61 protein-coding genes, 1 other RNA gene and 1 riboswitch (2 of these 63 only partly in view) are annotated in these 57073 nt (G+C 38.4%); of the genes, 36 read left to right on the top strand and 26 right to left on the bottom strand.

Going from position 1 to position 57073, the window contains the following annotated elements; translation table 11 throughout:
* Window positions 1-60, bottom strand: partial view of a 2,3-diaminopropionate biosynthesis protein SbnB gene (gene sbnB, locus MSG66_RS18515; protein ID WP_324654866.1) — the beginning only. The gene continues 954 nt to the left of window position 1, outside the view; only the first 60 of its 1014 coding nucleotides appear in the window; its start codon is at window positions 58-60; the stop codon falls past the left edge of the window.
* 21 nt (window positions 61-81) lie between these two features.
* A complete protein-coding gene (gene sbnA, locus MSG66_RS18510; protein ID WP_042894001.1) occupies window positions 82-1086 on the bottom strand; it encodes a 2,3-diaminopropionate biosynthesis protein SbnA in 1005 nt (334 codons plus the stop codon).
* Between the two features lie 515 nt (window positions 1087-1601).
* On the opposite strand from sbnA, the gene MSG66_RS18505 reads away from it, so the two are divergent.
* A complete protein-coding gene (locus tag MSG66_RS18505; protein ID WP_262472232.1) occupies window positions 1602-1706 on the top strand; it encodes a hypothetical protein in 105 nt (34 codons plus the stop codon).
* A gap of 20 nt (window positions 1707-1726) precedes the next feature.
* Here MSG66_RS18505 and MSG66_RS18500 read toward each other — a convergent pair whose 3' ends face one another.
* The gene (locus tag MSG66_RS18500) at window positions 1727-2743 is read right to left on the bottom strand and encodes an ABC transporter substrate-binding protein (protein ID WP_324654865.1); all 1017 of its coding nucleotides are present in this window, start codon (window positions 2741-2743) and stop codon (window positions 1727-1729) included.
* Complete coding sequence (locus tag MSG66_RS18495; protein WP_075431447.1) at window positions 2744-3334, bottom strand: ANTAR domain-containing response regulator; 591 nt, start codon at window positions 3332-3334, stop codon at window positions 2744-2746. It lies immediately after the preceding gene.
* 385 nt (window positions 3335-3719) lie between these two features.
* Here MSG66_RS18495 and MSG66_RS18490 point away from each other — a divergent pair, with 385 nt between their 5' ends.
* The 12 genes from MSG66_RS18490 (at window position 3720) to MSG66_RS18435 (ending at window position 18984) form a co-directional block, all read left to right on the top strand.
* Window positions 3720-4061, top strand: a complete 342-nt coding sequence (locus MSG66_RS18490) for a hypothetical protein (RefSeq protein ID WP_202741822.1) — start codon at window positions 3720-3722, stop codon at window positions 4059-4061.
* An 11-nt stretch (window positions 4062-4072) separates the two neighbouring features.
* Window positions 4073-6619: a nitrite reductase large subunit NirB gene (gene nirB, locus MSG66_RS18485; RefSeq protein ID WP_324654864.1), complete on the top strand. Its 2547-nt coding sequence runs from the start codon at window positions 4073-4075 to the stop codon at window positions 6617-6619.
* 14 nt (window positions 6620-6633) lie between these two features.
* The gene (gene nirD / locus MSG66_RS18480) at window positions 6634-8256 is read left to right on the top strand and encodes a nitrite reductase small subunit NirD (protein WP_202741823.1); all 1623 of its coding nucleotides are present in this window, start codon (window positions 6634-6636) and stop codon (window positions 8254-8256) included.
* A gap of 18 nt (window positions 8257-8274) precedes the next feature.
* Window positions 8275-11055, top strand: a complete 2781-nt coding sequence (locus MSG66_RS18475; RefSeq protein ID WP_324654863.1) for a molybdopterin-dependent oxidoreductase — start codon at window positions 8275-8277, stop codon at window positions 11053-11055.
* A complete protein-coding gene (gene mobA, locus MSG66_RS18470) occupies window positions 11052-11681 on the top strand; it encodes a molybdenum cofactor guanylyltransferase (RefSeq protein ID WP_324654862.1) in 630 nt (209 codons plus the stop codon). The genes MSG66_RS18475 and mobA overlap by 4 nt, the downstream gene beginning before the upstream one ends.
* A 150-nt stretch (window positions 11682-11831) precedes the next feature.
* The gene (locus MSG66_RS18465) at window positions 11832-14105 is read left to right on the top strand and encodes a molybdopterin-dependent oxidoreductase (protein ID WP_324654861.1); all 2274 of its coding nucleotides are present in this window, start codon (window positions 11832-11834) and stop codon (window positions 14103-14105) included.
* A 228-nt stretch (window positions 14106-14333) separates the two neighbouring features.
* Window positions 14334-15374, top strand: coding sequence for a GTP 3',8-cyclase MoaA (gene moaA, locus MSG66_RS18460; protein ID WP_324654860.1), 1041 nt, complete (start codon window positions 14334-14336; stop codon window positions 15372-15374).
* A complete protein-coding gene (locus MSG66_RS18455) occupies window positions 15375-15629 on the top strand; it encodes a MoaD/ThiS family protein (RefSeq protein WP_324654859.1) in 255 nt (84 codons plus the stop codon).
* 3 nt (window positions 15630-15632) lie between these two features.
* Window positions 15633-16121 (top strand): molybdenum cofactor biosynthesis protein MoaE, encoded by a 489-nt coding sequence (locus tag MSG66_RS18450; protein ID WP_042894018.1) that lies wholly within the window; start codon window positions 15633-15635, stop codon window positions 16119-16121.
* 23 nt (window positions 16122-16144) lie between these two features.
* Window positions 16145-17068 carry a bifunctional molybdenum cofactor biosynthesis protein MoaC/MoaB gene (gene moaCB / locus MSG66_RS18445; RefSeq protein WP_133973013.1) on the top strand — a complete coding sequence of 308 codons (924 nt, stop codon included), beginning with the start codon at window positions 16145-16147 and terminating at the stop codon, window positions 17066-17068.
* Window positions 17068-18303, top strand: a complete 1236-nt coding sequence (locus MSG66_RS18440; RefSeq protein WP_324654858.1) for a molybdopterin molybdotransferase MoeA — start codon at window positions 17068-17070, stop codon at window positions 18301-18303. Before moaCB ends, MSG66_RS18440 begins: the two co-directional genes overlap by 1 nt.
* Window positions 18304-18507: 204 nt before the next feature.
* Complete coding sequence (locus MSG66_RS18435; protein ID WP_133973016.1) at window positions 18508-18984, top strand: winged helix-turn-helix transcriptional regulator; 477 nt, start codon at window positions 18508-18510, stop codon at window positions 18982-18984.
* Between the two features lie 16 nt (window positions 18985-19000).
* Here the strand turns inward: MSG66_RS18435 and MSG66_RS18430 are convergent, their stop codons facing one another.
* Window positions 19001-20392: a PLP-dependent aminotransferase family protein gene (locus MSG66_RS18430; RefSeq protein WP_262472215.1), complete on the bottom strand. Its 1392-nt coding sequence runs from the start codon at window positions 20390-20392 to the stop codon at window positions 19001-19003.
* Window positions 20393-20515: 123 nt separating this feature from the next.
* Here MSG66_RS18430 and MSG66_RS18425 point away from each other — a divergent pair, with 123 nt between their 5' ends.
* Window positions 20516-21379, top strand: coding sequence for a DMT family transporter (locus MSG66_RS18425; protein WP_324654857.1), 864 nt, complete (start codon window positions 20516-20518; stop codon window positions 21377-21379).
* A gap of 2 nt (window positions 21380-21381) precedes the next feature.
* Here MSG66_RS18425 and MSG66_RS18420 read toward each other — a convergent pair whose 3' ends face one another.
* From MSG66_RS18420 to tusD, 4 genes are read right to left on the bottom strand one after another with little or no spacing between them, the layout of a single operon-like run.
* Window positions 21382-21693 (bottom strand): TusE/DsrC/DsvC family sulfur relay protein, encoded by a 312-nt coding sequence (locus tag MSG66_RS18420; protein ID WP_262472213.1) that lies wholly within the window; start codon window positions 21691-21693, stop codon window positions 21382-21384.
* Between the two features lie 18 nt (window positions 21694-21711).
* On the bottom strand, window positions 21712-21996 hold the full coding sequence (locus tag MSG66_RS18415) for a DsrH like protein (RefSeq protein WP_262472212.1): 285 nt from the start codon (window positions 21994-21996) through the stop codon (window positions 21712-21714).
* Between the two features lie 17 nt (window positions 21997-22013).
* A complete protein-coding gene (locus MSG66_RS18410; RefSeq protein ID WP_324654856.1) occupies window positions 22014-22364 on the bottom strand; it encodes a hypothetical protein in 351 nt (116 codons plus the stop codon).
* 44 nt (window positions 22365-22408) lie between these two features.
* Window positions 22409-22777, bottom strand: a complete 369-nt coding sequence (gene tusD, locus MSG66_RS18405) for a sulfurtransferase complex subunit TusD (RefSeq protein WP_042894027.1) — start codon at window positions 22775-22777, stop codon at window positions 22409-22411.
* A 65-nt stretch (window positions 22778-22842) separates the two neighbouring features.
* On the opposite strand from tusD, the gene MSG66_RS18400 reads away from it, so the two are divergent.
* The 7 genes from MSG66_RS18400 (at window position 22843) to MSG66_RS18370 (ending at window position 29714) form a co-directional block, all read left to right on the top strand.
* Window positions 22843-23850 carry an NAD-dependent epimerase/dehydratase family protein gene (locus MSG66_RS18400; RefSeq protein ID WP_202741842.1) on the top strand — a complete coding sequence of 336 codons (1008 nt, stop codon included), beginning with the start codon at window positions 22843-22845 and terminating at the stop codon, window positions 23848-23850.
* 113 nt (window positions 23851-23963) lie between these two features.
* Window positions 23964-25358, top strand: coding sequence for a class II fumarate hydratase (fumC, locus tag MSG66_RS18395; RefSeq protein ID WP_324654855.1), 1395 nt, complete (start codon window positions 23964-23966; stop codon window positions 25356-25358).
* Between the two features lie 203 nt (window positions 25359-25561).
* Complete coding sequence (locus MSG66_RS18390) at window positions 25562-25879, top strand: hypothetical protein (RefSeq protein ID WP_262472208.1); 318 nt, start codon at window positions 25562-25564, stop codon at window positions 25877-25879.
* 269 nt (window positions 25880-26148) lie between these two features.
* Window positions 26149-26379, top strand: coding sequence for a hypothetical protein (locus MSG66_RS18385; RefSeq protein WP_197731006.1), 231 nt, complete (start codon window positions 26149-26151; stop codon window positions 26377-26379).
* A 304-nt stretch (window positions 26380-26683) separates the two neighbouring features.
* Window positions 26684-27235, top strand: coding sequence for a cysteine hydrolase family protein (locus MSG66_RS18380; protein ID WP_324654854.1), 552 nt, complete (start codon window positions 26684-26686; stop codon window positions 27233-27235).
* A gap of 329 nt (window positions 27236-27564) precedes the next feature.
* A complete protein-coding gene (locus MSG66_RS18375; RefSeq protein WP_324654853.1) occupies window positions 27565-28056 on the top strand; it encodes a hypothetical protein in 492 nt (163 codons plus the stop codon).
* A 150-nt stretch (window positions 28057-28206) separates the two neighbouring features.
* Window positions 28207-28294: riboswitch (glycine riboswitch) on the top strand.
* Window positions 28295-28469: 175 nt separating this feature from the next.
* The gene (locus tag MSG66_RS18370; protein ID WP_324654852.1) at window positions 28470-29714 is read left to right on the top strand and encodes a D-amino acid dehydrogenase; all 1245 of its coding nucleotides are present in this window, start codon (window positions 28470-28472) and stop codon (window positions 29712-29714) included.
* A gap of 44 nt (window positions 29715-29758) precedes the next feature.
* Here the strand turns inward: MSG66_RS18370 and MSG66_RS18365 are convergent, their stop codons facing one another.
* Entirely contained in the window at window positions 29759-30403 is a 645-nt protein-coding gene (locus MSG66_RS18365; RefSeq protein WP_202741849.1) for an A1S_1983 family putative colistin resistance protein, read from the bottom strand.
* Window positions 30404-30502: 99 nt separating this feature from the next.
* Here MSG66_RS18365 and ispF point away from each other — a divergent pair, with 99 nt between their 5' ends.
* The gene (ispF, locus tag MSG66_RS18360) at window positions 30503-30994 is read left to right on the top strand and encodes a 2-C-methyl-D-erythritol 2,4-cyclodiphosphate synthase (RefSeq protein WP_003652198.1); all 492 of its coding nucleotides are present in this window, start codon (window positions 30503-30505) and stop codon (window positions 30992-30994) included.
* On the opposite strand, the gene MSG66_RS18355 is transcribed toward ispF, so the two are convergent.
* The 5 genes from MSG66_RS18355 to glnL form a co-directional block, all read right to left on the bottom strand.
* Window positions 30982-31506 carry a protein tyrosine phosphatase family protein gene (locus MSG66_RS18355; RefSeq protein ID WP_324654884.1) on the bottom strand — a complete coding sequence of 175 codons (525 nt, stop codon included), beginning with the start codon at window positions 31504-31506 and terminating at the stop codon, window positions 30982-30984. The genes ispF and MSG66_RS18355 overlap by 13 nt on opposite strands.
* A 199-nt stretch (window positions 31507-31705) precedes the next feature.
* A complete protein-coding gene (gene argF, locus MSG66_RS18350) occupies window positions 31706-32620 on the bottom strand; it encodes an ornithine carbamoyltransferase (RefSeq protein ID WP_324654851.1) in 915 nt (304 codons plus the stop codon).
* 112 nt (window positions 32621-32732) lie between these two features.
* Complete coding sequence (locus MSG66_RS18345; protein ID WP_133973038.1) at window positions 32733-33386, bottom strand: TetR/AcrR family transcriptional regulator; 654 nt, start codon at window positions 33384-33386, stop codon at window positions 32733-32735.
* A 253-nt stretch (window positions 33387-33639) separates the two neighbouring features.
* Window positions 33640-35133, bottom strand: a complete 1494-nt coding sequence (glnG, locus tag MSG66_RS18340; RefSeq protein WP_202741852.1) for a nitrogen regulation protein NR(I) — start codon at window positions 35131-35133, stop codon at window positions 33640-33642.
* On the bottom strand, window positions 35120-36229 hold the full coding sequence (gene glnL / locus MSG66_RS18335; RefSeq protein ID WP_042894133.1) for a nitrogen regulation protein NR(II): 1110 nt from the start codon (window positions 36227-36229) through the stop codon (window positions 35120-35122). Before glnL ends, glnG begins: the two co-directional genes overlap by 14 nt.
* A 342-nt stretch (window positions 36230-36571) precedes the next feature.
* Between glnL and rimO the strand changes: the two genes are divergently transcribed.
* The 12 genes from rimO (at window position 36572) to lpxA (ending at window position 48910) form a co-directional block, all read left to right on the top strand.
* Window positions 36572-37915, top strand: a complete 1344-nt coding sequence (rimO, locus tag MSG66_RS18325; RefSeq protein WP_042894136.1) for a 30S ribosomal protein S12 methylthiotransferase RimO — start codon at window positions 36572-36574, stop codon at window positions 37913-37915.
* A gap of 50 nt (window positions 37916-37965) precedes the next feature.
* Window positions 37966-38694: a UMP kinase gene (pyrH, locus tag MSG66_RS18320; protein WP_003652185.1), complete on the top strand. Its 729-nt coding sequence runs from the start codon at window positions 37966-37968 to the stop codon at window positions 38692-38694.
* A gap of 85 nt (window positions 38695-38779) precedes the next feature.
* A complete protein-coding gene (gene frr / locus MSG66_RS18315; RefSeq protein ID WP_042894139.1) occupies window positions 38780-39334 on the top strand; it encodes a ribosome recycling factor in 555 nt (184 codons plus the stop codon).
* A 5-nt stretch (window positions 39335-39339) separates the two neighbouring features.
* Window positions 39340-40092: a polyprenyl diphosphate synthase gene (gene uppS / locus MSG66_RS18310; protein WP_133973044.1), complete on the top strand. Its 753-nt coding sequence runs from the start codon at window positions 39340-39342 to the stop codon at window positions 40090-40092.
* Complete coding sequence (locus MSG66_RS18305; RefSeq protein WP_202741859.1) at window positions 40092-40916, top strand: phosphatidate cytidylyltransferase; 825 nt, start codon at window positions 40092-40094, stop codon at window positions 40914-40916. The genes uppS and MSG66_RS18305 overlap by 1 nt, the downstream gene beginning before the upstream one ends.
* The gene (gene ispC / locus MSG66_RS18300; protein ID WP_262472192.1) at window positions 40917-42113 is read left to right on the top strand and encodes a 1-deoxy-D-xylulose-5-phosphate reductoisomerase; all 1197 of its coding nucleotides are present in this window, start codon (window positions 40917-40919) and stop codon (window positions 42111-42113) included.
* 1 nt (window position 42114) lies between these two features.
* Window positions 42115-43470 carry an RIP metalloprotease RseP gene (gene rseP, locus MSG66_RS18295; protein ID WP_262472191.1) on the top strand — a complete coding sequence of 452 codons (1356 nt, stop codon included), beginning with the start codon at window positions 42115-42117 and terminating at the stop codon, window positions 43468-43470.
* Window positions 43471-43506: 36 nt separating this feature from the next.
* Window positions 43507-46017 carry an outer membrane protein assembly factor BamA gene (bamA, locus tag MSG66_RS18290; RefSeq protein WP_262472190.1) on the top strand — a complete coding sequence of 837 codons (2511 nt, stop codon included), beginning with the start codon at window positions 43507-43509 and terminating at the stop codon, window positions 46015-46017.
* 40 nt (window positions 46018-46057) lie between these two features.
* Window positions 46058-46558 (top strand): OmpH family outer membrane protein, encoded by a 501-nt coding sequence (locus MSG66_RS18285; RefSeq protein ID WP_042894155.1) that lies wholly within the window; start codon window positions 46058-46060, stop codon window positions 46556-46558.
* A gap of 4 nt (window positions 46559-46562) precedes the next feature.
* A complete protein-coding gene (lpxD, locus tag MSG66_RS18280) occupies window positions 46563-47633 on the top strand; it encodes a UDP-3-O-(3-hydroxymyristoyl)glucosamine N-acyltransferase (protein WP_133973052.1) in 1071 nt (356 codons plus the stop codon).
* 6 nt (window positions 47634-47639) lie between these two features.
* Window positions 47640-48125 (top strand): 3-hydroxyacyl-ACP dehydratase FabZ, encoded by a 486-nt coding sequence (gene fabZ / locus MSG66_RS18275; RefSeq protein ID WP_003652176.1) that lies wholly within the window; start codon window positions 47640-47642, stop codon window positions 48123-48125.
* Window positions 48122-48910, top strand: a complete 789-nt coding sequence (gene lpxA, locus MSG66_RS18270; RefSeq protein ID WP_262472188.1) for an acyl-ACP--UDP-N-acetylglucosamine O-acyltransferase — start codon at window positions 48122-48124, stop codon at window positions 48908-48910. The genes fabZ and lpxA overlap by 4 nt, the downstream gene beginning before the upstream one ends.
* A 56-nt stretch (window positions 48911-48966) precedes the next feature.
* On the opposite strand, the gene MSG66_RS18265 is transcribed toward lpxA, so the two are convergent.
* The gene (locus tag MSG66_RS18265) at window positions 48967-49830 is read right to left on the bottom strand and encodes a YbgF trimerization domain-containing protein (protein WP_262472186.1); all 864 of its coding nucleotides are present in this window, start codon (window positions 49828-49830) and stop codon (window positions 48967-48969) included.
* A gap of 313 nt (window positions 49831-50143) precedes the next feature.
* On the opposite strand from MSG66_RS18265, the gene ffs reads away from it, so the two are divergent.
* Window positions 50144-50240: signal recognition particle sRNA small type (gene ffs / locus MSG66_RS18260), an RNA gene on the top strand.
* Window positions 50241-50255: 15 nt separating this feature from the next.
* Here the strand turns inward: ffs and MSG66_RS18255 are convergent.
* From MSG66_RS18255 to MSG66_RS18240, 4 genes are all read right to left on the bottom strand, one after another.
* Complete coding sequence (locus MSG66_RS18255) at window positions 50256-50738, bottom strand: regulatory protein RecX (RefSeq protein WP_262472184.1); 483 nt, start codon at window positions 50736-50738, stop codon at window positions 50256-50258.
* Window positions 50739-50797: 59 nt separating this feature from the next.
* Complete coding sequence (gene recA, locus MSG66_RS18250; protein ID WP_133973058.1) at window positions 50798-51844, bottom strand: recombinase RecA; 1047 nt, start codon at window positions 51842-51844, stop codon at window positions 50798-50800.
* Window positions 51845-51989: 145 nt separating this feature from the next.
* A complete protein-coding gene (locus MSG66_RS18245; protein WP_075431440.1) occupies window positions 51990-52418 on the bottom strand; it encodes an RNA-binding S4 domain-containing protein in 429 nt (142 codons plus the stop codon).
* Complete coding sequence (locus tag MSG66_RS18240) at window positions 52402-53088, bottom strand: HAD-IA family hydrolase (RefSeq protein ID WP_133973060.1); 687 nt, start codon at window positions 53086-53088, stop codon at window positions 52402-52404. Before MSG66_RS18240 ends, MSG66_RS18245 begins: the two co-directional genes overlap by 17 nt.
* 236 nt (window positions 53089-53324) lie before the next feature.
* Here MSG66_RS18240 and MSG66_RS18235 point away from each other — a divergent pair, with 236 nt between their 5' ends.
* On the top strand, window positions 53325-54647 hold the full coding sequence (locus MSG66_RS18235) for a site-specific integrase (protein ID WP_324654849.1): 1323 nt from the start codon (window positions 53325-53327) through the stop codon (window positions 54645-54647).
* 121 nt (window positions 54648-54768) lie between these two features.
* On the opposite strand, the gene MSG66_RS18230 is transcribed toward MSG66_RS18235, so the two are convergent.
* The 6 genes from MSG66_RS18230 to MSG66_RS18205 all read right to left on the bottom strand — a co-directional run.
* Complete coding sequence (locus MSG66_RS18230; protein WP_264413305.1) at window positions 54769-54963, bottom strand: hypothetical protein; 195 nt, start codon at window positions 54961-54963, stop codon at window positions 54769-54771.
* Between the two features lie 2 nt (window positions 54964-54965).
* Window positions 54966-55439 carry a hypothetical protein gene (locus MSG66_RS18225; protein WP_324654848.1) on the bottom strand — a complete coding sequence of 158 codons (474 nt, stop codon included), beginning with the start codon at window positions 55437-55439 and terminating at the stop codon, window positions 54966-54968.
* The gene (locus tag MSG66_RS18220; RefSeq protein ID WP_324654847.1) at window positions 55436-55972 is read right to left on the bottom strand and encodes a hypothetical protein; all 537 of its coding nucleotides are present in this window, start codon (window positions 55970-55972) and stop codon (window positions 55436-55438) included. Before MSG66_RS18220 ends, MSG66_RS18225 begins: the two co-directional genes overlap by 4 nt.
* Window positions 55969-56409: a hypothetical protein gene (locus MSG66_RS18215; protein ID WP_324654846.1), complete on the bottom strand. Its 441-nt coding sequence runs from the start codon at window positions 56407-56409 to the stop codon at window positions 55969-55971. The genes MSG66_RS18220 and MSG66_RS18215 overlap by 4 nt, the downstream gene beginning before the upstream one ends.
* On the bottom strand, window positions 56406-56699 hold the full coding sequence (locus MSG66_RS18210; RefSeq protein WP_000978815.1) for a hypothetical protein: 294 nt from the start codon (window positions 56697-56699) through the stop codon (window positions 56406-56408). The genes MSG66_RS18215 and MSG66_RS18210 overlap by 4 nt, the downstream gene beginning before the upstream one ends.
* 141 nt (window positions 56700-56840) lie before the next feature.
* On the bottom strand, window positions 56841-57073 hold the end of the coding sequence (locus MSG66_RS18205; RefSeq protein WP_324654845.1) for an ead/Ea22-like family protein. It continues 802 nt past the right edge of the window; only the last 233 of its 1035 coding nucleotides appear in the window; its start codon lies beyond the right edge, outside the window — the gene reads right to left on this strand; its stop codon occupies window positions 56841-56843.

Below are 57073 nucleotides of genomic sequence, written 5' to 3'. Positions count from 1 at the left end.
TGCGCCAAGATTTAATAAATCTGATTGACTCAGGTAACGAAGGGTAGCCAAATTGCTCATGAATATTTCCTAAGGAGAGGGTTAAACAACATTTTGTAAAGTAAGGTTTTCTTGACGTCGTAAGTTTCGATTGAAGTGACGTTTTTTGATCATTTCGAACCACTCATCTGCATAAACGAGATCTAGATAACGATCGCCGCGATCAGGCAGCAGCGTTAAGACACATGAACCTTCAGGAATGGTTGGAATGAGTTTTTTTATGGCTGAAATAGATGAGCCGCTTGAGCCGCCTGCAAAGATTCCTTCATGTTCAAGAAGTTCTCTGCAACCGACTGCCGATTCATAGTCATCCACATAAATGACATCATCAATTTCATCGGGAGAGAGTAGAGGGGGAACAGTACTTGCACCAATGCCCGGAATCTCGCGTGGACCAGAGGTACCACCAAACAAGACAGAGCCGACAATATCGACTGCAATCACTTTTAATTCGGGGAACTTTTCTTTAAGGCGGCGGGATACGCCCATAATCGTGCCAGAGGTACTTGCTCCAATCACGAGGTAATCAATTTTGCGATCTATTTGATTTATGATTTCTTCTGCTTCACCAAAATAGTGGCTTTTCCAGTTGTTTGGATTTGCGTATTGATTAATCCATACAGCATTTGGTAATTGTTCACATAGTCGCTTTACAGTATCAATTCTGGTTTTTAAATAGCCTCCATTTTGATCTTTCTCAGAGACCATATGGATATTGGCTTTGTAGAGCTTCAACATTTGTAAGTTTGCTGAAGCAATTTTAGGGTCAATAACGGCAGTAAATTTTAACCCATATATTTTGCATGCCATTGCGAGTGCGATGGCCAAGTTCCCTGAAGAACTTTCAACAATATGGCTATCTTTATTAATTGCTCCAGATTTTAGACCTTCCTGTAACATGAATAATGCTGGACGGTCTTTAATACTTCCTCCTGGGTTTAACAATTCCATTTTCGCAATCACTGAGATCGATTGATGCGTGAATAGCCTTGATAATTGTAATAGTGGCGTTTTACCTATGCAGTCGAGAATATTTTCATGGATCATGGTAGATCTTCTCAGGTTTTTATGTGTTGTGAATGATAATGATTATTAATTAAATTATCATTACTATTTGTAACAAGATTGTTGCAGTTTGTAATATGAAATTAAGGGTATTTATAGGATTTTTCACTAATTTTTTTTAAGTAATTATTTGAATCGTAATGTTTATATTTTATAGATGAGTTAATTAATAAACTTTTTAAATATAAGTAGATAGGCAGGAAATTACTTTTTGCTAAAAAAATAATTTAATGAGCATATGGTTTTGCAAACTAAAAGTGTTTTAAAAAATTAAAGTGGAAACCTATTCTGATTAACCTAATTTGAATGCTTTTTTTTCTGTGTCTATTAAGATTTTTATAGGAAGGAATGATAGGCAGAAAGTGCAATTTGCACTGCTTGTTTAAATTATAAGAATGGTAGAACGAAATTGATCAAGTGGCAGTTATTGATATGAAAATGTCTGAAAATGATAAGTTTAGATGGCTATGATGAGTTCTATAAGCGCTATATTTTGAATGGATCAATTGAGTCTAGAAAGTATAGTAATGTGTGTTTCGCATTTTGTCTTATGGGTCTTTCAAGCTGTCTTTTTTATAAAAGACAGCTTTTTTTATGACTGATTAATTGAAAATGCTAGAAGTTATAAACGTTGTCTAGCTTGATTATAAGCCTCAAGGTTAATACATTGATGACTCAATGTATTGATTTGAGCTTGCTCTAACTGAAGGTCATCCCACTTTTGCATTTGTTGGAAGAGCCAATAAAAATCTTCTACTTTTGGAAGTGCGCTTTCTTTTACCAAATGACGCACAATATCTTGAATCATGTAGTATTTGTCGACATGCACCTCTTCTGAGCAATGAAAACGAACAATTCCAGACTCGACCAATAATTTTAAAATTGGAGCAAAGTCTTCTAGTTCACTCAATTCTTGTTGAGCTTTCATAATTGCAGCAGTGAGTGCAATTAATGTTTGTGGATGTTGTTCAGCCCATTCCTGTGTTACGGCTAAAACTTTATCAGCCACAGTAGGAATAACGTTCTGACTTGAACAGATCATTTTGCTTAAACCAAGAAGCTCGCCTTGAGTATTCCAAGGTTCACCTACACAAAAACCATCTATCACATGTTTATCTAGTGCTTCGACCATATACGGTGGTGGTAAGGTTTTGAGCTGGATTGATTGAGCGAGTTTTGGGTTTGCTAGAGCTAACCATTCTCTTAAACAATAATGATGAATGGAGTGTTTAAACACATGAGCTAAAGAAATGGAATGATCTTGTTCAAGATAATCCGCTACTTTTTGAGCCGTTACTTGAGCCGTATCATTTTCTTGAAGTTTAAGTTGATGCGTTAATTTCTGGCTTAAGCTGATAAATGCACGATTTTCACTCAAAACAAGTGAAGTTTGTAGCGGCGTACCAATTTGATCTGACCCGACTGCAGCCGCAGGTAACATTGCAGATAAGCAGTGGGCTGCATCTAATAAACCAAAAGCAAGACGATCGCGAAGACTTGCCCAAGATGCTTCTTTAACTAATGTAACGTCTAAACCTACATCTTCAAAGAAGCCTTGTTGTTTAGCCCAAAGCAACGCAAGACAATCAAGCAAAGGAATATAGCCGAGTTGTAATTGAGTCTTTTCTAATGTGCTCATTTATTCATCCTTTAGTTGATTGCCAAGTAATTTTTGGGCGTCAAGTAAACGCCGTGCCATTTCTCCAATTGTAATACGGTGGCTCATGGCATTTTTTCTGAGGAGCTGAAATGCTGTATCTTCAGGAAGGCCATGGAGTTGCATCAGTAAAACTTTGGCTTTTTCAACATCTTTGCGGTCAGCGAGTTTGGTTTGAGCTTCTTTTAAGTCACCTTCGAGTTTTTTGTGTTTTTTATATTGCTCAATTGAGATTTCTAAAATGGTATGTAAGCGGGCAGGATCGATGCCATCGACAATATAAGCAGTTACTCCTGCATCGATGGCTTGTTTGATTGTGTCTTTATCTGAATTTTTGGTGAACAGTACGGTAGGCAGGTCATAGCTACTGACACAGCTTTCAATAATGTCACGGTGAGGATGATCCATATCAAGCAAGATCACATCAGCTTGTAAATGTTCTATGCGAAAGATATTCAAATGGTCCAAAGTAAGGCAGGCGACCACTTCAAAATCATTTTCAAGCAGACTTTTTCTTATATAGTCGGCTCGCGCATGATCATCATCAATAAGGGCTATTTTGAGTTTTGGCATAAGTTCAGAAAATCAGGCTAAGAAAATGCGCCAATACGACGCGTTTTTGTTATCAGTTTTTAAAGCAAGATTAGTGCCATAGAAAACTAAAGAAAAAATCAATATTTAATGGCACTTTAGCATGTTAAATGATCGGTCTGATCAATTTTGGTGCAAAAATACGGTTCATTTTGTAGCAAGGCGTATTTTTATTTAAACCATATAAGTGTGCAGTGATAGAGCAGGCGAAATCAGGTTTGTTTCTTTACTTACCTATTGAAAATTTATATCTATATGAAATTAAATATAAAAAATATTATTAGCTTAAATATTTAAAATATTGGCATGCAAAGTGCTTACTTAATTACAGGTCGAAGACGACCATGAGTTTTAAAGACGGCCAACGATGTCCGTTCTGATCGAGTTTGTGAGTGCAACCGTACACACAAAGAAGTTACGTTCAGTCGGAGTGAAGGTCATGTCTTTATTTTTATTGCATAAAAAAGTTACATCTGAATTATTTAATTTTTCAGTTTCAGCGATGCGAGCCTTCTCTATGAGGGGGCTCGCTTTTTTTATTTCTTTTTATGACTTTGCTGTGCATTGGGTGTCGTCAACGAGTGAAAAAAAATGGTTTCAAGCAGCTATACGCTTTGTGAGCTTGATTCGCTTCTCGGTAGAGCACAAAGCAAAAGAACAACGTCTATTTGAGAACGGAATAACGCAGCTTAAAAGCAACGTGATTTGAGGAGAAACACTATGAAATTGGTAATGATTGGTCATGGTATGGTGGGCCACAAATTCATCGAAGCCATTTTAGAAAAAGCAGATGATGAACTAGAAATCACTATCCTCGCGGAAGAACCTCGTATCGCGTATGACCGCGTACATTTAACTGAATATTTCTCAGGGAAATCGGCAAAAGATTTATCTTTGGCGCGTTTTGACTTTGCCGATGCACATGGCATTGACTTACGTCTAAATACAAAAGCAACTGCAATTGATATGGCTGCACAAACCGTAACAACCAACCATGGCGATGTGATTAGCTATGACAAATTGGTGTTGGCAACGGGTTCTTATGCCTTTGTTCCACCCATTCCGGGTAATGATCGCGAAAACTGTTTTGTTTACCGTACCATTGAAGACTTAGATGCGATTCGTGCAGCGAGTCTAAATGCTAAAACAGGCGTAGTCATTGGTGGTGGTTTGCTTGGTCTTGAAGCTGCTAAAGCTTTACGTGACTTAGAATTGGAAACACATGTTGTTGAGTTTGCGCCACGTTTGATGGCAGTTCAAATTGATGACTTGGGTGGCAAAGTCTTACGCCGAAAAATTGAAGATCTTGGCGTAAAAGTTCATACGCAAAAAGCGACTCAATGCATTGAATGCGGCGATAACACGACACATGTCATGAAGTTTGCTGATGGTAGTGAACTTGAAGCAGATATCATTTTATTCTCGGCAGGCATCCGCCCACGTGATGAACTCGCGCGTAATAGTGGTCTGGCGATTGGTGAACGTGGCGGTATCGTGATTAATGATTACTGTCAAACCTCAGATAACAACATTTACGCAATTGGTGAATGTGCGCTTTGGCAAAACAAAATCTATGGCTTGGTTGCACCGGGCTATGACATGGCACGTATTGCAGCAAAGCACATCTCAGATGAAGAATGTAACACTTTCGCTGGCGCGGACATGAGCACCAAGTTGAAGTTGATGGGTGTTGATGTTGCCTCTGTTGGTGATGCACATGCCATGACTCCAGGCGCATTAAGCTACTTCTATGCAGATGAGCATGCACTGGTTTATAAAAAGATTGTTGTAAATGCGGACAAAACTAAATTGCTTGGTGCAGTTTTGGTCGGCGATGCCAAAGAATATAACGACCTTTTACAAATGATGCTGAATGGTCTGGCGTTACCAGAAGTACCTGAAAGTTTAATCATGCCGGGCTTTGAACAATCAGCAGGTAAATCTGGTGGTAGCGGTGTAGATTTACTGCCAGACAGCGCAACCATCTGTTCATGTAACAACGTATCAAAAGCGGACATCTGCCAAGCAATTAGTGATGGTTCGACTTCTTTAGGTGCATTAAAGAAATGCACCAAAGCAGCAACTGCATGTGGTGGTTGTGCACCATTAGTGACTCAAGTTTTAAAGTCAGAGTTACAACGTCAAGGTGTAACCGTTAACAACCACATTTGCGAACATTTCCCGTACTCACGTCAAGAGTTACATCACTTGGTTCGTGTTAATGAAATCAAAACTTTTGATGATTTGATTCACCAGCATGGCCACGGTTTGGGTTGTGATATTTGTAAACCGACTGCGGCAAACATCTTGGCTTCTTGCTGGAATGATTTCGTACTTGAGCCAAGCCATGCTGGTCTACAAGACAGTAACGACTACTACTTGGGTAACATTCAAAAAGATGGTTCTTACTCGGTTGTACCACGTATGGCAGGCGGTGAAGTGACTCCTGATGGTTTGATTGCTATTGGTCAAATCGCGAAAAAATATAACCTTTATACCAAAATTACTGGTGGTCAACGTGTTGACATGTTCGGTGCACAAGTTCACGAGCTTCCATTCATTTGGGAAGAGTTGAATGCTGCCGGCTTTGAGTCGGGTCATGCCTACGGTAAGTCATTACGTACTGTGAAATCTTGTGTCGGTAGCACTTGGTGCCGTTACGGTGTAGACAACTCGGTTGGTTTAGCGATTGAGCTTGAAAACCGCTACAAAGGTTTACGTTCACCACATAAGTTAAAAATGGCGGTGTCTGGCTGTACACGTGAGTGTGCGGAAGCGCAAGGTAAAGACGTGGGTATTATCGCGACTGAAAAAGGTTGGAACCTTTATGTTTGTGGTAACGGTGGTATGAAACCGCGCCATGCAGAATTGCTTGCATCTGACCTCGATAAAACAACGCTTATCCGTTATATCGACCGTTTCTATATGTTCTACATCCAAACCGCAGACCGTTTACAACGTACCAGTGTGTGGCGTGACAACATGGAAGGCGGGCTAGATTACCTTAAATCTGTAGTTGTTGATGACTCTCTTGGTTTAGCTGCTGAGCTTGAGCGCCGTATGGAACACATCATTGGAACCTACCAAGATGAATGGCGTACTGCGGTAGAAAACCCTGAAGTCCGTAAACGCTTCCAGACTTATATCAATGCAGGCGCGAGTGAACAGGCCGATCCACACATCCAATTTACCACTGAACGTGGTCAAATCCGACCATTATCAGACGTTGAGCGTTCAGAAGACCGTATTCCAATGGTTGAAGCATAAGAAGGAGAATTTCTATGAATATTGTACAAGACAAAAATATGCTTCCTGATGATCAATGGATTGATGTGTGTGCACTAGATGATTTAACCCCAAACACTGGCGCGGGCGCGCTAGTGGGTGATCAAGCAGTTGCAATCTTTAGAGTTGGACATGAAAAACGCGTTTATGTGTTAAGCAATAAAGATCCGTTTAGCCAAGCAAATGTCATGAGCCGCGGCATTATTGGTGATTTACAAGGCGAACGTGTGATTGCATCACCGATTTATAAACAACACTTTAGTTTGGCAACTGGTCGCTGTTTAGAGGATAAAGATCAAAAACTTTCAGTTTATCCAAGCAAAATTGTTGATGGTCGTGTTTTGATCAACCCCGTGCCACAAAAAACTTATATTACCAATACAGGTGTCTCTCAAGACAAACTGAAATTGGTACTGATTGGCAATGGCTTAGCAGGTATGCGTTGCCTAGAAGATTTACTCGACATGGCGCCAGATCGTTATGAAGTCACGGTCATTGGTGAAGAACCTTGGGGTAACTACAACCGTATTATGTTATCTCCGGTTTTATCGGGTGAAAAAACCATTGAAGACATTATGCTGCACCCACCAAAGTGGTATAGCGACAAAGGCATCAAGTTTATTGCTGGTGACAAGGCCGTAAAAATTGATCGTCCACGTAAAGTGGTTTACACCGAAAAAGGTCAGACGGTTGATTATGACCGTTTGATCTTGGCAACCGGTTCGGCGCCATTTATTCCTCCAGTTCAAGGAATAGATTTAAAGGGCGTTTTAACTTTCCGTGATATTTATGATGTTAACACCATGATTGAATACTGCGGTTCAAAAACCAATGCAGTGGTGATTGGCGGTGGTTTACTCGGTTTGGAAGCAGCTTACGGTTTAAAACAACGCGGTATGAATGTGACCGTGCTGCATTTGATGGACCGTATTATGGAGCGTCAACTCGACGGCCGTGCGAGTCAGTTACTGCGTCACAGCATTGAACAAAAGGGCATTAATATTATTACCGAAGCCAATACAGAAGCATTGGTGGGTGATGAAAATGGTCATGTAAAACAAATTCGACTAAAAGACGGTACTGTTTTAGATGCAGACCTTGTGGTTTTTGCAGTGGGAATCAGACCAAATATTAGCTTGGCGCAAAGTGCAGGTTTACGTTGTAACCGCGGGGTATTGGTGAATGACACCATGCAAACCTTTGACCCAAGTATTTACGCGGTGGGTGAGTGTATTGAACACCGTGGACAGACCTTTGGTTTGGTTGAACCATTATGGGGCCAAGCTTTTATCTGTGCGACGCACTTGGCTGAGCACGGTAGCTTGACCTTTAAGGCGCCGACTGTACCGACTCAATTAAAAGTCAGTGGTGTCGATGTATTCTCTGCGGGTAATTTTGAACCTAAAGATGATTATGAAGATATTATCCTGAACGATGAAAAACGCCAGATTTACAAACGCATTATTATTCAAAGCGATAAAGTGATTGGTGCAGTTTTGTTTGGTGATACTGAAGATGGCATGTGGTATGCAGAGTTAATTGCAGATCAAACCCCTGTTTCGTTATTCAGAAATAAACTGTTGTTTGGTCGAGATTTTGCATTAAAAAATGCAGGCTAAATAGGGAAAGGAGCAGTTATGAACAGTATTCCAAGCGTTGAAATCGATAGCTCCGATCATGTTGCAAAAACAACTAAAACAACATGTCCATATTGTGGTGTTGGTTGCGGTGTCAGTGTACACGTTCAACAAAATCCTCAAGGGCCTCTAGTTCAAGTTGAGGGGGATGCAGAGCATCCTTCCAATTTTGGACGCTTATGCATTAAAGGTAGCCGTCTTGCGGACACATTGGGGTTAGAAACACGTGTTTTACAGCCAATGATGGGGCGTAAGTCTCAACGGACTGTAACTACATGGGACGATGCAATCGATAAGATTGCCGATAAATTTCAGTCATGTATCGACAAATATGGCCGTGACAGCATCGCCTTTTATGTTTCAGGACAGTTGCTTACCGAAGACTATTATGTTGTTAACAAGTTTGTAAAAGGCTATTTAGGTACAGCGAACATCGACACCAACTCAAGGTTATGTATGTCATCAGCAGTAGCTGGACATAAACGTAGCTTTGGTGAAGATCTTGTACCAGCAAGCTATGAAGATTTTGAACATGCAGATATGGTGGTATTGGTGGGTTCCAATACTGCATGGTGTCATCCGGTACTTTATCAACGGATTATGCAGGCAAAGAGCCAAAACCCAGATATGTTTGTGGTGGTGATTGACCCACGCTTTACCAGTACCTGTGAACAAGCCGATTTGCACTTGCCGATTTTACCGGGCCAAGATGTCGCCTTGTTTAATGGTCTATTTCAATATCTATATCAAAATGGTCATGTCGATCAAGCTTTTGTCGACGCTTACACCGAAGGCTTACAAGAAGTTTTGGCAAGCAGTCAACCAGAAATGGATATTGCATACGTTGCAAAACGTAGCGGCATCTCTTTAGACAAATTGCAGCAGTTCTTTGAGAAATTCGCTCAAACTGAAAAAGTGGTAACACTATTTTCAATGGGTGTAAATCAGTCAAGTCAGGGTGTAAATAAAGCCAATAGTATTATTAACTGTCATTTACTCACTGGAAAAATTGGCAAACTGGGTGCAGCACCATTTTCAATGACAGGGCAACCCAATGCGATGGGTGGTCGTGAAGTGGGTGGTTTGGCAAATATGCTGGCAGCTCACATGGATTTAGATAACCCACTGCATCAAAAAGTGGTTCAAACCTTTTGGGATAGCCCATTTATTGCTAATCAAGCTGGTTTAAAAGCAGTTGATCTGTTCCGTGCTGTTGAAGCTGGAAAAATTAAAGCAATCTGGATTATGGCAACCAATCCTGTTGTAAGTTTGCCTGATGCAGACCAAGTAAAACGTGCATTAGAAAAATGTGAGTTGGTCGTGGTGTCAGATATTTGTGCAGATACTGATACGACAGCATATGCTGATATTTTGCTTCCTGCCTTAGGTTGGGGAGAAAAAGACGGTACAGTAACTAACTCTGAACGCCGTATTTCACGTCAACGAGCTTTTTTACCTGCTCCGGGTGAAGCAAAAGCAGATTGGTGGTCAGTCAGCCAAGTTGCGAAAAAATTAGGCTTTAATGGTTTTGACTTTGCGGATGCAAGTGACATTTTTAATGAGCATGCCGCACTATCTGCACAAGATAATGTAGATATTGATGCACGTGAAGAAAGTAATACATTCCGTTATTTCAACCTGAAAGGTTTAACGGACCTAACTGTAGCCGAATATGATGCTTTAGAACCGATTCAATGGCCAGTATGGAACAAAAACCAAGACATTAAAAAGGTTCAACAACTGTTTAGTAAGGGCCAGTTTAGCCATAAAAATGCAAAGGCAAAACTGATTCCAACCGTTGCAATTGATCCAGTTCATGCAGTTTCAGAAGACTATCCACTCATTTTGAATACGGGGCGTATTCGTGATCAGTGGCATACCATGACCCGTACTGGCTTGTCAGCAAACTTGACGAGTCACCGTGCGGAACCATTCTGTGAGATACATCCAAGCGATGCATTAAAGTTTGGTGTACGTGATCAAGGCTTGGGTGAAGTCCGTTCGAAATGGGGCAGTTGTGTTCTGCGTGTGACATTCTCATCGGGTGTACGTCGTGGGCAAATTTTCGCACCTATTCACTGGACTGAACAAGTTGCCTCCGATGCCCGTATTGGTAAAGTCGTCAATCCTGAAGTTGATGCAATTTCGGGCGAGCCTGAATTTAAGCATACACCTGTCACCATTCAACCGTTTTATACAGCATGGCAAGGCGTGTTATATATCCGTGAAGGTTTCGACTCACATATTCAAGAATCGCTACATCACTGTGCATGGTGGACCAAGGTCAAAATGGTAAAAACCAACCGCTATGAACTTGCAGATCGCCAAACTTTTCATGATACTCAAAAGAACCTGAAAAGCTTTTTACCATTTGCAGATGAAACTTTTGAATGGTTAAGCATAGAAGATATTTCTTCTCAACTCAGCCACAGCATTATTTTGAAAGATGGCATCGTAATTGCAAGTTTATATATTGCACCAGCAGATTTATTGCCAGACCGTGACTGGGTGGCAAGTCTATTTAAGCGTGAACGTTTAAGTGCATTACACCGAAAAGCGTTACTGGCTGGCATGCCAATGTCTGCTACAAATAATGATGGGCCTTTAGTATGTAGTTGTTTTAAAGTGGGTAAGAACAAAATTATCGAAGCGATAAAAACTCAAAATATTACACATGAAAAACAAGTCACTGCTTGTTTAAAAGCAGGAGGAAACTGTGGTTCATGTTTACCTGAAATCCGTGGCTTGATTAAAGCTTGCCAACAGGAGGTGGAAGTGTGAATAAGGGATATCCCGTAACTGATCTAGTCATTCTGGCGGGTGGACAGGCCCGCCGTATGAACGGTTTAAATAAGTTGTTGCAGCAATTTGATGGTGAAACACAACTTTTTAAAATTCATCAAAAATTAAAATTATCGGTGTCTGAAATTTGGGTCAATAGTCATCGTGACTATTCAATTTATCAGAGTATCGTACCTGATATTCGTTGTTATCAAGATGATGCATCAGGTTTTTTAGGCCCGCTTATGGGAATGAAAAGTGCATGGTCGAATGTTGAGGCAGATTATGTTTTGTTCATTCCTTGTGATGTGACTTATGTACCTACGCAAGTTGTTGCAAAATTACATCATGCGATACGCAAAAATAAACAAGCTCAAGCGGCCTATGTTTCAATCAATGGGGATGCGCTGTATCCATTTTGTTTATTAAAACGCGAAAGTCTGGCAACCATAGCCCAGCAAATTGAAAAACAACAATTGAGTTTGAAGGAATGCTTTAAATTGTTGCATGCACAAGTTGCCGTATTTCAGAAACAAAACTTATTTTTTCATAGCATCAATTCGTTGGATGAACTTCAACAATATAAGCAAATCAAAGCGTTTAAAGAGATTTTTACAACAAGCTAAGTGTTCATCATAAATTTAAAATTCATATTGATTGCATGGAATAAACGGTTTTTAATTTTTTGACTTCTTGACTATTTATTTTATAAGTTCTATTTTGGAACTTGATATTTCATTCCAGTGAAATGTATAAAAATAAAGGAGTCAATAGGAATGGTAGAAGCAATGAAGCAAAATACAACAGATGTTACCGCATGTATTTTGTGTTCAAGAAATTGCGGGTTAAGTGTCGAAATTAAGGATAATCAGTTTACCAAGATCAAAGGCAACCCTGAGCATCCTTTCTCTCAAGGCTACATTTGTCAAAAGGCAGCAAGATTACAACACTATCAGCAGCATGCAGACCGCTTGACTACGCCGTTAAAACGTCAGCCAGATGGTTCTTTTCAAGAAATTAGTTGGGACAATGCTATACAAGAAATTGCCGAGCGTTTAGTTCATATTCGAGATAATTTTGGCGGTACTGCTTTTGCTTCTGTGGGTGGCGGTGGCCAAGGTAACCATCTCGGTGCAGCTTATGGGCGTCAACTTTTACTAGCCATGAAAAGTTATTACGCATACAACTCTCTTGCTCAAGAAAAAACGGGTGATTTCTGGCTAAATGGACGTTTATTTGGAAGTCAGGCCTGCCATACCACCGAAGATGTTGAATACGCGGACTACGTTCTGTTCATTGGTACAAATCCATTTCAAGCACATGGGATTCCAAATGCACGAGACACGCTAAAGCATATTAAAAAAGACCCTAACCGGACTATGGTGGTATTTGACCCGCGCGTTACCGAAACAGCCAAACAAGCAGATATCCACGTGCAATTAAAGCCTGGAACGGATGCTTTTTTAATGTCGGCCATGATTGCCATTATTATTAAAGAACAACTTTATGATGTGCAGTTTATTGAGCAGCATACGCATGGCTTTGAAGAGGTAAAAACAGCTTTTAACCGTGTCCCGATTGAAGAATATATTGCCAAAGCAGATGTACCAGTCGATTTGATTTATCAAGTGACTAGAGATTTTGCCAAGGCTAAAAGAGGCTGTCTGCGTATCGATTTAGGTATTCAGCATACTTTAAATACAACATTAAACGGATATTTAGAAAAACTACTGTATTTAGTGACTGGTCACTTTGGAAAACAAGGTACCAATAATTTGCATACCATGTTTATTCCAATTTTAAGTGATACCGATGAAAGAAAGCCGAAATATCGACGTAGTGTTTACCATAAAATGTTCCCGATTTCCGGATTTTTCCCACCAAATATTTTGCCGGATGAAGTATTAAAAGCAGGTGAAAAACGAATTCGCGCAATTTTTGTAGATAGCTGTAATCCTTTAATAACTTACCCCGATACACCTGCCTATGAAAAGGCATTTAAGGCGTTAGATTTATTGGTCGTGGTCGATGTTGCCATGACGGAAACGGCTAGGTTGGCAGATTATATTTTGCCTGCACATACTCAGTTTGAAAAATGGGAATTTACAGGTTTTAATCTTGAGTTTCCTAAAAATGGTTTTCATTTAAGACATCCTGTATTCACGGCTCAAAGCAATACTTTACCCGAAGCGGAAATTTACACGCGGTTGCTTGAGGCTATGCAGGTTATTCCTAAAAGCTTTCCATTGTTAGAAAAAATAGCTGCAATCGACTCGAAAAAAACAGCATATTTACCTTATCTGTCGGCTTTAGGCGTGACCTTCGCTCGGCATAAAAAATATATTCCTTTTGCAGCTTCAATCCTCTATCGCACTTTAGGTAAACATTTAGAAAACTCAGCTGCTTCAGTTGCATTTTTATTACCTCTGTCTATTCAATATGCTGTTTTACATACAAAAGCTGTTCGCCGTGCGGGCTATAAAGGTAATCCTTTAACCTTAGGTGTTCGCTTGTTTGATCAAATATTAAAGCAGAGGTCAGGCGTGGTGTTGTCGCAACATGAATATGAAGAAGTTTGGAAGCTGATTGCCTATAAAGACAAAAAAATACGTCTGGCTATTCCCGAAATGTTAAATGAGTTGGCAAATTTAAAAAATCATCAATTTAGTATTGAAGAGTTTCCTTTCATCCTGTTGTCAGGTGAACGTCGTAGTTATAACGCCAATCAAATTTACCGCGACCCTGCATGGCGAAAAGTAGATGCAGAAGGGGCTTTGCGAATTCATCCTGAAGATGCGACAAACTTGAATGTAGCAGTAGGAGATCAACTCAAATGTATCTCACAACACGGAGAAATTCAGGTCACCGTAGATTTTGATGAAGGTATGAGAAAAGGTGTTGTTTCTCTTCCACATGGCTATGGCATGCGCTTTCAAGGTGGAGAGCCGATAGGACCACAATTAAATCTTCTGGTGTCTGCTGAACATTGTGATCCGTTGTCCAAAACCCCGTACCATAAATATGTACCCATCCGTTTAGAAAAATGCTAGAAATAATGTAGGGTATTTCAGAGATTAACGCCGCACTCATTTGATACAGCTTTAAAATTTAAGTTGAAAATAGTACGGCGATTAATCTAGCTGATGCCCAAAAAGTTATGGATGATAATTAGAATTGGAACAAATTTTGCATAAACAGCAGAGCACTATTGAAGAGCAATTTATTATTTTAATCGCCCATAAAAAGTGCCCGCAATATTTGAACTGTTCTCGACATGAGTGCAAATGATGAAACAATATCACTCTGAAACTGCGCCAATGCTTCTGCAAGATCAATATGGGCGCATCAAGCGGAAGTTACGTATTTCGGTAACGGATCGCTGCAATTTTAAGTGTGTATATTGCATGCCTGAACATCCAGAATGGCTAAACAAACAAGACCTGCTTAGTTTTGAAGCACTTTTTCAATTTTGCCATTTTATGGTGCAGCAAGGTATTGAAAGTATCCGTATTACGGGTGGCGAACCATTAATGCGTCAAGGTATTGTTCACTTTGTTCGTGATTTACAAGCTTTGAAAGTGTTAGGTTTAAAGCGGGTTTCAATGACCACCAATGGACACTATTTGGCTAAATATGCTCAGCAGTTAAAAGACGCGGGTTTAGATGATTTAAATATTAGTTTAGATAGTCTTGATGCTATTCAGTTTAAAGAACTCACCAAGAAAAAATTAGAACCTGTTCTAGAGGGTATCCAAGCTGCTAAAGATGCTGGATTACCTTTTAAAATTAACTGCGTATTGATGAAAAATAAAAACGACGATCAGATATTACCGATGGTGAAGTGGTCAATTGCCAATCATATTCCTTTACGCTTTATTGAGTTTATGCCTCTTGATGGCGATGCACTTTGGTCGAGTAAAGATGTGGTGAGTGAAGCTGAAATATTACAAGTTTTGCAACCTCACTATTCAGTACAGGTCGTCGAACAAGAGCATGAACCAGCACGCCAATATTTGATTAACAATAGCTACGCCCTCGGAATTATTTCCACAATCACTCATTCATTTTGCCATCAATGTGACCGGATACGACTAACGGCGCAAGGTGAGTTATACAACTGTTTATTTGCACCGCAGGGGCTAAATATTAAACCCCAGCTTCAATCATTATTACGTGCAAATGACTCATCCGATCATGCGCTGCATATTCAACAGTTAACAGATATGGTTATGCCGTATATCTGGCATAAAGCCAAAGGTTTTCACGCCTTACAACATCAACAAGCCCGTAAAATCAGCATGCATATGCTTGGGGGATAAATGCAACAATCTATTCAAATTAAAATCGAAACGTTTGGTGCAATTGAAAAATTGCTTCCTCAAAATCTTTCGGTAGTTTTTCCTAACCAGATGTTGGTTAAAGATGTATTAGATGAAATTGTTTCATTACATCCGGAATGTACACAAGCCATAGAAAAATGTGCATGTGCAATTGGTGATAATGTCATAACGCGTCAATCTGCTTTAAGTGAACCATGTACTTTGGTTTTATTATCGCCAGTTGCTGGAGGTTAAGTCATGCAAGATTTTGCACGTATACAAGAGCAGGCTTTAAGTTTAGATACTTTTGATCCTATCCAATCATTTCCTGAATGTGGTGGAATCGATATTTTTATAGGTACAGTTCGTAATCATCATGAGGGTAAAGCTGTTAAGGCGTTGAAATATACGTCATATAAACCACTTTCTGAAAAAATGATACGTGAAATTGAATTGGAAATTGAGAAAAAGTATCAGGTATCTTATGTGCGGGTCATTCATCGGATTGGATATTTGGATGTGGGTGAAACAGCCATTATTGCGATTGCTTATGCAGCTCATCGCCGTGAAGCGTTTCAGGCATGCGAGGAAGCGGTTGAGCGGGTGAAGCATGAAGTGCCAGTTTTTAAAGAAGAATTCTTTACAGATGGTACAAGTCACTACGTAGAAGGCTGCTGTATTCGCAAAGATGCACCGCAAGAACACAAGCATCACCACCATCATACCGGCCATGAACACCAACACTGAAATATGCAAGACTAGGATAAAAAATGAAAAACGTAGGAATGAAGCCGGAAAGTTATCGTGTTGCTGAAGCACAGGCAATTTTATATGCACCACCACATTGTATTGAGCTATTAAGACAAGGGAATACTGAAAAGGGTGATGCATTAAAAACCGCACGTGTTGCAGGAATCTTGGCAGCAAAACGCACCGATGAGCTAATTCCTTTATGCCACCCGTTACCGATTTATCGTGCAGACGTTGAATATGAATTAGAGCATGATTTCGTAAAGATTATTACCGTAGTTGAGACCATTGGCCCTACAGGGGTTGAAATGGAAGCCTTAACGGCTGCAAGCCTTGCAGGTTTAACGATTTATGACATGTTAAAACCACATTGTGAGCCAGAAGAACTCTGGATGGATCAATGTAAACTGCTTAAGAAAAAGGGTGGAAAATCGCACTTTAAACGTGTACTTCGTCAACCCGTTTCAGCAGCGGTCATTGTGTTATCCGACACCGTTGCAGCCGGTAGAAAACCCGATACAGCCGGAAAATCTGTGGTTGAAACTTTAACTGAGGCAGGATTCGATCCGATTCATTACCAAATTTTGCCTGATGAAGCAGAAACTCTAAAAGATTTAGTGCTTGAGTTGAGCAAATCATATGCTTGCATTATGACGGTTGGTGGGACTGGAATTGGTAAGCGTGACATTACAGTCGATACATTAGAGCCACTTTTAGAACGTAAATTAGACGGTTTAATGGAAGCAGCGCGATCTTTTGGACAAAAACGCACGCCATATGCAGCAATGTCACGTGGGGTAGCAGGTTTTATTGACCGTTCTTTAGTGGTGACTTTACCGGGAAGCCGTGGTGGAGCAAGTGAATCAATGGCTGCTATTTTACCCGCCCTTGTTCATATTTTTGATGTTTGCCGTGATTTACCGCATCCGGGAGGTTATGAATAATGTCAGGTTGTGGTACAGAGCGTGGATTAATTAGTGTAGATGAAGCTCTTGAGCTGATTATTAAGCAGCCAAAAAAGTTGGGTTCGATTAACCAAGTTCTTCAAAATAGCCTAAGTAGATATCTCGCTAAAGAAATTTATTCAGAAATTAATCTGCCAAGTTTTTCTCAAAGTGCGGTAGATGGTTATGCACTTTGTAGCCATGCTGAAGATTTGCAACAACAAAAATTTCAGGTTACAGGTGAGATTCGTGCGGGAAGCGAAAGCCATGACACCCTTAAAGAGGGTCAGGCTATTCGTATATTCACAGGCGGTAAAATTCCAGAAGGAACAACCCATGTTGCTCGGCAGGAAGTCGTATCGGTTCTTGCAGCACAGGAAATTTGCTTAACTGAGCATATACGTCCTCAAGCTGATATACGTTTTACCGGAGAGGAAATTCAAAAAGGTCAATTGCTTGCCCAAATTGGACAGTTTCTAAATATTGGAAGTTTGGCCGCCTTAAGTATGGCTGGTGTGCGAAAAGTTAAAATTTACCGTGCGCCGAAAGTTGTTGTTTTAGTGACTGGAGATGAAGTCGCCGAAACCGCAGAAGATCTTATCGATGGCAAAATTTTTGATGCAAATGGACCATTACTAAAAGCTTGGTTTGAAGATTATGGCTTAGATGTTGAATTGATTCATGTGGCAGATGAGGCAGAGCAAGTCATGCATTACTTTAATCAGTGCAAAGACAGTCATGATGTTATTATAACGACAGGTGGAGTCTCTGTTGGTGATTATGACTTTGTACGACCATGTGCTTTTGAGGTTGGTTTTGAACAAATCTTTTGGAAAGTAAAACAGAAGCCGGGAAAACCTCTATTTTTTGCTGAATATTCCCAGCCAGAAAGAGGCCATCATTGTTACTTGTTCGGCTTACCGGGTAATCCTGCTGCTGTATATGTGGCTATGCAGATATATGGTAAAGCCTTGTTAGATAGCTTGCAGGGGAATCAGGCGGGGCCAGAGTGGTTTAGTGCGATTTTGGAGCATGACTTAAAAGAAGATGCACGTGAACGTTTTTTGCGCATGTATGCTTATTTTGAAAATGGACAGCTTAAAATAAAAAGTCTGGCAAAACAGCAATCACATATGCTGAGTAACTTAATGCAGGCCAACTGTCTTGTTCGAATTCCAGCGGGTGTAAAACTAGAAGCGGGTTATATATTAAAAGGTATATTTATTTCAAATTAAGTATAAAGAAAGAGAAATATGGCTCATTACGCCGTGAATGAGTCATATTTATTCAGCAATTTTATATTTTCTATAATGAATAATTTTTATAAAAGTTAATAAGCATTTATTTTTTTAGAATCAATCTTGCATATATTGTGACAAGTGGTTTAGGGTATAAACTATAGAGCCATTGGGCTAAATAATATCGAGGAATGCATAAAGATGAAATGGGACGACATCGGTGATCAGCCTTGTTCGGTTGCTCGTATGCTATCAGTAATTGGCGATCGATGGACGATGCTAATACTACGTAATGCTTTTATGGGAATACGACGTTTTGACGACTTCCAGAAATCATTAGGTGTAACTCGTCATGTTCTTTCAGATCGTTTAAAACGCTTAGTTGAATATGAAATTTTAGTCAAAGCACCTTATTTTGATAGACAAGAGCGTTTTGAATATCGACTAACTGATAAAGGCTTTGAGCTTTATCCAATTATTTTGTCTATGGCGAATTGGGGCGATAAATGGATGGATCAAGGTTTAGGTAAGCCATTAGAATATCGTCATAAAACTTGTGGGCATAAGTTTGAACCAGTTATGGTGTGCTCGGTGTGCCGTGAGCCTTTACATGCTAAGCAAGTACAAGTGTCAGCAGGACCAGGTTATTTTGCGTATATTCAACAAAAACAAGCCTAATATTTTGCTCTATAAACTATGAAAACTCTTGCTGAATGGCATTGGTGAGAGTTTTATAGATGTGTTCGTGGTTTGACTGTGCCACATTAAAACGTATGAATTGACCAGCATTAGGTGCTTGGCTAAAAGCATTGCCTGGGGCAAGAATAACATTATGATTAATACAATATTTCGCAATTTTTGAAGCTTCTAAACCTTCAGGTAAATGACACCATACAAAAATTCCAGCTTGTGGCTTAATCCATGGTCTTATGCCAAGAGGTTCAAGTTTTGTGATGGTTTCATGCATGGCTTTTGCTAGACGTACTTTTAATAACTCTAAATGCTTGCGATAAGAGCCGTCTGTCAAGGCAGAGAGTAAAACCTCTGCGGAAACGCCGTTATGCGAGAAATTGGTGGCAATTTTTAAATCGGTGAGCTGATCAATCCATTCTGGTTTAGCAATAATATAGCCACAACGAATAGACGCAGATAATGTTTTAGAGAAGCTTCCAATAAAAATGACGCGTGAAAGATTATCTAAAGCTGCAAGTCTAGGGGCGGGAGTATATTCAAAATCTGAGAAAATATCGTCTTCAACTACAATCAGATTAGATTGTTCAATCAGCTTTAACAATTGGTGTGCCGTAGATAGAGAAAGTGTGGCACCAGTTGGGTTGTGAATGCCTGAATTGGTGATATAGAGCCGAGGATTATATTTCTCTATGGTCTCTTTAAATGCTTCTAAATCTGGGCCATTTACGGTGTAGGGTACTCCAACCAATTTAACTTGATGAACTTTAAGCAAGGCATGAAAATTAAAATAACACGGGTCATCAATGATCACGACATCATCAGGCTTTAATAAAAACCGAAAAACCAAATCAATCGATTGCGTTCCCGAATCTGTTAAAAGTACTTGATTTAGATTTGCATCTATTCCTTTCGATTGAGCACGTCTTGCTAATAAATCGCGTAAAGCTGGTAATCCTAACGGGGTTGAATAACCCATTAAACAAGCGTCTGTCCCTCTTGCAGCAGCTCTTAATCCTTTGCGAATACTCTCTAAGGGCATCCAGTCATCGGGTAGCCAACCGCATCCAGGTTTAAAAACATCAGCTTTTGCTTCTAAAGATTGACGAGAGATCCATAGCGGGTCTACGGAACGTTCTAATTGAGGGCTTAATTCACTTAAAGCTAGAGGTGCAAGTGGGCCAACAATATAAAAGCCTGAGCCAGTTCGCGATTCAATTTTTCCAAGCGCAATTAGCCTTTCATAGGCTTCAACAACTGTTGAAACAGAAAAGCCAAGATCTTTGGCTAACTTACGAACAGAAGGTAAGCGTGCTCCAGGCATCAAAGATCGGTTTTTTATTTGTTGTTCAATCTCTGAAATGACAATTTCAATTTTTGTTTTTGCCTGATTCACTAGTTCGTAATCCTAACTGTATTGGTCATTGGTACATAACAGTTCTTTTAAATTGTACTGCTTTGTATCTGGTTTTATCACCTTAGCACAGCTTAAATTCTTCGTATAGTGATGGAGAAAATTATGAATAGGTTTATGAATGGCTGGGTGAATGGATTTATTGGGGTAGCTATTTTTGCCGGGTCTCTACCAGCGACACGTGTAGCTGTAATGGGGTTTGAACCTGGGTTTTTAACGGCAGCACGTGCAGCAATTGCTGGTATTTTAGGGCTTATTCTTATTTTAGTTTTAAAACAAAAAAAGCCAGCCAAGCAAGATTGGTGGCCACTTGCCATTGTTGCTATAGGCGTAGTGATCGGGTTTCCTTTATTTACAGCGCTTGCCTTGCAATATATGAATGCAGCCCATTCAATTGTCTTTGTTAGTCTTTTGCCACTTGCAACTGCAATCTTTGCTGTGCTGAGAGGTGGAGAAAAACCGAATCAATTTTTCTGGATATTTGCAGTCTTGGGGAGTGCAGTTGTTTTCGCTTATATGTTTTTCCTTTCTGGTGATACATCACTTGGAATAGGGGACTTTTACATGTTGATGGCGATTATTTTCTGTGGTTTTGGCTATGCAGAAGGTGGTGTACTTTCAAGAAAAATCGGTGGGTGGCAAGTCATTTGTTGGGCGCTCATTCTGTCATTACCCTTCATGCTGTTCTTTACTATTCTTTATATGCCAGCTTCATTTCAGAGTGTGTCTACATCAGCTCTAGTCGGTCTTATGTATGTGTCTTTGTTTAGTATGCTGATTGGTTTCTTCTTTTGGTACAAAGGACTTGCCCAAGGCGGAATTGCTGCCATAAGCCAACTACAACTCTTACAGCCTTTAATGGGTCTAGCCATTGCGGCAATTTTATTGCACGAACATGTGAGCTGGTCCATGTTAGGAGTAACAGCAGCCACTATTTTATGTGTCGCTGCTGCTAAAAAGTTTGCTTAATTTTATAAACAATTTGCTGGTTTAGGAATGCCTGCCAAACGACTCAAATGACGGGCAACTAAACCAGTATTAAATTGTTGCTGTAAAACAGCATTATTAATGTCTGGACTTATGGTTTTCATAAGATATTTGATAAGTGGGCGAGTTGCTGGAGAATGCCCAAACTGTTGGTAAAACTGACGAACAGCAGCTAAAACTTCAAAATGCCAATCAGTTAATTCAAGATCAAGTGACTTAGCGAGTTCTTGTGCAACTTCAGGATTCCAGATCGTATAATCAACCAAATGACCATCTTGGTCTAATTCTAAATTCATGAAACTAGCCTAAATATATTATTTAAGAGAAATACAGCGATTAAATGTTAAAGCAAGATCTGCAAATTGAGCATAGTCGAGTACATTTATCTGAGTTAAATTATCTGTATCGAGTAAACCTTTTTCGACACTTAAGCACGAAACAGATTCAAACTGTTGAATAACCTGAGCTGAAAGCTGAGCAACAGAGTCGCCCATAAAAACAATCTGATCACCTACCTGATAAATATCACGCAATTCATCAATAATTTTAGGGGTATTGTGATAAGAAGACTGCACTAGATAAAGTGTTGACGGATTCATTAAATTTACACCTTCATCTACCAATATAGAACATGATCAAAAGATTGAATGAACTCAGTATTTAGCTGGACGAACTCAAGCTCTTGTTCTGTGTTTCGAACAAAAGGATGCTGCTGATTTTTGCTTTCAATAAGAATTGGGCTCAAATCATAAAACTCAAAGCTTTCCACCATATTTGAAGCCACTTTGAAGGCATGATGAAAATGGTTAAAGCTTAGATCATTTTGCAAAAGACTAAGAGCAGCATCTTTCAATAATACTTTGACTGGTGAGCCAAAGGTTGCTAAAACCATAGTAGCAGAAAGGCTTTCATTGATTTGAAGACTAGTTAAGTTGGCTTGGCTTAAAATGACGAGTACAGATTTCACACAATATACCTTTTAAAAGCAACAATCTAAGCAAACAAAGTAACTTAAAATTGAATAAGACGAGATGCTGACTGTACTGCATCAGCAAGTTCACCTAACCCGACGAGTTCAAAGTCTTTGGCAAGGTTGTGATGAGTCAGGTGATGGCGACTGGCATTTTCTGCATCGGTAATACCACGAGCGAGGGCAGCACTCACACAAACAGGAAGTCGAATCGAGAGCTTTTGCCATTCATGCGTTAAATTACGCTGGTCGTCAGGAACCCATTGAAAATCATTAGCAACCTGCACGCCATCTTGGTAAAAGAATACACGGAAGTCTTCATTTTTACTTTTGAGTGCCTGAGCAAGTCCTAAAGCATGCCAAGCATGGATGGAAGTAGGAGCAGAGGTAATTAGTAGTAATGTACTCATTAAGAATTCACTATGGTCACACGTCTAAATGGGCGTAGATACATTAAGAGAAAGGTAAGTATACAATGATTTTAGTGACAGGTGGTTTAGGCTTTATCGGTTCACACATTGCTTTGAGTCTAATGGCTCAAGGGCAAGAGGTGGTAATCGTCGATAATTTGGCTAATTCGACCCTGCAAACGTTGGAACGGCTAGAGTTTATTTCTGGCATGTATGTTCCGTTTGTTAAACTTGATGTACGTAATACGCCCGCACTCAACAAGGTCTTCGAACAATATTCAATTGATGCGGTTATTCATACTGCAGGGTTTAAATCAATTGAAGAATCCAATCTTAAACCACTTGAATATTATAATGATAATGTCAGTTGCATCATGAGTTTGCTCCGTGCCATGCAACGTACGGGCGTTCGTCACTTTATTCAGCTGTCAAGCCTTGCTGCCTATGGGAAATCTGGTCTGCAATTAAGCGAAACAGACGAATTCAATTATGCTTATCCTAATCCTTACATTAAGTCTCAACAGATGATTGAAGAAATCATTCGTGATACTTATAAAATCGATCATGAGTGGAAAATCGCGATCTTGCGATTATCTAATATTGTCGGTGCGTTTGAACATGGGGTACTCGGGGAATATGTTGCTCAGCTTCCAAAAAATATTGTGCCGCTTGCCATGCAAGTTGCGGCCATGCAACGTGATTTAATCGAATTACAAGACCAAGCAGCCACTTCAGATCATACGACTGAGCGTAGTTTTCTACACGTTTTAGATGTGTGTGATGCTGTAAGTGCAAGCTTACATTGGCTGCGTAACCAAACGCATTGTTGTGAGGCATTTAACATTGCCCATGATCAAGTTCACTCTATTCGTCAATTATTAGATGAAATTTCACAGGTAACCCAAGCTGAAATTGCGACTCAACCTGCGATTTATAAGCATGTCGAGTTAGAGCAAGTTGGGGCAGACATAACGAAAGCAAAAACATTATTGCAATGGGCGCCTAAACGCTCGTTAAAACAAATGATTGAAGATGAATGGCGATTCTATCAAAATACATTAAATGGAAGATAGGAAATGATTCTTATTTACAATAATGAAATGCTTGAGTACGATATTCATATTAACTAGCCAGAGCAAAACTTGCTTCAGCCCGTGAGTTCTTTTACCAGATAACTGAGGTTTCTATGCAAACACGAATTGAACATGACACTATGGGTGAGATTGAAGTTCCGAATGAAGCATTGTGGGGAGCACAGACTCAACGCAGCTTACAGAACTTTAAAATCGGGCAAGAACGATTACCTCGTGCCATGATTCGAGCAATGGGTCTAGTAAAAAAGGCTGCTGCGATAACCAATGCTGAACTTGAACAGTTACCGCAAGATTTGAGCCAATATATTGTGGGCGCGGCTGAAGAGGTAATTGATGGTAAATGGGATTCTCAGTTTCCTTTAGTTGTTTGGCAGACGGGTTCTGGTACGCAAAGTAACATGAACTGTAACGAAGTGATTGCAAATATTGCAAACCAGAAATTAGGTCAAGCGTTGGGTGCTCAAAAACCAGTACATCCAAATGATCATGTCAACCGTGCTCAATCAACAAACGACTCATTTCCAACAGCAATTCACGTGGCGGCAAGTCTGCAAATTAATGAATTACTCATTCCGGCAGTAGAACAACTTAAAGCGACTTTGCAAAAAAAATCTGATGAGTTTCAATCTATTGTTAAAATTGGTCGTACCCATTTACAAGATGCAACGCCATTAACATTGGGTCAAGAATTTAGTGGTTATGTCTCTCAGCTTGAGCATGGGATCGTACGCTTACAACAGGCATTAACTGGCTTATATGAATTACCATTGGGTGGCACTGCGGTCGGTACAGGGCTAAATGCACATCCTGACTATGCAGTGAAATCAGCTGCACAACTTGCCTTGCTTACAGGCTTACCGTTTGTGACTGCTCCAAATAAATTTGAAGCACTTGCGGGACGTGATGCTGCTGTTTTTGCATCTGGTGCCTTAAAAACGCTTGCAGTCAGTTTAAATAAGATTGCCAATGATATTCGATGGTTGGCAAGTGGACCACGTTGTGGTTTCGGTGAAATCCGTATTCCAGAAAATGAACCTGGTTCAAGCATTATGCCGGGTAAAGTCAATCCAACCCAAAGCGAAGCAATGACGATGGTGGTTGCACAAGTACTTGGAAATGATACGACCATTAATGTAGCAGGCGCTTCAGGTAACTTTGAATTAAACGTATTTATGCCAGTGATTGCTTACAACCTATTGCAGTCTATTCAGTTGCTTGGAGATGCGTGTAATAGTTTTAATGATCACTGTGCGGTGGGAATTGAACCTAATCAGGATAAAATCGATCACTTCTTACACAACTCTCTCATGTTGGTCACAGCTCTAAATCCAGTGATCGGCTATGAAAATTCTGCAAAAGTTGCAAAGACTGCTTATAAAGAAAATAAGACTTTAAAGCAGGTCGCTGTTGAGCTTGGTTTAGTTACGGCAGAGCAATTTGATGAAGTGGTTAAACCTGAAAAAATGGTTTCACCAAATAGTAAATAATCTCTTCTGATAGACTTTTTTATTTTCAAATACTTCTGTAATATCCGTAAGTTGCTAAGTACAACAAAAGTCCTGAATGATCAGCGCAAAAAATCATAAGGGGAAGGCCCGCTTGAAAAAGTGGGCTTTTTTTATATCTTGAAATACTAATGTCATATCTAGACTTTAGTTTTGCTACGTTATTTTATTTTAAGTCCAAGTAAATGAAAAAGACTAAATCAATAGTTGTTTTAGCAATCACAGCTTGTACGTTGTCTGGTTGTCTACAAATGTTTCCACCTTCTGTAGTGGAGGTGAATCCTGGTGTTTACCAACTTCATGCTCAAAGTAATGCATTTGGTTCAAGAGAAGCCTTGAGGTCAAAGTTAATCGGGAAAGCAGAAGAAATATGTAAAGACAAAGGGTTTGATGAGTTGGATAGCAATAACAAAATCGTAAATCATCATACTGTCTACAATTCAGGACTGCTAATTCCAGTAAATACCAAAGCAGCCGTTTTGAAAGTTAAATGTAAAGATTAATTTAAATAGAAGTTAGCCATGTGAGAGTTAGTTCTGCCAGACATATAACGGTATAAGAAACCTGACTCGGTATCGACTAATGGCGGGGTTTTTTATTATTAAGTATTTCTGTAATATCTGAGTATTGGTTTAGCGTTGAATGGGCAGTGTTAGAAATCAAAAGAAGGGCGGATCTTTTTTCGCTAGCTTCATTTCTGCTTGAGAAGAGGAAGAGAGCTTTTTTATTATTTAAGAAAAAACATAATTTTTTAGATGGAATTTAAATAGTGATGTACACAATTAGATATGTTCACCGGAACAATATTTACTATATTGCTTCGAATATCGAAGGGAATTTTATTATTCTTGAGTCACTTGATTCAGAATTTCGTATGGGCCATCAAATTTCTTATGATGGTGAGCAGGTATTTAACCTTACTTTGAATGATGAAACTGATGCAGTCATTAAACTACAGAGTGATGAAAAAACAGCATACGAATACTTACTTTCGGTTAAATAAATTAGCTTTTGAGTATGAAGTATTTCTGTAAGAATTAATTAAGAGTAGAAAGTACTCCACAAAATAAAAAAGTTAAAAAGCTTTGTTTCTTTTGAAAAAGCTATGGTATGGTTAATCATACTTTAATTATGGGCAGTTAAAACAAATGAACTGTTTATTGAATAAAATCACGACAACCACCACGACCTTTAAGCAAGGCTGCGTGTGATTTTTTATTAAAGTAACTTAATAAGATAACCAAACCCAGCCAATAATGGCTGGGTTAATTTTTCTCTGTTCATTATTGGTTTTACAGAGAAAGATTATGAAAAAACTCAGTAGTTACTCAAAATCGGCTTTACTCGTCATTGATATGCAAAATGGCCTATTTAACAGCCAGTCTAAGCCACATAATGCTCAACTTGTACTTTCAAATATTGTTAGCCTTATTGAATATTGCCACTTGAATGATAGACCAATTATCTTTATTCGGCATGTCGGTGAGAAAGGCACAGCATTAGATTCAAACGGTCCTAATACTCAACTAATTGCAGATTTACCTTTTAATCCACATAAAGATACAGTCATTGAAAAAATGTACCCGAGCAGCTTTAAAAATACTGTTTTAAAAGAAGTGTTAGAGAAGCTTGATGTTGATGAAATCATCATTACTGGAATGAAAACTGAGTATTGTATTGATACTACTGTTAGGGCTGCTTCAGAGAATGGCTATAAAGTGATATTAATCTCAGATGCACACACAACAACTGATTCAGTCGCTTTAAATGCTCCACAAATCATTGATCATCATAACCAAGTTTTAAACAATGCTTTTGCTCAGTTAAAAACGGCAGCAGAGTTCATTTCTTCAGTTTAGTTTGGACGCAAAGCGAACAATTTTATTAAAAAATTCTTATTAGTTGTGTGTCTATTGCGGCATAAGAAGGCTTGCTAAAGACGAGTTGTTGGTAAGGTATATAGCAATGGTAGGAATTGAACCTGCATTAACAAAGAGCTCTTTTCGGAGGGCTTTTTATCAAGAGGGTGTAAGTTTCACTAATTAATGGCGAATTAGCGTTGAATAAGCTGTCATAATTGTTAAAATGCGCACCTTGTCCTGTTTTTATATTGTTTCTTGTTTTGCATTTATTTTGCAAAATTTAAAATAAAGAAATTAAAAACAGAGTCTTAGCTAAGGATTTTTGAATGCTCTCTATTTATTTGACAGATACTCAACAACATGTGCAATTTAATGATTATCCCGGTGATCAGCCTGTTAAGTTTCTGTTAAATCTTAAAAAGATTTTCCCAAGTACAGGTGATCTGTTGTTGCCGGTTTTACCTGACGATAATGATCTAGAAAATGTAACGTGGGAATCAACTTCAGAAGATTTTGATGTCTTTAAAAAGCTATTGGCTGGATGGGGTGTTATTGAACTCCGTTTAAATGCAATTACGGCTTATAAAGATAAAAATTTTGCGAATGAGTTAGTGAAGCAAGCTCAAGCGAAACGTAAGAAAACAGCACAAAAAAATCATGAACTCTCTTTGGTTGCACTTGATTATATTTTTATGCACGAAGTTCACGCATTGATTGATTCAGAATTGGTGACTATTGGTGAGAAATTCTATTTACCAACCTTGCGTGAGCAATGGAAAGGTACAGTTTCAGACCCAGTGCTCAACGGAAAATTCTAATTAAACACAAAAGGTGAATTTATAAAGATTCACCTTTTTTATTTTTATAATTAAATTAATGGTTTATAACTTGATAATTACTGGTACAAAAGTTTACAAGAAAAGAATGCGTTTTTTTTAAAGTGGCAGATACATTGCTTATATAAATACAAAATTATTGCGGGAGAGAGGTTCGTAAGAACCCGCCGAAGGAGCAACAAGCCCGGAAACTCTCAGGCAGAAGGACTGTAATAATTAAAAAATCTGGAGAGAAGCTTAGATTTATAAGAATTGAAAATAATAACTTATAAATTATAAACTCACCGAAGGGGAAGATCTAAACGTTAAAAGGTAACGTTGGGGTCGAAACTCTCAGGTACCAATGACAGATGGGCTGTACTGATGAAATGTTTTGCATTTCTGAGGAGTCTGTTATGCCACATGTTATTGTGATAGGTGCGGGAATCACAGGGGTTACCTCTGCCTATGAATTATCGCAACTAGGTTATCAAGTCACAGTTATTGATCGACATCTATATCCTGCAATGGAAACATCATTTGCCAATGGAGGGCAATTATCGGCTTGTAACGCCGAAGTATGGAACCAAAAAGCCACTGTAGTTAAGGGCTTTAAATGGATGAGACAAAAAGATGCACCGCTATTGCTGAATCCTTCATTTAGTTTGCATAAGTATAGTTGGTTGGTTGAGTTCTTATCCCATATTAAAAATTATGAAGCTAATACGATCGAGACGGTCCGATTGGCATTACTCGCTCGTAAGCGCTTGTTCGAAGTTGCAGAAAAAGAGCAGCTTGAGTTTGATTTGGAGAAACGTGGCATTCTTCATATGTATCATAGTAAGGCTGATTACGAGATTGCTAAACAAGTCAATAATGTATTGAACAAAGGTACATTGGAGCGCTATTCGGTTTCTCCTGATGAAATGAAAACAATAGAGCCATCGTTAACGGGTGACTATTTTGGTGGCTATTACACGCCAAGTGATGCAACAGGTGATATTCATAAATATTCAACCTCTTTGGCTGAAAAAACTAAGCAATATGGCGTTCAGTATAAATTTGGTCTGGAAGTCACAGATATTAAGTGTCATACAGACAAAGTGATCGTAAGTTGTCAGCCAAGTGCAGAGCATCCATATCTTGTTGAATCCGATAGCATCCAGATCGAAGGTGATGTGCTTGTGGTTTGTGGTGGTGTAGGGAGCTATCAACTTGCTGATATGATTGGTGAGCGTGTAAATGTTTATCCAGTAAAAGGCTATTCAATTACCGTGCAATTAAAAGATGAGCAAAGTGTGCAGAATGCACCGTGGGTCAGCTTACTAGATGAAAGTGCTAAAATCGTGACTTCTCGTTTAGGTAAAGATCGGTTGCGTGTAGCGGGTACTGCGGAATTTAACGGCTACAACCGTGATATACGGGCTGATCGTATTCAACCATTAGTGAATTGGGTAAACCGTAACTTTGATATTTCAACTGAGCATGTGGTGCCTTGGGCGGGGCTAAGACCTATGATGCCTAATATGCTGCCTGTGGTGAAGCAGTCTAAACAACCGCGTATTTTCTACAATACAGGACATGGGCATTTAGGTTGGACTTTGTCTGCGGCAACCGCAGTTTTAGTCGGTCAGGATATTGCCCAGAAATATCCGGTCTAGAAAGTAAAAAGCCAGTGTTTAAACACTGGCTTTTATTTAAAGTATTAATCATATAATCGGTAGATTCCGCTAAAACGCTCACAGCCTTTTTGTTGTGTTTTCACATTAAGTAAAGCTTTTTGAAAATTAAACTGATATTTACAGTTATGTTCATTGTCTAAAATTTCACTTTTTTGTTCAGGTGAACTATAGGCCATCAAAGAAATCGTTTGAGTTTCTTTGCGGTTATTTGGATTGCGATATGCGATTCCTTCAATCTTGATTTTATCCTTTGCAAGCTGATGGACCTGAATGTGAACAGGTTGTGCAGCTATACGTCCATTTTCAAACTTAAGATAATGTTGAGTAAGTGTTTGCTTAAGTGACGCATAAAAATTTAGGTCATCAGTACGTAAATCAAACTGTTGCTGAACGCATGTATTACTCTTGCATTGCTGAGTATGTTTAGACCATAACTTTTGTGTATCCTGTAAAAGCTGTAAGGGGGCATCAGTAACTAAATATGCAGAAAGATATTTATTATTGAGTTGCTTTCTCGATTCACTAAATGTTTTTGAGCAGATTTTAAGCTCAGTTCCAGAATTGGAGCAGTCTATTGATTCTGCAAAGACAAGAGATGAACATAAACAACTCAGTGTCACGGCAAAACTTAATCTTTTCAAATGATTCATATCAGTATTAGACAGCATGATCGCTTATACTTTCAGTCTACTTTGCTAGGTGTACTATAGCGAAACAGAAAGGCTGAATACAAGATTTCTTAAGTTTTTATGGAAGGTAATAGTTATATGGTTGCTCAAATTCGTATTGGACAGGGAATGGATGTGCATGCCTTTGAAGCAGGGGACTTCGTTACATTGGCTGGCATTCAAATTCCACATACACATGGCTTGAAAGCGCACTCTGATGGTGATGTGGTACTTCATGCCCTATGTGATGCTTTGTTGGGCGCTTTGGCACTCGGAGATATTGGACAACATTTTCCTGACACTGACCCAGAATACAAAGGCGCAGACAGTCGAGTATTGTTAAAGCATGTTTACCAACTAATATTGGATCGTGGTTATCAGTTAAATAATGCTGATATTACGGTGGCTTGTGAGCGTCCCAAATTAGCTAAGCATAATTTGGAAATGCGTCAAAGCATTGCTGATGTTTTAAATGTAGATGTTAATCAAATCAGTATTAAAGCAACGACAACCGAAAAACTAGGGTTTACCGGTCGTCAAGAGGGTATTTTAGCTACAGCAACTGTTTTAGTCTCTCATCACACCAAGTGATCGGCCTGTTGCAAAGATTGTTGAAGCTCAATAGTTGCCTTACGTCCTTGTAGTTGTAAGGTAATACTATGAATAAGCCCTGTCCAAGTTTCATTAGGTTCCCAAGTTACGTGAAGTAAATCTTGAGAAGTAGGCATGTCCATATTCATATAAAACTGTCTGTAAACATACATAAGGCAACTAGAGCGATCATTTTTAGTACAGTGAATCCAGACAATTTCATTCTGGACCAAATGATCAATGAGATCGAGTACCAATAAACATTGCTCTGCAGATGGCGTTTCCCAATCAATTGGAATGTGGATGTAATTTAAACCAATATCTAGGCAAATACGATCTTCATTCTCAATGTGGTTTGGTGCATTACTTAAAGCAAGGTTAATGACTATGCTACAACCATATTCTTTAATCAGTTTTAGTTGTTCGATTGATGGTTGAGCCGAACTAAATAAGTGCTCATGAATAACGGAAAAATTAGGGATTTGAGCTAATGATTGTTCAATAGTTGTCATGGTCGTACTCGGCAAGAGTAAGTTTGGCTTGTTGTGTTGAATGTTATACACGATTATATCTAAGAGATAAAATACAGCTTGCTTATATATTCATCAGCCTCAACAAGAATATTAAAAAAATTATAATAAATAAAAGAAGTCATTTAGAAAATAAAAAAACAGCACAATAAAAGTGCTGTTTTTTAGAAAGAAATTAAGCTTATTTCAGACGTTCATTTAATAAGAATTCCATCAAAGCTTTTTGTGCATGTAAACGGTTTTCCGCTTCATCCCAGACTGCTGCATTTTTATGGTCGAGCATGGTTTCGGAAATTTCTTCGCCACGATGTGCAGGTAAACAATGCATGAATAAACATTCAGGATGAGCAAGTCCCATTAATTTTTCATTGACTTGAAAAGCAGCAAAGGCTCTTTCGCGAAGCTTCTGTTCTTCTTCTTGTCCCATGCTTGCCCATACATCTGTCACAATGAGGTCAGCATTTACGGCAGCATCTTCTGCATTGTCAAAAACTTCAACACAATGACCAAACTCTGCTAAAAATTCAGGTTTAGGCTCATATCCTTTCGGCGATGCAATTTTGAGTTTAAAGCCCATCATGTGTGCAGCTTCAATATATGAGTTACACATATTATTGCCATCACCAATCCAAGCAACGGTTTTGCCTTTAATGCTACCGCGGTGTTCAATATAAGTCTGTAAATCTGCAAGTAACTGGCACGGATGATGGTCATCTGTTAAACCGTTAATAACAGGAACTTTTGAATACGATGCAAAACGTTCAACAATGTCATGACCGAAAGTACGAATCATCACAATATCAAGCATACTTGAAATTACACGTGCTGAGTCTTCAATTGGTTCACCACGACCTAATTGTGTGTCGCGAGGCGATAAGAAAATCGCACTACCACCAAATTGATTAATGCCTGCTTCAAAAGAGATACGTGTACGCGTGCTTGATTTCTCAAAAATCATTCCCAATACTTTACCAACAAAAGGTTGATATACCTGATTGTCATGCTGCATTTTTTTAAGCTCGCTTGCGCGTTCTAAAATGCGATTAAGTTCTAGAGTGGATAGATCACGTAAAGTCAGGAAATGTCTTAGAGCCATGTAGCTACTCCATAATAATTGTTATGAAATACAACAATTATCTGTTGTTGGCTGGGTGGATGTGGAAAAAAAGAAGTCTACTATACTATAAGCATTTTAAAATGCAAAAGAATTAGACTTTATGATGGCCTCTTAAGAAAACATCAACACAATAGTTAATATAATCAATTACTTCTTTTTCATTTGGTGGGAGTGGCATCCCCATAATCATGCGCCATTCAATATCACGTAAAACTCCAAAATACATTAATGAAGAATGGTCGGGAGATGTGCAATGAATCTCGCCAGATTGATGGGAAATTAAAAGTGCTTGTGCAATCGTATTTTGTACATCTTGAGCACATTTTTCATATAGATATTGGCTTAAAGTGGCATTGCATTGAGTTTGTTCAATCACTAGGCGTAAAAAGGCAATATGTTCAGGCTGGATAATGTGAGTGTAGAAGCGAATGAGTGTGTGAATTAAATAGTCGCGTAATGAACTTTGAGAGGGGTGAAATGCTAGACAAATATCTTTAAAAAACATTTCACGGCGATAATCGCAAATTGCGGTAAATAAGCCATCTTTATTACCGAAATATTTATAGATAGAAGTTTTTGAACCTCCAGCATGATTAACAATGTCATCAAGAGAAACGGCATCATATCCTTTATCCAAAAACAGCTCGGTTGCACTTAGCAATAGAGCTAAGCGACGTTCTATACCTCTGCGTGTTTGGGGTTTTTCACATACTGAATGATGTGACTCAAGGACGGAATCGTGCATAAAATTTCATAACAACGGTTAACTTTGCTTGTTTAGTATAGCAAAACTATCTTTAAGGATGGTCATCACTATTTTTTTAGATCATCTGCTGAACAGTAATCACTTTATTTAAAAAATAAATGAATAGAAAATATAAACTTAGAGTGAATTTTGAAAATATTTAATGATGTAACCTGATGTTCATTTTTAAATTTAATAAAAAATAAAGCGGCTAAGAATGTTTTAGCCGCTTTTAATTTAGGTACTAAGCTTTTTAGGCTTCAGTTTGGGTAACCTTATGTTCATCTTCTTCATCATCGTCAGCAGAATCCATTCCAAGTTCTTTTAACTTGCGAGTTAAGGTATTACGGCCCCAACCCAGTAATTCTGCTGCGTGGCGTTTACGCCCGCGAGTTTGCAGTAAGGCTGCATTAATTAAGGTGCGCTCAAACATTGGGGTCGCAATATCCAGAATCTTCATTTCACCATTTTTAAGTTTTTGAATCGCCCATTGGTTAAGTAGTTCATCCCAATGATGTAGTGAAATGCGCTCAAAAGAAGGTGCAGGTTGCCCTGATTCACTATTTTTTTGTAGTGGAACTTGTTTGAGTTCAGAAGGTAAATCTTCTGGATAAACTTCACGTCCGGTGATCATTACAGTTAACCAGCGACACGTGTTTTCAAGTTGTCGAACATTGCCGGGCCATGGCAACTGTTGCATATAATCTGTTGTCTCGGTACGTAAGATTTTTGGGCTCACGCCAAGTTCTTTACCTGCGCGTGCAAGAAAATGCTGAGCAAGCATTGGAATATCTTCGCTACGGTGCGCAAGTTTAGGAATGTGAATACGAATCACATTTAAGCGGTGATATAAGTCTTCACGGAATCGACCTTCATTCACCAGTTTTTCTAAATCCTGATGCGTTGCCGCAACGATTCGAACATCCACTTTAACTGGGATATGCCCACCTACACGATAAAATTCACCGTCGGCGAGCACACGAAGTAATCGAGTCTGTGTTTCAAATGGCATATCACCAATTTCATCAAGGAATAGTGTTCCGCCATTTGCTTGTTCAAAACGGCCTTGATGCTGAGTATTTGCACCTGTAAATGCACCTTTTTCATGACCAAATAACTCGGTTTCAATCAAGTCTTTTGGAATTGCTGCCATATTTAAAGCAATAAAAGGCTTGGCACGGCGAGGAGAATGCTTGTGTAAAGCATGCGCGACTAACTCTTTACCTGTACCTGATTCACCATTAATTAAAACAGTAATATGAGATTGAGATAAACGGCCGATAGCGCGGAAAACCTCCTGCATTGCAGGAGATTCACCAATAATTTCTGTTGATTGAAGAGGCGTAGCTGTTTTTGTCGCTTCTTGCTGTTGTAATTTGTTGATATGCAGGATTGCACGATTAACCAAGGCTAAGGCTTCATCAATATCAAATGGCTTTGGTAAATATTCAAAGGCGCCTGTTTGATAGCTTGAAACAGCAGACTCTAAATCGGAGTGTGCAGTCATAATAATGACAGGTAAATCTGGATGAGAGTTTTTGACTTTAGATAAGAAAGTTAAACCATCAATTCCAGGCATTCGAATGTCAGTTAAAATGACATCGGGCGCATCATGGTGTAAACGTTCAAGTGCAGTTTGAGCTTCTTCAAAATTAGTGACATCAAAACCTTCTTCTTTAAAGGTCTTTTCTAATACCCATCGCATGGCGCGATCATCATCAATAACCCATATTTTATTTCGCGACACGGTCTGACTCCCAAGGTAAATATAAGCTAAAAATAGTTTTTCCAGGAACAGATTGGCATTCAATCATTCCATTATGTTGATGCATAATATTCTGTGCAATACTCAGGCCAAGCCCAGTACCTTTTGCTCGTCCAGTAACCAATGGATAGAATACTGACTCTAAAATACTCTCAGGTATACCTGGTCCATTATCCTCAATATCGACCCGCACTGTAGATCGGTTCAGCACACCATTAATCGTGACAAGACGTTGTATGCGGGTACGTAGAATTAGCTCTGGTTCCTGATCTGTGAAAAATGACTTATTTTCCGTGATGGCTTGAATCGCATTTACACTAATGTTGAGCATCACTTGTATGAGTTGATCTCGATCAGCATTAACATCGGGTAAAGACAAATCGTAATCACGAATAATTTTAATTTTTTTCTTGGTTTGATTTGCAATAAGAGAACGTACCCGTTCTAACGGCTCATGCACATTAACATTCTCATAACTTGGCAGTTGTCTAGAACCTAACATGGTATCAGCCAAGTTGGTTAAACGATCTACTTCATTAATAATGACATCGGTGAATTCCGCATAAGTCTTATCATTTAAGCTGCGAGCGAGTAACTGGGTTGCTCCCCGAATACCTGCAAGTGGATTTTTAATTTCATGGGCAACGCCACGTACGAGCTGTCTAGCGACCTGATGTTGTTGAACAAGATTTTCTTCTTTTGAAATCTTTAACATGCGATCGATTGGATTGAGTTCGATCAACAATAATGGATGGTAGCTTTTACCTGCATTTAATTGAGAAACTGTGTAATCCACATGCAGGTCTTTAAAGTTGACATTAATGACAGCTTCTCGGCGCGTATAAGGTTGTCCGGTTTTTATGGTGTTCAATAAAGCTTCATGCGTATTAAAAGTATCGTCAGGGGCATGAAGTAAGTTTAAAACTGGTTGCCCTGAAGCACGCAGTAAACTTATATCAAATAGTGCTTCGCAAGCTGAATTTAAGTAAAAAATATTCAAATTACTGTCGATTAATAAAATCGCAGTAGTTAAATTGTCTACCAAGAGGCGATAGTCGATAGGGTTGTGTTGATCCATTAGCGAATCGTTCCTGTCTTAAAATAGCGCAATGGCATCTTCATTGGTTATCGGATTTTCACCGTTATAGAACATGAATGATGCAAAATATACGCCAACTTTGTTTATGGGTTATTTTAAAGTTTTAAGGTACTTAAAAACGCGCTGAAATCGTTCTTTATATCTTTTGATCAAAACAGATAGCTCAAATCTAGATAATAACATGATCTAAATTGGTGCAAAGGTGAGTTTTGGTGCAAATGTTGGTTGTATTTTGGTGCATTACACAAAGAGTAGGCTTTCCACCTATGCTTGAGACAAGAAAAGACATACAATACGCGCATTCAAGTGGAGCGCAGATTCATGAAGACCCCCAAAGTCGGTTTTGTTTCTTTAGGTTGTCCTAAGGCATTGGTAGATTCTGAACGAATTTTAACTCAGTTAAAGACTGAAGGTTATCAAGTAGCATCAGATTATGATGGTGCTGATTTAGTAGTTGTTAATACCTGTGGTTTTATTGAATCTGCGGTACAAGAGTCGCTAGATGCAATTGGCGAGGCCATTAGTGAAAATGGTCGAGTGATCGTTACTGGGTGTTTAGGTAAAGATGAAGATAAAATTCGTCAAATGCATCCAAACGTTTTAAAGGTTACTGGGGCAGCAGCTTATCAAGATGTGATGGAAGCTGTACATGAATATGTACCAGCACCACCTAAACATAATCCGTTTATTGATTTGGTTCCTGAACAGGGAATTCGCTTAACACCAAAGCATTATGCCTACTTAAAAATATCTGAAGGATGTAACCATCGTTGTACCTTCTGTATTATTCCAAGTATGCGTGGTGACTTGGTTTCTCGTCCAGTTGGTAGTGTATTAGAAGAAGCTGCGGCACTTAAAAGAGCGGGTGTTAAAGAAATCTTGGTTATTTCCCAAGATACATCAGCTTATGGCGTAGACACCAAGTACAAACTTGACTTCTGGAATGGTCAACCGGTTAAGACAAAATTCTTCGATATGTGTGAAGCACTAGGCCAATTAGGTATCTGGGTGCGTCTACACTATGTTTACCCATATCCACATGTGGATGCGGTAATTGATTTAATGGCACAAGGTAAAATCCTGCCATATCTAGATATTCCATTCCAACACGCAAGCCCACGTATTCTTAAGTTAATGAAGCGTCCGGCTCATAGTGAAAATACATTAGAAAAAATTAAATTATGGCGTGAAAAATGTCCTGATCTTGTGATCCGTTCTACTTTTGTGGTGGGTTTCCCAGGTGAAACTGAAGAGGACTTCCAGATTTTGCTAGATTGGTTAGTTGAAGCTCAACTTGATCGTGTAGGTTGCTTTACCTATTCACCAGTCGAAGGCGCAACGGCAAATGATTTGCCAGATCATGTGCCAGAAGAAATTAAACAAGAGCGTTACGAGCGTTTTATGCAAGTCCAGCAACAAATTTCTGCTGCCAGATTGCAAAAACGTATTGGTCAAACGATGACTGTATTAGTCGATAGTTTAGAAGATGAATATCCTGTTGCCGTTGCACGTTCTTATGCTGATGCTCCGGAAATTGACGGTAATGTGTTCGTAGAAGATATCGATAAGAACACTATTCAACCGGGCGATATGTTGGAAGTCGAAATTACCGATGCGGATGAATACGATTTATTTGCAAAGTTAATTAAAATTAAATCGGTTTAATCGAAATATATTTAAAGAGCATTCAGTTTAAGAGGTTTTGGAGCAAAGTCATGGCGGAAACAATTAGCCCTCGTTATTCACGTATTCTATTAAAATTATCTGGTGAGGCATTGTCAGGTAATAAAGATATGGGTATTGATGCCCAAGTTTTAGATCATATGTCCCTTTCAATTGCACACTTGGTTGGCTTAGGTGTACAAGTGGGTATCGTTGTGGGTGGCGGTAATTTGTACCGTGGTAGTCAGTTGCAAAAAGATGGCCTAGTTGGTCGTGTAACAGGCGATCAAATGGGTATGCTTGCAACTGTGATGAATGGCTTAGCTATGCGTGATGCTCTAGTTCGTCGTAATATCAGAACTCGTCTTATGTCTGCATTGCCAATTGGTACAGTGGTAGAGTCTTATTCAAGTCGTGATGCTATCCGTCATTTGAGTCAAGGTGAAGTTTGTGTTTTCGTTGCGGGTACAGGAAATCCATTTTTTACAACGGATACAGCAGCATGTTTACGCGGAATTGAAATTGAAGCGAATTTGATTTTAAAAGCGACTAAAGTAGATGGCGTTTATAATAAAGATCCAAGTAAATTTGAAGATGCTGTTAAATACGATCATTTAACCTTTGATCAGGTGTTAGATGAAAAACTTGGTGTTATGGATTTGACGGCTATTTGTTTATGTCGCGACCATAATGTGCCACTGCAAGTTTTTGATATGAATAAATCAGGTGCGTTATTGTCAGTAGTAATGGGTGAAAAAGAAGGGACGCGCGTTACTAAATAATGTACGTGTTACCGAAAGCTCTTTATACTAGCGCTAAATTAAATTTGTTAAATATATCTTTGAATAAATAAGTAAGGTAGATCATATGATTAACGATCTGAAAAAAGACAGCGAACAGCGTATGTTAAAAACTCTAGAGTCTTTGGAGCTAGGGTTTGCTAAAGTTCGAACTGGCCGTGCACACCCATCAATCTTAAATGGTGTGATGGTTCCTTACTACGGTTCTGATGTGCCTTTAAATCAAGTAGCAAACGTGGGTATCGAAGACTCACGTACACTTGTTGTTCAGCCATTTGAGCGTACAATGGTTTCAGCTATTGATAAGGCAATCCGTGAAAGCGATCTTGGTTTAAACCCAATTACAGCAGATGCGATTCGTGTACCTTTACCTGCATTAACTGAAGAAACACGCCGTGATATGCAAAAAGTTGCGCGTAATGAAGCAGAAAATGCAAAAGTTGCGATTCGTAATATCCGTCGTGATGTATTAGGTGATATTAAATCATTGCTAAAAGAAAAAGAAATTTCTGAAGATGACGAACGCCGTGCAGGTGATGATATTCAGAAAATTACTGACAAATATGTTGCAGAAGTGGACAAACGTCTTGCAGCGAAAGAAGCAGAATTGATGAAGGTCTAATTTTTATGACCGATTCTGAAGAGTATCATCTTCCCAAGCATGTTGCCATCATCATGGATGGCAACAACCGCTTTGCAAAAAAAAATCAAATGCAAAAAGGTGATGGGCATCGGGAAGGTAAAAATGTTCTTGATCCTATTGTTGAGCATTGTAAAAAAACTGGTATTCGTGCTCTAACTGTTTTCGCATTTTCAAGCGAAAATTGGAATCGACCGCAGTATGAAGTCGATCTGCTTATGAAACTTCTGGAAGAAAGTATTCATGAGCAAATACCTCGCATGAAGAAATTTAATATTGCTTTGCGTTTTATTGGTGATCGTTCTCGATTATCGTCACACTTAGTTGCCTTAATGGAAGATGCAGAGCAACAGACAGCACACCATGACACTATGACCCTAACCATTGCGATAAGCTATGGTGGGATGTGGGACATTGCAAATGCAGCAAAACAGGTTGCTCAAGCAGTTTCCCGTGGTGAGTTTGATGCTGATCAAATAAATGTTGATTTGTTCGAAAAATATGTCAGTCTAAACGATCTGCCAGCTGTGGACCTATTAATCCGCACAGGCGGAGATTATCGCATATCTAATTTCTTGTTATGGCAAGCAGCTTATGCGGAACTGTATTTTACGGAAGCTTTATGGCCAGAATTTACGGTAAAAGAGTTCGATCATGCATTGAATGTTTTTTCAGGGCGTGAACGTCGTTTTGGTAAAACATCTGAACAAATTCAGCAAGAGAAAATAGAGAATTTATAATGTTAGAGCGGATTGTTACCGCATTGGTACTTGTTGCAGTTGTTTTAGGCTGTATGTTTGCTACGCAATCACATTATCCAATGTTGGTTCTTATGATTGTTGCAGCAGGGGTTGCGGGGTATGAGTGGTATAAATTAATGCCTCGCGAAACTACAAATGCTGTAAAACCTAAAGCTTGGTGCTACGGTCTGCTTGTTGCATTTGTTTCAGGTGTTGCCCTGTTTTTCCACGATATTGCATTACTTTTGTGGTCTGCTTCAATTTTGACTTGGATTGTAAGTGTATATTGGGTCAAGTCATTTCCTGAATTTGATGGCTGGTATAACGCGACCTTATATGTGATTGGCATAATTTTAGTCTGCGCTGCGGTAACGTCAATTTTTGTAGTATGGCAAAGCTCACCATGGTGGCTAATGTATCTGTTCTTGCTCGTATGGGGTGCAGATAGTGGTGCTTACTTTGTGGGTCGAAAATTTGGGAAAAGAAAGTTAGCTCCGACTGTAAGTCCTAATAAATCAGTAGAAGGTTTGTACGGTGGTATTATTACGACTGTAATAATAATGGTAGTTGTGCAATATCATTATCTAAATTTAACTTTAATTCAGCAAATTCTGTTTCTTATATTGTCATTAATTACAGTATTTGGTTCAGTTTTAGGTGACTTATTTGAATCAATGATTAAACGTCGTGCCGGTATTAAAGATTCTGGTCGTGTTCTACCCGGTCATGGTGGTGTTTTAGATCGTATTGATTCTTTACTTGCTGCAGCCCCGATCTTTGCAACGGGAATGTATATATTAAAACTTATTGGTGTAGATTTATAGATGACACAATCTGTTTGCATATTAGGTGTAACCGGTTCCATTGGTCAAAGTACCTTAAAAATTTTAAATCAACATCCTGATAAGTATTCAGTGTTTGCAGTTTCAGCTCATACCCGAATTTCTGAGTTAGTTGAAATTTGTAAAGAGTTCCAACCAAAAGTAGTGGTTGTTCCTGAGCAAAAAGTTGCCGAATTAACAGCTCTATTTGCACATAATAAATTACAAAATATTGAAATTTTGGTTGATCAGCAAGGTCTGGTAAGCATTGCTTCACATCCAGATGTGGATGTTGTTATGGCTGCAATTGTTGGAGCGGCAGGGTTGTTGCCCACTTTAGCTGCTGTGAAAGCTGGTAAACGTGTATTATTAGCGAATAAAGAAGCTTTGGTTATGTCTGGTGAAATCATGATGCAAGCAGCACGTGATCATCAGGCATTGTTATTGCCAGTAGACTCCGAACACAATGCTATTTTTCAGTCATTACCTCATAATTATTTAGAAGCTGAAAGAAATGGACAACCACAGCAGGGCGTATCTAGAATTTTATTAACAGCCTCTGGCGGTCCTTTTTTAAACCATTCTTTAGAGCAATTAAAAGAAGTTACTCCTCAGCAAGCCTGTAAACATCCTAATTGGTCTATGGGACAAAAAATCTCAGTTGACTCAGCTACTCTTATGAACAAAGGACTAGAGTTGATTGAGGCATGCCATTTGTTTTCAATATCTGAACATTTTGTTACAGTTGTTGTCCACCCACAAAGTATTATTCATTCTATGGTGCAATATGTGGATGGTTCAACATTGGCGCAAATGGGTAATCCAGATATGTGTACGCCAATTGCACATGCTTTAGCATGGCCTGAGCGTTTACAGACGAGTGTTCCTGCTTTAAATTTATTTGAATATTCTCAGCTTAATTTTCAAGCTCCAGATATTCAAAAATTTCCAGCACTTAATTTGGCTCGTCAAGCAATGCGTGCGGGAGGTTTAGCACCTACTATTTTAAATGCTGCAAATGAAGTTGCTGTTGCTGCATTTTTAAAGCAACAGATCGGATTTACAAATATTCCACAAGTGGTAGAACATACTTTGCAAAAATTGGAAAATTCAGTTGCTGAAAACATTGAGTGTATTTTAGAGAAAGATGAAATAGCACGACATGTAGCACAGCAATATATATCAAGTATAGGAGGCTGAAATGAGCGCATTATTTATGATTGCAGCGGCGGCTCTTTTACTTGGTCCTTTAATTGCAATCCATGAGTTCGGCCATTATTGGGTTGCACGAAAATTAGGTGTTAAAGTTTTAGTATATTCCATTGGTTTTGGACCTACATTACTCAAATGGACATCAAAGAAATCCGGAATCAAATATCAACTTTCAGCTTTACCGTTGGGTGGCTATGTAAAAATGCTCGATGAGCGTGAAGGTAATGTTGCAGAGCAAGACTTGCCTTATGCATTTAACCGTCAAAAACCATGGAAACGTATAGCAATTGTTGCAGCTGGTCCTTTAATTAACTTAATTTTTGCTGTCTTACTTTTCTGGATTCTATTTTTACCTGCACAAGAACAACTAAACACTAGAGTAGGTAAAGTCATCCCAAACTCACCAGCAGCAGCTGCACAAATGCAAGTAGGTGACAAGGTTATTGCAGTTGATGGAAAAGAAACGCAAACTTGGGAAAAGCTTAACTTTGCTTTGATTGATCGTGTAGGTGAAACCGGCAATGTAAATATTGATGTAGACCGTGCTGGTACTGAGACAAATATTGTTTTACCAATTAAAGATTTCTTAAAAAATCAGAATGAATCGGCTTTAGATACATTAGGTTTTTTACCATATCGTCCCGTTATTCCAGCTGTTGTGACTGAATTGACTCAAGATGGAGCTGCAATTCGTCAAGGAATGAAAGTAGGTGACCGTATTGCTTCAATTAATGGTCAAGCAATGAAAGACTGGTTTGATGTTGTAGAAGTAGTACAACATTCTCCAGAGAAATTACTCAATATTGATGTGTTACGTAATGGTCAAGTGGTTCATTTGCAAGTCATGCCTCAAGGAAAACGGGACAACATGGGGCAAGTGAGCGGTGTTTTGGGCGTGAAAAGTGATGCAGGAAAAATTACAATTCCTGACGAATATAAGCAAACAATTCAATATACTCCAATAAAAGCTTTCGAGATGTCACTAGATAAAACTGGTCAAATCTCTAGCATGATATTGAGTTCAATAGTAAAAATGGTTAAGGGTTTAATTGGTTTAGAAAATTTATCTGGACCAATTACAATCGCAAAAGTAGCGGGACAAAGTGCAGAAATGGGATGGCAGACTTTTATCTCATTTATGGCTTTAATGAGTGTAAGTCTTGGAATTTTAAACTTATTACCAATTCCAATGCTAGATGGTGGACATCTGGTTTATTACATTATTGAAGCTATTCGTGGGAAGCCTGTTTCTGAACAAATACAAATGTTTGGTCTAAAAATTGGTATGGTACTGCTCGGTAGTATGATGCTTTTGGCTCTATTTAACGATTTTATGCGTTTGTAAACGTATATGGATTTATAACTTACTGGAAAAACTGGCATGCGGCACACACATTTTTTAATGCCTTTGGCACTTGTTAGCGCTATGGCAGCGGTACAACAAGCATATGCAGCTGATGATTTCGTTGTTCGAGATATTCGCATAGATGGCTTAGTCCGTCTTACTCCTGCAAATGTTTATACCATGTTGCCAATCAACAGTGGCGATCGCGTTAATGAACCGATGATCGCAGAAGCAATTCGAACATTGTATGCCACTGGACTTTTTGACGATATTAAAGCATCAAAAGATAACGATACTTTAGTTTTTAATGTCGTAGAGCGCCCAATTATTTCAAAGCTTGAATTTAAGGGTAATAAACTTATTCCTAAAGAGGCATTGGAACAAGGCCTCAAAAAAATGGGAATTGCTGAAGGCGAAGTTTTCAAGAAATCGGCTTTACAAACAATTGAAACTGAATTAGAGCAGCAATATACCCAGCAGGGTCGTTACGATGCTGATGTAACCGTTGACACAATAGCTCGTCCAAATAACCGTGTTGAACTTAAATTAAATTTTAATGAAGGTACAGCCGCTAAAGTTTTTAATATCAATATTATTGGTAATACTGTTTTTAAAGACAGTGAAATTAAACAAGCCTTTGCAGTTAAAGAAAGTGGTTGGGCTTCTGTTGTAACGCGTAATGACCGTTATGCTAGAGAAAAAATGGCAGCGAGCCTTGAAGCTTTGCGCGCTATGTACCTTAATAAAGGTTATATTAATTTCCATATTAATAACTCACAGCTTAATATTAGTGAAGATAAAAAGAATATCTTTATTGAAGTTGCTGTAGATGAAGGCAGTCAATTTAAATTTGGACAAACCAAATTTTTGGGTGATGCACTTTATAAGCCGGAAGAATTACAAGCTTTAAAAATTTATAAAGATGGCGATACTTATTCTCAAGAAAAAGTAAATGCTGTTAAGCAGTTGTTATTGCGTAAATATGGTAATGCTGGTTATTACTTTGCAGATGTGAATATTGTTCCGCAAATTAATAACGATACAGGTGTTGTTGACTTAAATTACTATGTAAACCCAGGTCAGCAAGTCACTGTACGTCGTATTAACTTTACAGGTAATAGTAAAACTGCCGATGAAGTATTACGTCGCGAAATGCGTCAAATGGAAGGCGCTTTAGCCAGTAATGAAAAAATTGATCTGTCTAAAGTTCGTTTAGAACGTACGGGATTCTTTAAGACGGTTGATGTTAAACCCGTGCGTATTCCAAACTCACCAGATCAGGTGGATTTAAACGTAAATGTTGAAGAACAACACTCGGGAACTACAACATTAGCTGTAGGTTACTCACAAAGTGGGGGTATCACATTCCAAGCAGGTTTGAGTCAAACTAACTTTATGGGAACGGGTAACCGTGTTTCAATCGATTTGTCTCGTTCTGAAACTCAAGATTACTATAACTTAAGTGTTACCGATCCTTACTTTACAATTGACGGTGTAAGCCGCGGTTATAACGTTTATTATCGTAAAACCAAACTAAATGATGACTATAACGTTAATAACTACGTTACCGATAGTTTTGGTGGTAGTCTAAGTTTTGGTTATCCAATTGACGAAAACCAAAGTTTAAGTGCTTCTTTAGGTGTTGATAATACTAAAGTAACCACAGGTGCATATGTATCGACATATGTACGTGACTACTTGTTAAAAAATGGTGGAAAAACCACTTCAACAAATACTTACTGTCTCGTTGATCTTGTGAAAGATCCAGAAACAGGTTTATTAAAATGCCCAGATGATCAAATCTCTAAACCTTATGGAAATGCATTTGAGGGTGAATTCTTTACATACAACTTAAATTTGGGTTGGTCATATAACACATTAAACCGCCCAATTTTCCCAACTTCAGGTATGTCGCATCGTGTAGGTCTGGAAATTGGTTTACCTGGTAGTGATGTTGACTATCAAAAAGCAACTTATGATGCTCAGGCATTCTTCCCTATCGGTACTACAGGTTTTGTACTTCGTGGCTATGGTAAGCTGGGCTATGGTAATGATTTACCATTTTATAAAAACTTCTATGCTGGTGGTTATGGCTCTGTTCGTGGTTATGATAACAGTACCTTGGGTCCGAAATATTCAAGTGTAAATTTACAAGAAGAAGGTAAAGATGACTCTTCTCCGGAAGAAGTGGGTGGTAATGGTCTTGTACAATTTGGTACGGAGCTCGCTTTACCATTACCTTTCAAAGGAGATTGGACGCGTCAAGTGAGACCAGTTATTTTTGCTGAAGGTGGTCAGGTATTCGATACCAAGTGCGATGTTGGTTCTTATTCTATGCTTATGAATGGGCAGAAAATAGCTGATGCTAAAAAATACTGTGAAGATAACTATGGTTTCGATTTGGGTAATATGCGTTATAGCGTAGGTGTTGGCTTCACATGGATTACCATGATCGGACCATTATCTCTTAGCTATGCATTCCCTTTAAATGATAAGCCTGGTGATGAAACTAAAGAGATCCAGTTTGAAATCGGTCGTACTTTCTAAGTGCGACTTGACTAAACATGAAATAAGGACACAAATTTAAATGAAAAAATTAAATATATTAATGTTAGGACTAGGTCTGACAGTTTCGGCTATGACTAACGCTGCGGGCTATGGTGTTATTGATCTTGCTAAAGTTGTTGAAAGCAGTGCTTATTTGAAACAACAAAACGCAAGTTTAAATCAATCAGTTAAGCCAACCACAACTCGTCTTGAGCAATTAGGTAAAGAATTAGAAGGTCTTCAACGTCAAGCCCAAACTCAAGGGCAAAAAATGAAAGAAGATGATATTAAAAAGCTTCAGGCACAATATCAGACAAAACTCAATGAATTTAATTCGACTCAACAAGGTTTGCAGTCTAAAGTTCAAACTAGTTTGCAAGGAATGAATTCAACTTTTGAGAGTCGTGTGAAGCAAGCAGCTGAACAATTACGAAAAGAAAATAATCTTGACTTCATTTTGAATAAAAATTCAACTGTTGCCTATGACGCTAAGTATGATTTAACTGATAAAATGATACAAAAGGTTAATTCAATGAAATAAATTAATGAAAGTGCAACATTATCGTTTAGATGAACTGGCTCACTTAGTAAATGGTGAGCTAGTAGGTGCGGGTAGCCTTCAGTTTATAAACTTAGCAAGTTTAGAAAATGCTGAAACTCATCAGATTGCTTTCGTGAATGGCGAAAAGTATATAGATCAAGCAAAGACTAGCCGTGCAGGTGCGTACATTGTTACAAGCCTTATTAAAGAACAGCTTCCTGATAAACAAAATTTTATTATTGTTGATAATCCTTATTTAGCTTTTGCTATCCTTACCCATGTTTTTGATAAAAAAATTACATCGGTAGGTATAGAAAGTACGGCTCAAATTCATCCTTCTGCGATTGTTTCTGAAACAGCATATATTGGTCATTACGTCGTAATTGGCGAAAATTGTGTGGTCGGTGATAACACGATTATTCAGTCTCATACTCGACTGGATGATAATGTGGAAATTGGAAAAGATTGTTTTATTGATGCTCATGTCACTATTACTGGTGAATCTAAATTATTTGATCGTGTGCGAGTTCACGCAAGTACTGTAATTGGTAGTGAAGGCTTTGGCTTTGCACCATATCAAGGAAAGTGGCATCGCATTGCTCAATTGGGTTCAGTTATTATTGGTAATGATGTTCGCATTGGTTCAAATTGTAGTATTGATCGAGGTGCATTGGACAACACAATTTTGGAAGATGGGGTAATTATTGATAACCTTGTGCAAATCGCGCATAACGTTCATATTGGTTCAAATACAGCTATTGCTGCTAAATGTGGAATTGCTGGTAGTGTTAAAATTGGCAAAAACTGTATTCTAGCAGGGGCTTGCGGTGTATCAGGACACCTTTCTATTGCCGATAATGTGACTTTGACTGGAATGTCAATGGTCACAAAAAATATTTCTGAAGCTGGAACTTACTCTTCAGGAATTGGATTGTTTGAAAATAGTCATTGGAAAAAGACAATTGTACGTTTGCGACAATTAGCAGATGTGCCATTGACCCAAATCACTAAACGACTTGATCATATACAAGCTCAAATAGAGTCTCTTGAATCAACCTTTAATTTGCGTAAATAGAATATTATGACCGAGTCAACTACACCTAAATTTGCCATCCCTGAATTACCAATGCAGATTCAAACGATTCGTCAATATTTGCCGCATCGTTACCCATTCTTATTGGTTGATCGTGTGACTGAAGTTACTGACAATAGTATTGTTGGTTATAAGAATGTTTCTATCAATGAAGAGTTCTTACAGGGACATTTCCCAGAATATCCAATTATGCCTGGTGTTCTAATTGTTGAAGCATTAGCTCAGGTTTCAGGCGTTCTAGGTTTTATTATGAACAATGAAACGCCAAAACCAGGTTCTTTATTCCTGTTTGCTGGTGCGGAAAGAGTTAGATTTAAAAAACAAGTAGTTGCTGGCGACCAACTTGTATTAAAATCTGAATTAGTAATGCAAAAACGCGGTATCTACAAATATAATTGTACGGCTACCGTTGACGGTATTGTAGCAACAACCGCTGAAATTATGATTTCACACCAAAAAACAGAGCAGGCATGAGCAATCACGACTTAATTCATTCTACGGCCATTATTGATCCATCTGCAGTGATTGCTCCAGATGTCCAGATAGGACCTTATTGCGTTATCGGTCCAAATGTGACGATTGGTGCGGGTACTAAGCTACATTCACATGTGGTAGTGGGTGGTTTTACCAAAATTGGTCAAAATAATGAGATTTTCCAGTTCGCAAGTGTTGGTGAAGTTTGCCAAGACTTGAAATATCAAGGTGAAGAAACTTGGTTGGAGATTGGTGATCATAATTTAATTCGTGAGCATTGCAGTTTACATAGAGGAACTGTGCAAGATAATGCTTTAACTAAAATAGGAAGTCATAACCTATTGATGGTTAACACACATATTGCACATGATTGTATTATTGGTGACCATAATATTTTCGCCAATAATGTTGGTGTTGCTGGACACGTACACATAGGTGATCACATCATTATTGGTGGTAATTCTGGCATTCATCAATTCTGTAAAATCGATTCTTACAGTATGGTGGGTGGAGCATCACTAATCCTAAAGGATGTACCAGCTTACGTTATGGCTTCTGGTAATCCAGCCCATGCATTTGGTATAAATGTCGAAGGAATGCGCAGGAAGGGTTGGTCTAAAAATACAATTCAAGGTCTTCGAGAGGCTTATAAGTTAATTTTTAAATCAGGACTTACCTCTGTTCAAGCTGTTGAGCAGATTAAAAGTGATATTCTTCCAAACGTTCCAGAAGCTCAATTATTAATTGACTCTGTTGAACAGTCAGAACGTGGTATTGTTCGCTAAGAAAATATATTAAAAAAAGACACTGCATATTGCGGTGTCTTTTTTTCTTAAAATTATTATTTATTAAAAAACTTGGCTTCATCAGATTTTGGATACTGACTTAAGATTTTAGTTTTATATTGGTTTGCTGAAGCTGTATTTTTATCGACATCTTTAGCAATACTATAGAGTTGATAAAGAGCACGAGGAGCTTTACTAGAGTTTGGATATCGAGTTGCTACTACATCGTAGTTCTTTTTTGCGTCATTATAGTTTACCGGATCAGTTGCTAAATTAAATTCAGCTAACCAAAAATAAGCATTTCCCGTATAAACACTATTTGGGTGATTTTTGATAAAATTTTGCATTGGAGCGATAGCTTTTTTTGCGCCACCTTGCTTATAGGCGTCTAAAGCTACAGTGTAAGCTGCCTTTTCAAGTTCTACTGAGTTTGATTGATTTTGTGAAGGTGGTTGAGACGCTTCTGGTTGGGGTGGAGGTGTGGTGGAAGGGCTGCTTGTAGGGGTAGCATTTACCACTTTGTTATCTACTGTAGAGGCTTCTGTGTTTGCCGGAGCTGGAGTATCACTGTTTGCAGGATTATCTGATGGAACACTTTCTGGATCGACCTTCTGATTAAGTAGTTCTAAGCGTTGATCTAGGTCAGTATAACGATTAGATAAATCTTTTTTCAATTGTTCGATATCGTTTGATTGTTCTTCTAATTGCCCACGCAAGGTACGTACATCATTCTCTAATTGTTGGTTTTTTTGCATTAATTCCCAGTTTAAATTACCAGGTACTGAAACATTATTAGAAGAAGTGTTAGTTGAGCTACCACCGCTTTGGCTTAAACCGCGAGACTCGATTGGAATGTTGGCATAGAGAGAGGTAGTGCTCATTAAGGCAATAAATAATAAAGAATGCTTCATCAATCGCATGAGTATAAGTCCATAATTTTATGTAAAAGCCAACTTGAGAAAGGAATATATAAACTATTCACTTAACTATCTAAGATTTTAATTGGTCAATGCAATTAAAACAGCTAACAATATAAATGCAAGAATAGTTTACAATCTTCAAGCATATTTTATCCAAAATAAGATACAAGAAAGAATGTGTGAGAAAGATTTATAGAAATTTATGAATTTTTGCTGATGAATTAATCAATTGAAACAGAAACTTGCTTAAAACTGGGAAGAAGGCTTGCAACTCTTTTAAAAATCTCTATAATTTGTCTGGCAATGGTAGCCCCGCTGGTGGCTTCGCAATTGTACTCTGTGAACCCCGCCAGGACCGGAAGGTAGCAACGGTAGCAGATCTATGATGTGCCGAAGTTTTGCTAGTGGGGCTGCCACCATTGCTCTTAGTCCACTCTCCGTTGGACTGCTTTTATAATTACATCTAAATCAAATCCTCTATATTGTAAGAATCTAATCTGTTTTGCTTTAAGCTTTGGATCTTTTTCTACTTCTTCGCCAAATTTTTTCACTTTCAGTTGATACGCTTGTTCTATCCAATCAATATTGTGAATATCCTCTGCAATTAAATCATTTTCGATTTGTTTTGTTTTTAAAGCTTGCTTAATACGATTTGGCCCTTTGCCTTTCCGAATCTGGCTAGCAAGCATTTGTTCAGCAACACGTTGATCACTTTGATAATTCTTTTCAGATAATTCCTCAACAAGTTGTTTAACCTCTTCGGGATTTTGTGCATAACGAGTTAATTTTTCAGTAAGTTCTGCTTTGGAATAATCTCGACGAGTCAATAAAGCAAAAGCATAAGAGCGCAAACGTTGACCTGTAAGTAAAGCTCGTTGTTGAGACTGTTCTTCAGTTCTTTTGAACATAGTATTAGGATTCCCTTGTAAAAAAACGCCCCGAAGGGCGTTTTAAAGCTCATGAATAATTAAGATTCTAATAAAACATCAGCTTCTTCTTCATCTTCAACTTGAGCAGCATTAGTACCTGTTGTTAACAGTTGTTCACGGATATTACGTTCAATTTCTCCAGCCATTTGAGGATTCTCTTCAAAGTGGCGAATAACATTGTTCTTACCTTGACCAATTTTATTACCTTGATATGAATACCAAGCACCTGCTTTTTGTACGATATCTTGCTGTACAGCTAAATCTACAAGTTCGCCTAACTGGTTTGTGCCTTTACCATATAGGATTTGGAAAAGAGCTTCTCTGAAAGGAGGAGCCATTTTGTTTTTAACAACTTTAACTCGAGTTTCAGAGCCGACGATTTCATCGCCTTCTTTTACTTGACCAATACGGCGGATATCTAAACGTACAGAAGCATAGAACTTCAATGCGTTACCACCAGTCGTGGTCTCAGGGCTACCAAACATTACCCCAATCTTCATACGGATCTGGTTAATGAAAATAACCATACAGTTTGAGCGTTTGGCATTACCAGTAATTTTACGAAGTGCCTGACTCATTAGACGAGCTTGTAAGCCCATATGAGAGTCACCCATTTCGCCTTCAATTTCTGCTTTAGGGGTAAGTGCAGCAACTGAATCGACAACAATCATATCAATTGCGCCAGAGCGAACTAACATATCTGCAATTTCGAGAGCTTGTTCACCGTTATCAGGCTGTGATACAAGCAGGTTGTCAATGTCCACACCAAGTTTACGTGCATATTGTGGATCTAATGCATGCTCTGCATCGATAAATGCACAAGTACCGCCAGCTTTTTGACATTGTGCAATCGCTTGTAGAGTCATTGTGGTTTTACCAGAAGATTCTGGACCATAAATCTCGACAATACGGCCTTTTGGTAAACCGCCAATCCCCAATGCAATATCTAAAGTCAAAGAGCCTGTAGATACAGCTTCAACAGCTTGAACAGTGTTGTCACCGAGACGCATCACCGTATTTTTGCCAAATTGTTTCTCAATTTGACTTAGCGCGGCTTGTAATGCTTTGCTTTTATTCTCATCCATCTCAAAAACCTCAATACTCTATGTTCATCACGTTTAACCCAAGTGGATGCATTGAATCTCAACTTGTTTCACTGGGTTAATAGTGACAGATTTTTTCTATAGCTTCTATGTGTTGTATGTGTGTGTGCGACACAACTCGACGTTTTTATTTATCATCGTATGACCAATTTTGATCATTCTCCTGTTTAAACCGAATAATTTGTCGACGATCCTTTTTAACCGGTCTGTGATCAGGTCGAGCTAGATTATGCAATTTTCGTTGGGATGCAATCAACTCCCGTCTAGCAATACTCACTTCGGTTTCTTCATAAAGTTGCTGTGCGACCGGAGCTGGACCACGTGTGTTTGAAAGGGCTTTTATCACAACTGTTTTTTTATCAAAACCTTGCTGAATAATAAGTTCCATTCCCACTCGAATTTCTTTGGAAACTTTTACACGCTCATTATTGTGATGTACTTTACCTCCTTCGATCGCCGCTTTAGCAATTGAACGAGTTTTAAAAAAACGAGCAACCCATAGCCACTTGTCGACACGCATGGTCTCTACAGCATCGTTTTCACGCAATTTTGACATCATTATCCTTTCTATCAATTTGATTCAATATAGACAGCAAATCTGTAAGCTGATCTAGTGCTTTATAGTCTAAATCTTGATGCTGTCTTATATCTTTTAGACTTGAGGGCTGTGAGATAGTAAACAAGTGTTTAATACCAAATTTTTCTGCCGTTTTTAATACGGGAGCCGTATCGTCAATAAAAATCGTGTCATCTGGATTGAAGAAGTGTAATTGTTGGAGCTCTTGCCAAAAATTAATATCTTCTTTGGCATAACCAACTTGTTCACTTGATATGATTACATCAAAGAAATGTTCAATTGCAATATTGTCGAGCTTTAAACGTAAGCTAGCGCGGTCAGCATTAGTCACCAGCCAACACGTGTATCCTTGTTCTTTAAGTTGTTGCAGAAGCTCAGTACAGCCAGAACGAGCTTGGATTTTAGATTGAAATTCTTGTTGTAATTTAAGTACATCAACTCCTACAGTTTTAGTCCAATAGGTTGATGAATACCAAACAAGAGTGTGCCTATGTGTTTGATAAAATTGATATAGCTTTTTTTGGCTCTCGGCAAGGGGGAGTTGATGTCTTTTCGCATGTCGTTCAGGAAGACATTCATTCCAAATGAAATCATCAAAAGCGAGATCTAAGAGGGTACCATCCATATCAAACATTACAATTTTAGACATGCGTCAAAAAACTCCAAAGGCATTCAAAGCACAATTTTTCAAATGAATTTGTCATATAACCCTTAAAAAATAATAATTTGGGAATGATTTTTAGCTTTCAAAGAAATTCAAAGCTCAACAAAGCAATTCATGCAACAAACAAAAATTTGTACAAGAGTTTGTACAAAATATTATAGCTGGCATGGACGGTAAGTTGCTTAAGATATTTTGTAAGTTGGACTTTATCTGAAGAGAAAATGGCTTTAAGTGATACCTGGTTAAAATCTAATAACGGAAAGGTTAGAGATGCTACGCAAGTTGTAAATGACAGAGAAGGTTTATCAGTTCGCATATCCCCAAAAGGGAAAATTGTGTTTCAAATGCGGTATAGATTTAATAATGCTTCAAAACGTATGGATATTGGAACTTATCCAATGATGAGTTTGAAAGAAGCACGAGCTGAAGTAGCTGAGAATAAAAAGGAATTGGATAAAGGTAGAGATCCTTTACAACTTAAATTAAAAAAAGAGACGGCTTATTTAGCACAACCTACAGTTCGTGAAATTTGCATTGAGTTCTTTGATACAGCTGCTTCGCATAAAGCAGCTTGTAAAGATGATAAAAGAGCATTTGAAATACACGTATTTCCAAGATTAGGTAAACGTATTTGTGATGAAGTTACTTTACAAGAATGGTCAAAACTTTTGCTATCTATTGTTAGTTATGCAAAAACAGTCGCTGTAAAGGTTCTTGGAAATTTGAAACTAATTATGCGCTGGGGATGTATTCACGGAAAATTACAAGAGCAAACTTTATTACATATCAGAGCAATTGACCTAAACGTAAGAAAGAATTCACGAACTAGATATTTAACAGAACAAGAGATTTTTTGGGTTATCCATGCAACTTTTCTATCAACTGGAATGTCACCAAAAAATAAATTTATGGTTCTTTTTTTATTAATATTTGGTTGTCGTGTAGGGGAGTTGAGAACCGCTAAAAAGAGTGATTTTGACTTTCAGAATCATACATGGACAATTCCTCCTGAGCAGCATAAAACAGGAGCAAGGTCAAAGAAAGCTATTGTTAGGCCACTAATTCCTCAGGTAGAAATTCTACTTAGACAGGTATTTGAACTTTCACCACCGGATTGTGAATGGGCCTTTCCAATTATTAAGGCACAAAAATATAAACCTACTCAGAAAGGTTTTCAAACAACGCTTCCTATTTATATTAATGAAAATGTCAAAAGATATTTTGATGTTGATATGAACCATTGGACTACTCATGATTTAAGAAGGACAATGCGTACACATATTTCTGAATTTGCTCCACCGCATATTTGTGAAATTATGCTTGGGCATGCTTTGCCTCAAATTTGGGGTACGTATGATTTGAACCAGTACTTGGAACCTCAGGCGCAAGCTTATGCAAAATGGTTTGATAAGCTCTGCGCCATAATCAATAATTATGAAAGGTTTGATATTAAAGGCTCAATTTCAAGTGCTTCTAAATATCCATTTCTAATTTCCCAAGAAGCAACCGCTTTTACACCGTATAAATTGGTTGCTCTTCCGTGACCTCTAATAATTGGTTCAGGAAAGGGGTCGGAACCCCTTTCCCGCATATTTTTTAAAGTACCTTTCGAAATTCTGTACCTTTGTAAAATCTCTGGTGTCGAGATATAAATTGCCATTAAATTTAGACCTCCTTATTTTCCACTTTTCTAAAAACAGTACCTTCAGGATCAACTCCAAAATATTCGCATATCTGACGAGCTTTTGTTGAACCTGGTCCCAATCTACTAACGTGAACCCAATTCGTATCTGATTTACGCTTTTTAGGGGCATTTTGAATCGCTAAATAGTAAAGCTGCTCAAAGTCAAATCCACTCACACTTAAGCTTCCGATTCGCTTTTACACGGGTCTAAATGAAGAGTTAAAATTTCAGTACCCACTTCATATTTTGTAAATTCATCATTTTGGTGATGTTTTTCCGTTACAACGTCATCAACTATGTAACCAGCTGATGCGATAACTACGCCGTAACAAAGTTCAAAGAATTCGGCGTCATCACCCACATGATGTCCTTCTGCTACACGATCTCTATACCAATCGAGACTTGATTCAGTTTCTTTTTGTGCTTCTTCTAAAGAGTCATGATATTTAAAGCCGTCACCATTAAAATCATGGCTAAAGAATTTTTGTGTTGGCATGGCCTGAGCTTTGGCTTTTATCTGCCACAATTCCCAACCTAGCAGAGACTTAGAATTTGCATATTCACCGTCTTCAAGTTCAAGCTCGTGCTGCTTACCACCAACACTTAAATAAGCTTCTTCATAAAGCTCTCTTTCTTTATTCATATCAATCATTGATGCGCTCCCGATCTAGAGGGATAGAGAGACTTATTAGTTTTGACAATTTCTTCACATTCTTCTTGGCTACCAACAAAGAAATAATCTTTTTTCAATTGGCCGGCTTCAAATTTTGTTACCCATGTGCCATAGGCTTTACTTGAAGCTAAATATGCAACTTGGCGCTTTGTAATTGAAGTAATGTCTTCAATATCTAAACAATCACCTAGACAATTAAAATCACGCTCCTTATTTACACAATTTTCAGGCTCTTCATCGTCTTGCCAAAACGTTTCAATTTCAGATTCCTTAACTAAGACTGAACCCTCAGGTACTGCTTGGACTTTTGCTTTATTCCAGAAGGCCCACAATTGGCGGGCTTGTTCAATCATAAAAAAGACTTGGTCATCTTCAATTATAGAAAAAGAAAAGAAGTCCCTATTTGAGTAAGATGCTGCAAGTTCTGGAACGAACCAAAGTTCCATACATTCTTTTTTAAAGACTGCTACTTCAGCAATCAAAGCACCTCTTTGTGCAGCTAAATCAATCATTCTTCAACTCCCGATTCGCTTGCCTCTACCATTACTTCATCAATAGCTTCACGTTTTGTTTGATGAACTGTCTCTGTTAAACGTTCCCATCCACTAATCCAATAAACAGCATTTACACAAAACCCTTCACCAGTTTTGTCATAGTTTTCATCGTAATTAATATCAGTTGTGACTAATCTCGGCTCTTGAAGCATGAAATCTAAGCGCGCTGTATCTTTTGCTTGATCCATAGTAACCAGCACATAACCTTCTGGCACCGCCTGAGCTTTGGCTTTTTCCATCCAAACTTCATGCATTAATTCAATATCGTTATAGCTTAGCGTGCATCCAGCTTCACGAACTAGGTTTGTTAAAACGCCTAAACTATTCCAGCCAACTTTAATTACACCTTTAGCTCTAAGAAATCCTAAAAAAGCCTCTCTTTCATTCAATGTCATGCTGCCACCTTTTGATAACTGAATTTCATTGAATTAGAAATGCCACGCATTCGAAGCTGGTTAATAAAACGTTTATCCTTATTCATCCAAACTCGGCAAAATGAAGTAAATCTTTTTTGACAGACTTCATTCATTTCAAAGCCTTTTTTTGTTTCTATTAGAGAAATCTTTGCTACTTCTTTGCCACGCTTCATAACGATGTATCCTTTTTTATAAGAAGGGTAGAAACCACTTTCAGACATCCAAACAGTGAATGGGTATGACATAGAGTCAGGGATGTACTTCATCATGTTAGAATCTCCAAATAGAATCTTTAAGTTTCGCTTTGAGGAGCAAAGCTTCAGTTACATGAAGTGAGACATTTGAAAACACTTGAGTTCTGTTTTTACCAATCACCGTAAAGGTTCTGGTTTTGCTGCTATAGACCTGAATCATTGAGGTGACTCCAATAAGAAGTTGCCTTCAACTTCAATCTCTTTTCTTCTTTTTACAACCAGTTCCATTAATGCCGCTTGTATACTTTCATCTGCTTCTGAAATATCAATTTCGAGGGCATCTAATGTAGTCAGGTCCTTTGCTTGCTTAATCTTTTCTGCAATTGAAATATTTTCTTTTGAGTGACCAGCAATAATGACTAAATGTTTATGCAACTCATTAAGAAATA

The organism is Acinetobacter sp. IK31, from assembly GCF_035615195.1.
Taxonomy (GTDB): domain Bacteria; phylum Pseudomonadota; class Gammaproteobacteria; order Pseudomonadales; family Moraxellaceae; genus Acinetobacter; species Acinetobacter calcoaceticus_C.
The sequence above is the reverse complement of the archived record's forward strand: the minus strand, read 5'-3'. Positions and strand labels throughout refer to the sequence as shown.

Excerpts from the sequence above, each read along its gene's own strand:
- sbnA (WP_042894001.1), bottom strand. The coding sequence starts at position 1,086 with ATGATCCATGAAAATATTCTCGACTGCATAGGTAAAACGCCACTATTA.
- MSG66_RS18505 (WP_262472232.1), top strand. The coding sequence starts at position 1,602 with ATGGATCAATTGAGTCTAGAAAGTATAGTAATGTGTGTTTCGCATTTT.
- MSG66_RS18500 (WP_324654865.1), bottom strand. The coding sequence starts at position 2,743 with ATGAGCACATTAGAAAAGACTCAATTACAACTCGGCTATATTCCTTTG.
- MSG66_RS18495 (WP_075431447.1), bottom strand. The coding sequence starts at position 3,334 with ATGCCAAAACTCAAAATAGCCCTTATTGATGATGATCATGCGCGAGCC.
- MSG66_RS18490 (WP_202741822.1), top strand. The coding sequence starts at position 3,720 with ATGTCCGTTCTGATCGAGTTTGTGAGTGCAACCGTACACACAAAGAAG.
- nirB (WP_324654864.1), top strand. The coding sequence starts at position 4,073 with ATGAAATTGGTAATGATTGGTCATGGTATGGTGGGCCACAAATTCATC.
- nirD (WP_202741823.1), top strand. The coding sequence starts at position 6,634 with ATGAATATTGTACAAGACAAAAATATGCTTCCTGATGATCAATGGATT.
- MSG66_RS18475 (WP_324654863.1), top strand. The coding sequence starts at position 8,275 with ATGAACAGTATTCCAAGCGTTGAAATCGATAGCTCCGATCATGTTGCA.
- MSG66_RS18465 (WP_324654861.1), top strand. The coding sequence starts at position 11,832 with ATGGTAGAAGCAATGAAGCAAAATACAACAGATGTTACCGCATGTATT.
- MSG66_RS18455 (WP_324654859.1), top strand. The coding sequence starts at position 15,375 with ATGCAACAATCTATTCAAATTAAAATCGAAACGTTTGGTGCAATTGAA.
- MSG66_RS18450 (WP_042894018.1), top strand. The coding sequence starts at position 15,633 with ATGCAAGATTTTGCACGTATACAAGAGCAGGCTTTAAGTTTAGATACT.
- moaCB (WP_133973013.1), top strand. The coding sequence starts at position 16,145 with ATGAAAAACGTAGGAATGAAGCCGGAAAGTTATCGTGTTGCTGAAGCA.
- MSG66_RS18440 (WP_324654858.1), top strand. The coding sequence starts at position 17,068 with ATGTCAGGTTGTGGTACAGAGCGTGGATTAATTAGTGTAGATGAAGCT.
- MSG66_RS18435 (WP_133973016.1), top strand. The coding sequence starts at position 18,508 with ATGAAATGGGACGACATCGGTGATCAGCCTTGTTCGGTTGCTCGTATG.
- MSG66_RS18425 (WP_324654857.1), top strand. The coding sequence starts at position 20,516 with ATGAATAGGTTTATGAATGGCTGGGTGAATGGATTTATTGGGGTAGCT.
- MSG66_RS18420 (WP_262472213.1), bottom strand. The coding sequence starts at position 21,693 with ATGAATTTAGAATTAGACCAAGATGGTCATTTGGTTGATTATACGATC.
- MSG66_RS18415 (WP_262472212.1), bottom strand. The coding sequence starts at position 21,996 with ATGAATCCGTCAACACTTTATCTAGTGCAGTCTTCTTATCACAATACC.
- tusD (WP_042894027.1), bottom strand. The coding sequence starts at position 22,777 with ATGAGTACATTACTACTAATTACCTCTGCTCCTACTTCCATCCATGCT.
- MSG66_RS18400 (WP_202741842.1), top strand. The coding sequence starts at position 22,843 with ATGATTTTAGTGACAGGTGGTTTAGGCTTTATCGGTTCACACATTGCT.
- fumC (WP_324654855.1), top strand. The coding sequence starts at position 23,964 with ATGCAAACACGAATTGAACATGACACTATGGGTGAGATTGAAGTTCCG.
- MSG66_RS18390 (WP_262472208.1), top strand. The coding sequence starts at position 25,562 with ATGAAAAAGACTAAATCAATAGTTGTTTTAGCAATCACAGCTTGTACG.
- MSG66_RS18385 (WP_197731006.1), top strand. The coding sequence starts at position 26,149 with ATGTACACAATTAGATATGTTCACCGGAACAATATTTACTATATTGCT.
- MSG66_RS18380 (WP_324654854.1), top strand. The coding sequence starts at position 26,684 with ATGAAAAAACTCAGTAGTTACTCAAAATCGGCTTTACTCGTCATTGAT.
- MSG66_RS18375 (WP_324654853.1), top strand. The coding sequence starts at position 27,565 with ATGCTCTCTATTTATTTGACAGATACTCAACAACATGTGCAATTTAAT.
- MSG66_RS18370 (WP_324654852.1), top strand. The coding sequence starts at position 28,470 with ATGCCACATGTTATTGTGATAGGTGCGGGAATCACAGGGGTTACCTCT.
- MSG66_RS18365 (WP_202741849.1), bottom strand. The coding sequence starts at position 30,403 with ATGCTGTCTAATACTGATATGAATCATTTGAAAAGATTAAGTTTTGCC.
- ispF (WP_003652198.1), top strand. The coding sequence starts at position 30,503 with ATGGTTGCTCAAATTCGTATTGGACAGGGAATGGATGTGCATGCCTTT.
- MSG66_RS18355 (WP_324654884.1), bottom strand. The coding sequence starts at position 31,506 with ATGACAACTATTGAACAATCATTAGCTCAAATCCCTAATTTTTCCGTT.
- argF (WP_324654851.1), bottom strand. The coding sequence starts at position 32,620 with ATGGCTCTAAGACATTTCCTGACTTTACGTGATCTATCCACTCTAGAA.
- MSG66_RS18345 (WP_133973038.1), bottom strand. The coding sequence starts at position 33,386 with ATGCACGATTCCGTCCTTGAGTCACATCATTCAGTATGTGAAAAACCC.
- glnL (WP_042894133.1), bottom strand. The coding sequence starts at position 36,229 with ATGGATCAACACAACCCTATCGACTATCGCCTCTTGGTAGACAATTTA.
- rimO (WP_042894136.1), top strand. The coding sequence starts at position 36,572 with ATGAAGACCCCCAAAGTCGGTTTTGTTTCTTTAGGTTGTCCTAAGGCA.
- pyrH (WP_003652185.1), top strand. The coding sequence starts at position 37,966 with ATGGCGGAAACAATTAGCCCTCGTTATTCACGTATTCTATTAAAATTA.
- frr (WP_042894139.1), top strand. The coding sequence starts at position 38,780 with ATGATTAACGATCTGAAAAAAGACAGCGAACAGCGTATGTTAAAAACT.
- uppS (WP_133973044.1), top strand. The coding sequence starts at position 39,340 with ATGACCGATTCTGAAGAGTATCATCTTCCCAAGCATGTTGCCATCATC.
- MSG66_RS18305 (WP_202741859.1), top strand. The coding sequence starts at position 40,092 with ATGTTAGAGCGGATTGTTACCGCATTGGTACTTGTTGCAGTTGTTTTA.
- ispC (WP_262472192.1), top strand. The coding sequence starts at position 40,917 with ATGACACAATCTGTTTGCATATTAGGTGTAACCGGTTCCATTGGTCAA.
- rseP (WP_262472191.1), top strand. The coding sequence starts at position 42,115 with ATGAGCGCATTATTTATGATTGCAGCGGCGGCTCTTTTACTTGGTCCT.
- bamA (WP_262472190.1), top strand. The coding sequence starts at position 43,507 with ATGCGGCACACACATTTTTTAATGCCTTTGGCACTTGTTAGCGCTATG.
- MSG66_RS18285 (WP_042894155.1), top strand. The coding sequence starts at position 46,058 with ATGAAAAAATTAAATATATTAATGTTAGGACTAGGTCTGACAGTTTCG.
- lpxD (WP_133973052.1), top strand. The coding sequence starts at position 46,563 with ATGAAAGTGCAACATTATCGTTTAGATGAACTGGCTCACTTAGTAAAT.
- fabZ (WP_003652176.1), top strand. The coding sequence starts at position 47,640 with ATGACCGAGTCAACTACACCTAAATTTGCCATCCCTGAATTACCAATG.
- lpxA (WP_262472188.1), top strand. The coding sequence starts at position 48,122 with ATGAGCAATCACGACTTAATTCATTCTACGGCCATTATTGATCCATCT.
- MSG66_RS18265 (WP_262472186.1), bottom strand. The coding sequence starts at position 49,830 with ATGCGATTGATGAAGCATTCTTTATTATTTATTGCCTTAATGAGCACT.
- MSG66_RS18255 (WP_262472184.1), bottom strand. The coding sequence starts at position 50,738 with ATGTTCAAAAGAACTGAAGAACAGTCTCAACAACGAGCTTTACTTACA.
- recA (WP_133973058.1), bottom strand. The coding sequence starts at position 51,844 with ATGGATGAGAATAAAAGCAAAGCATTACAAGCCGCGCTAAGTCAAATT.
- MSG66_RS18245 (WP_075431440.1), bottom strand. The coding sequence starts at position 52,418 with ATGTCAAAATTGCGTGAAAACGATGCTGTAGAGACCATGCGTGTCGAC.
- MSG66_RS18240 (WP_133973060.1), bottom strand. The coding sequence starts at position 53,088 with ATGTCTAAAATTGTAATGTTTGATATGGATGGTACCCTCTTAGATCTC.
- MSG66_RS18235 (WP_324654849.1), top strand. The coding sequence starts at position 53,325 with ATGGCTTTAAGTGATACCTGGTTAAAATCTAATAACGGAAAGGTTAGA.
- MSG66_RS18225 (WP_324654848.1), bottom strand. The coding sequence starts at position 55,439 with ATGATTGATATGAATAAAGAAAGAGAGCTTTATGAAGAAGCTTATTTA.
- MSG66_RS18220 (WP_324654847.1), bottom strand. The coding sequence starts at position 55,972 with ATGATTGATTTAGCTGCACAAAGAGGTGCTTTGATTGCTGAAGTAGCA.
- MSG66_RS18215 (WP_324654846.1), bottom strand. The coding sequence starts at position 56,409 with ATGACATTGAATGAAAGAGAGGCTTTTTTAGGATTTCTTAGAGCTAAA.
- MSG66_RS18210 (WP_000978815.1), bottom strand. The coding sequence starts at position 56,699 with ATGATGAAGTACATCCCTGACTCTATGTCATACCCATTCACTGTTTGG.